This window comes from Streptomyces sp. ATexAB-D23 (assembly GCF_000373645.1).
Taxonomy (GTDB): Bacteria; Actinomycetota; Actinomycetes; order Streptomycetales; family Streptomycetaceae; genus Streptomyces; species Streptomyces castrisilvae.
On record NZ_KB892006.1, the window covers coordinates 114,456 to 172,126 of the forward strand.

Below are 57,671 nucleotides of genomic sequence, written 5' to 3' on the forward strand. Positions count from 1 at the left end.
GTAGTGCTGGAGCGCGGTCGACGACGGCGGGAAGCGCATCGCGCCCATCTCGGCGGTGAGCGGCTCGCCGTCCGTGGCGCAGCCCTCGAACTCCACGGTGCGCAGCCGGCCGCCGATGCGGTCGGCCTCGTACACCACGGGCCGCAGGCCCATCTTCATCAGCTCGTAGGCGGTGATGATGCCGGAGAGTCCGCCGCCGATGACGGCCACCTCGGTGCCGTGCTCGGTGGCCGGTATCTGGCCGATGCCCGCGGGGTGCGCGAGGAAGTCGTCGTACGCGTAGGGGAAGTCCGGCCCGAACATGGTGATCGGCGGGGCCGCTTCCTCGGTGTGCTGGACGGCGGGGGGCACGGACGTCATGGGGTACGGACTCCTTGCGGGACGGCGGGAGAGGCAGCAGGCAGGGACGGGCGGCGGGCTCAGACGAGGGAGCCGTACAGGCCGGGGCGGCGGTCGCGCAGATACGGGTTGGCGGCCCGGGACGCGGCCAGCAGGGCGGGGTCGATGTCGGCGGTGACGAGTTCCTCGCCGCGCCCCGCACGGGCGCGGACGGTGCCGTCGGGGCCGGCCAGGCAGCTCAGTCCGGTGAAGTCGAAGGGGCCTTCCGGGCCGGTCCGGTTGACGTAGGCGAGGTAGAGCTGGTTCTCGAAGGCGCGGACCGGGACGACGGATTCGGCGACGAACGAGAAGGGGTGCATCAGCGCGGTCGGCACCAGCAGCAGATCGGCGCCGGCCAGGGCGTGCGCGCGTACGTTCTCCGGGAACTCGACGTCGTAGCAGGTCAGCAGGCCGATGCGGACGCCGTCCAGCACGGCCTGGACGACCGGCTCGTCGCCGGGGGTGAACCAGTGCTGTTCGAAGTCGCCGAAGAGGTGGGTCTTGCGGTAGTGGGCGAGCGCGGTACCGTCGGGCCCGATGAGCTGCGCGGAGTTGTACAGGGTGTCGCCGTCGCGCTCCGGGTAGCCGTAGTGGACGGCGATCCGGTGCCGTGCGGCGATCTCGGCGACGGCGCGGGCGGCGGGCCCGTCGGCGGCCTCGGCCAGCCGGGGCACGTCGTCCCCGATCGCGTACCCGGTCAGGTACATCTCGGGGCAGACCAGCAGCCGGGCGCCGGTGTCCGCGGCCCGTCGCGCGGCGTCCTCCAGCAGCTCGACGGTGCCGGCGACCGAGCCGGGGCGTCCGGAGCTCTGGAGCAGGGCGGTGCGCAACGGCGGCATGGCTGACCTCGGGCGGTGCGGGCGGAGCGGGGGACGTATTGACGGTACGTTCCGCGATTCGACCCGGACAAGGCGCGACCGTTGCGCACCGACCGCCGATCCGTTGCGCTGTTCGGGCGGGATGCGACGATTCGTTGCGCGGGGGCCGGAGTCAGCCCGGCGACCCCGACGAATACCGCCTGAGCAGGGGCGACAGCACCAGCACGGACTTCGTCCGCTCGACGTACGGCTCGCCCGCGATCCGCTCCAGGACCTGCTCGAAGTGGCGCATGTCCGCCGCGAAGACCTGGACGAGCGCGTCGGCGTCCCCAGTGACCGTGGACGCCGACGCCACCTCCGGATAGCGGGCGAGCCCCTGCTTGATCGACTCCGGTGAGGTGTTGCGGCTGCAGTAGATCTCGATGTAGCCCTCGGTCTCCCAGCCGAGCGCCGCCGGGTCGACCCGCACGGTGAACCCGGTGATGGCACCCTCGGCGCGCAGCCGGTCCACCCGGCGTTTCACGGCGGGCGCGGACAGGCCGATGATGGAGCCGATGTCGGCGTAGGAGCGGCGGGCGTCCTCGGCCAGGGCGTGGACGATGCGTTCGTCGAGGTCGTTCAGTCGCACGTCGTACGGGTCACTTCTCTGCGGTGGCGCGGGCGGGCACGGCTGTGCCGGGGGCGGCGCGTGCCGCCCCCGGCAGTAGACCATGGGCCCGCCCCTCCGGGCGCGCTCACCGGGGGGTGCCAGATGTATCGACCCGGGTCAGAAGGGGAAGCGCGAGCGGCCGTGCTGCACGGAGATCCACTTCTGGGTGGTGAAGGCCTCCAGCATCGCGTCGCCGTTGAGCCGTCCGAGCCCGGAGTTCTTCTCGCCTCCGAAGGGGACGACGGGCTCGTCGTGGATGGTGCCGTCGTTGATGTGGATCATGCCGGTGCGGATGCGCCGCCCGACGCGGACGCCGCGCTCGATGTCGGAAGTGTGGACGGCGCCGCTCAGGCCGTACGGGGTGTCGTTGGCGATCCGGACCGCCTCGTCCTCCCCGTCGAAGGGGATGAGGAGTGCGACGGGGCCGAATATCTCCTGCGAGAGCACCGGGGAGTCGGCCGGGAGCCCGGTCAGGACGGAGGGGCTGACGAGATTGCCGTCGGCCCGGCCGTGCAGCAGTGCGGTGGCGCCCGCCTCGACGGTCCGGTCCACGAGGGTGCTGATCGCCTCGGCCTGGGTGGAGTTGATCAGCGGGCCGATCAGGGTCGCCGGGTCGGCGGGGTCGCCGACGGGCAGCGAGGCGACCTTGGCGACGAACTTCCCGGTGAACTCCTCCTCCACCGCGCGGTCGACCAGGATGCGGTTGGCGGCCATGCAGACCTGGCCCTGGTGCACGTAGCGGCTGAAGACCGCCGCGTCGACGGCGTAGTCGACATCGGCGTCGTCCAGCACGATGAGGGCGCTGTTGCCGCCGAGTTCGAGCACGGAGCGCTTCAGGAGCGCGGCGCAGACGGTGGCGACGTGCCGGCCGATCCTGTCGGACCCGGTGAAGGAGATGACCTGCGGGACGGGGTGCTCCAGCAGGGCGTCACCGATCTCCGCGATGTCGGTGACGACGACGTTCAGCAGCCCGGCCGGGAGCCCGGCGTCCTCGAACACCTTGGCCACCAGGGTGCCGCCGCAGACCGGCGTGTTCTGGTGCGGCTTGAGGACGACGGCGTTGCCGAGCGCCAGGGCCGGGGCGACCGACTTCAGCGACAGCAGGAAGGGGAAGTTGAAGGGGCTGATGACGCCGACCACGCCCACCGGGACCCGGTAGACCCGGTTCTCCTTGCCCTCGGTCGGCGAGGGCAGGATCTGCCCGGTGGACCGCATCGCCAGCCCGGCGGCCTCCCGCAGGAACTCCTTGGCCAGGTACAGCTCGAAGGCCGCCTTCACCCGGGTCCCGCCGAGTTCGGCGACGATCGCGTCACCGATCTCGCCCTCGCGCTCCTCGACGATCCGCAGCGCCTTCTCCAGCACGGCCCGCCGGGCGTACGGGTTGGTGTCGGCCCACGCCTGCTGGGCGCTCTCGGCCGCGCGGTAGGCCTGGTCCACCTCGTCGGCCGTGGCGACCGTGATCGCGGCGAGCTTCGTCCCGTCGAAGGGGTTGAAGTCGACGATGTCCCAGGAGCCCTTGCCCGGCCTCCACTCCCCGTCGATGTACTGGTGGGCCAGGTCGGTGAAGAAGGACATGAGATCCCTTGCAGCAGAGAGACGGCGGACGGCTGACGGGAATTCATACTACTTATGGGCGACTTGAGTTGGCGGGCATTCCAGGCCGGTCCTGGCGCGGTATCCGGCCAACTCACCACCCCCACGCGCCCCCGGACACGCCGGTGCCCCTCCCTGCGCGAACGGCCGGGAGGGGCACACGGTGGGCACAGGGCGGTGGATCAGCTCCAGCTGGCGTGCAGCGGCTTGCCCTCGGCGTATCCGGCGGCGCTCTGCACCCCGACGACCGCCTTCTCGGCGAACTCCGCGAGCGAGGCCGCGCCGGCGTAGGTGCAGGACGAGCGGACGCCCGCGATGATGGAGTCGATCAGGTCCTCCACGCCGGGGCGCGTCGGGTCCAGGAACATCCGCGAGGTGGAGATGCCCTCCTCGAACAGCGCCTTGCGGGCCCGGTCGTACGCGGACTCCTCGGAGGTGCGGTTCTTCACGGCGCGCGCGGAGGCCATGCCGAAGGACTCCTTGTAGAAGCGCCCGTCGGCGGACTGCTGGAGGTCGCCCGGGGACTCGTACGTACCGGCGAACCAGGAGCCGATCATCACGTTGGACGCGCCGGCCGCGAGCGCCATGGCGACATCGCGGGGGTGGCGGACCCCGCCGTCCGCCCAGACGTGCTTGCCGTACTTCTTCGCCTCGGCCGCGCACTCCAGCACGGCGGAGAACTGGGGCCTGCCCACGCCGGTCATCATGCGGGTGGTGCACATGGCGCCCGGTCCGACACCGACCTTGATGATGTCGGCACCGGCCTCGATGAGGTCGCGCACGCCCTCGGCGGCGACGATGTTGCCCGCCACGATCGGCACCCGCGGGTCCAGCGCCCGGACCGCGCGGACCGCGCTGATCATGGACTCCTGGTGGCCGTGCGCGGTGTCCACGACCAGGGTGTCGACGCCCGCGTCGAGGAGCTGCTCGGCCTTCCCCGCCACATCGCCGTTGATGCCGACGGCGGCGGCGATCCGCAGCTTGCCGGCCGCGTCGGTGGCCGGGGTGTAGAGCGTGGCACGCAGGGCGGCCTTGCGGGTGAGGATGCCGACGAGCCGGCCGTCCGCGTCGACCGCGGGGGCGAGCTTGCGGTTGGCGCCGTCGAGCTTGTTGAAGGCGTCGCGCGGGTCGATGTCCGCGTCCAGCAGGACCAGGTCCTTGGACATGACCTCGGAGAGCTGGGTGAAGCGGTCCACGCCCGACAGGTCGTGGTCGGTGACCACACCGACGGGCCGCCGCTCGTCGTCGACGACGACACCCGCGCCGTGCGCCCGCTTGTGCAGCAGGGACAGGGCATCGGCGACCGTCTGGCCCGGGGCCAGCTCGATGGGCGTGTCGAGCACCAGGTGGCGCGTCTTCACCCAGGAGACGACCTCGGTGACGACCTCGATCGGGATGTCCTGCGGGATGACGACGATCCCGCCGCGGCGGGCGACCGTCTCGGCCATCCGGCGGCCCGCGATGGCGGTCATGTTCGCGACGACGAGCGGGATGGTGGTGCCGCTGCCGTCGGGCGAGGACAGGTCCACGCCCTGGCGCGATCCGACCGCCGACCGGCCCGGGACCATGAAGACGTCGTCGTACGTGAGGTCGTACGGGACCGAGGGGGACTCTGTGTAACGACCGGTGCCGGGCTCAAGAAAACGCATAACACTCATTTTTTCATATGAAATGGCGCAGGTCGCTTCCACGAAGACACAGCGAATGACTCCCGCTCTCGTAGATTCCTCCAAGGAACCATCGCGGGAGTCCCGGGCAAGTGGAACCTGCCTTACCCGCAGACCCTACCCGCACGGCTTTCAACCATTCTCGAACGCCTGCCCTGGACCTGGTGACAGGGGGTCAGGTAGCTTCAAACCCGCAGGTCCCGTGGGTCACCCAACACCCCCGGAGGAACGGACGGATCATGTGCAACTGCCGTCACCCGTACGACCGGAGAGGATCACGACCCGCCCGTGGAGAACGAACTGCCGGACATTTACTGCCCGTTCCCCCAACGGACGAATCCGTACGTCGCTCACGTACGGGGCCATCTCGACACCTGGACCCGCAACACCGGCCTGGTGCACCGGGATTCGGCCAGGGAGCGCTTCGAGCAGGCGGACTTCGGCGCATTCGTCGGGATGGTGTACCCGACCGCCGACAGTGACAATCTGGACCTCGTCGCCGACTGGTTCGTCTGGCTCTTCCTCGTCGACGACCAGCTCGACGACGGCCACCTCGGCCGCAGCCCCGACCGGGTCCGGGACGTGGTCGCCCAGATGCAGGCCGTGGTCGACGGCACCCGCACGGGCGTCCTGGAGAACGAGGAGCTGCCCGCCGCCGTGGTCGCCCTCATCGACCTGTGGCACCGCACGACACCGACCACCGCGGTGCACTGGCGGCGCCGCTTCGCCTGGCACCTGATGACGTACCTCACCACGGCCACCACCTGGGAGGCCGGGAACCGGGCGGCGGACATCGTGCCGTCGGAGGCCCTGTACATCGAGAAGCGCCGCCACACCGGAGCGATCCATGTCTGCATGGACCTCATAGAGATCGTCGCGGGCATCGAGGCTCCCCAGTCGATCCACAACGACCCCCGGTTCATCACCGCGCTGGAGGCCTCGTGCAACGTCGTGTGCTGGGCCAATGACGTCTATTCCTACGAGAAGGAACAGGTGCTCGGCGAGATCCACAACCTCGTCCACCTGGTCCGCCACCACCGCGGCTACGGCAAGCAGCAGGCACTGGAGCACGTCTGCGCGGAGATCGCCACCGAGACGGAGCGCTTCCTGACGGCGGAGGCCGAACTGCTGGCCACCCATCCGCAGCTCGCGTGGATGCTGGAGCCGTATCTCGACGGGATGCGGAGCTGGATGCGCGGGAATCTCGACTGGTCCCGGCAGACACCCCGCTACAACCCGGCAGACGTCAGCCAGTACAAGGAGCCGGAGCAGTATCTGGAGGCCAGGGTCCTGGGCGTCGCACAGGACTGAGCCGGACGACGTGCAGGGGCGGGCGGCCACCGGGCCGCCCGCCCCTGCACGTCGTCCGGTGCGTCAGTCGCCGTCCGGGTCGGCCCGCTCCAGGGCCGGCCGCAGCGGGGCGGCGGACTCCGTCAGCAGATAGTCGGCCGCCGCCGTGTCCGTGACGAGGCTGGTGACCAGGCCGGAGCGGAGGACCGCGCCGATCGCCGCGGCCTTGCGCTGGCCGCCCGCGATGGCCACCACCTCGGGGATGCGGCGCAGCCGGTCCGCCTCGACGGTGATGCAGCGCTCGCCGAGGTCGCGGCCGACCCGGCGGCCGTCCGCGTCGAACAGGTGCGCCGACATCTCGGCGGCGACGCCGAGCGAGGCGTAGTGCCCGCGCTCCTCGTCGGAGAGCATGTCGTGGACGGTCGAGATGCCCGGCTCCCAGGAACCGATGGAGACGGCCGCGACCGTCACCTTGTCGAAGTACTCGAAGGCGCGGGCGATCCCCGTCTGGTGGCGCAGCGCGGCGGCCGTGGCCGGGTCGGGCAGCAGCATCGGCGCGTAGATCGGGTGGGCCTCGCCGCCGGAGACCTGGGCGGCGCGCCGCACGGCCTCCACCGAACCGCGTTCGGCGGTACCCGCGTCGTACACCCCGGTGAGCTGCACGACGGTGCACGGCGGCAGCCGGTCGAGCGCGGCCGCCATGTGGATGGTGGAGCGGCCCCAGGCGAGCCCGAGGACATCGCCCTCGTTCACCAGTTCGCCCAGCAGGTCGGCCGCGACCTCCCCCAGGTTCTCCGGGTCCGCCGCGTCGTCCTGCTCCTCCGCCGGGGACTCGACCACGACCGCGTGGCGCAGCCCGTAGCGGGCGCGGAGCGCGTCGGAGCGCTCGGCGTCCAGCTCGGCGGGGACCCGGATCTCGATCCGTACCAGGTCGCGTTCCAGGGCCGTCTCCAGGACCCGGGCCACCTTGAAGCGGCTGACGCCGAACTCCTCGGCGATCTGGATCTTGGACTTGCCCTCAAGGTAGAAGCGGCGGGCCATGGCCGCCGCCTGCACCAGCTCCGCGGGCCCCATCCGCAGGGCGGACCGGCCCGCCGACATTGCAGACACCGCGTTCTCCTCACTGCTGTTCACGCTCTTGATACGCCGTTCATCCTGTCAGATACGGCGATCCCTGACCGGTCCCGTCGGACCCCGTTCATCTGCCCTTGGCCGGGGCGACCCGCGTTCACGGGCCCGCAGCGGCACGGCCTCAGTGGGCGCAGGCCCAGCCGGCCGACCCGATGGCCCCGTCCGCCTTGGCCCGCAGGGCCCGTACCGCGGCGGCCGGGTCCTTGGCGCCGTACACGGCGGAGCCGGCGACGAAGACGTCGGCCCCCGCCTCGGCGCACCGCTCGATGGTGGACTCGGAGACCCCGCCGTCGACCTGGAGCCACAGGTCGAGCCCGTGCTTGGAGATCAGCTCACGGGTGCGGCGGATCTTCGGCAGCATGATGTCCAGGAACGCCTGGCCGCCGAAGCCCGGCTCGACCGTCATGATCAGCAGCATGTCGAGCTCGGGGAGCAGGTCCTCGTACGGCTCGATGGGCGTCGCCGGCTTGAGCGCCATGGAGGCGCGTGCTCCCTTGGCACGGATCTCCCGCGCCAGCCGTACGGGGGCGGCCGCCGCCTCCGCGTGGAAGGTGACCGATCCCGCGCCCGCCTCCACGTACTGCGGGGCCCAGCGGTCCGCGTCCTCGATCATCAGATGGCAGTCCAGCGGCGTGTCCGTGGCCCGGCTGAGCGATTCCACGATCGGGACGCCGAGGGTCAGATTGGGCACGAAGTGGTTGTCCATGACATCGACATGGAGCCAGTCGGCACCTTCGACGGCCTTCGCCTCCTCGGCGAGGCGCGCGAAGTCGGCGGAGAGAATACTGGGGTTGATCTGGGCCATGGGCCAAGCCTGCCATGTTCTGCGTCACTTCCCCGCCTCGGTGCGCCCCAAAGCCTCACGGGATCATTACGGTTCGCGCATTCCCGTCGTTTTCGCCCCCGGTCCGGGGGCGAGCGGGCCGATCAGGCGGTACGCCGCAGCAGGGCGAGGTACATCGCGTCCGTGCCATGCAGATGCGGCCACAGCTGGACATCGGGGCCGTCACCCAGCGCGGGCACACCCGGCATCAGGGGGCGGGCGTCGACCCACTCCGCCTCGACGGGGGCCCCGCCGCGCCCCTTGAGCACGTCCTCGACCACCACCCGGGTCTCCGCGAGGTGCGGCGAGCAGGTCGCGTATCCGACGACGCCGCCGACCCGTACGGCCTTCAGCGCCTCGCGCAGCAGACCGCGCTGGAGGGGCGCGAAGCTCTCCAGGTCCTCCTTGCGACGGCGCCAGCGGGCCTCCGGGCGGCGGCGCAGCGCGCCGAGGCCGGAGCAGGGCACGTCCATGAGGACGCGGTCGAAGGTGCCAGGCTGCCACGGCGGCCGGGTGCCGTCGGCGGTGACCACCTGGTAGGGGCCGGGGTTGCCGGCCAGCGCGCGTTCCACGAGGCGGGCCCGGTGCGGCTGCTTCTCGGCGGCCAGCAGGGCGGCGCCGCGTCCGGCGGCGAGCGCGGCGAGCAGGGCGGCCTTCCCCCCGGGGCCCGCGCAGCCGTCGAGCCAACGGGTGTCGCCGCCCTCCAGCGGGGCGTTCGCGAGGGCGGCGGCGACGAGCTGGCTGCCCTCGTCCTGGACACCGGCCCGGCCCTCGCCGACGGCGGTCAGGGCGCCGGGCTCGCCGCCCTCGGCCATCCGCACGGCGTAGGGCGACCAGCGGCCGGGCAGGGAGTTCTCCTCGCCGAGCGCCTCGGCCAGTTCGTCGGTGGTGGAGCGGCCGGGGCGGGCGACGAGTGTGACCTCGGGCCGTTCGTTGTCCGCTTCGAGCAGGTCCTCGATGCCGGCCCGGCCGCCGCCGAGCGCGTCCCAGAGGGCCGAGACGATCCAGCGGGGGTGCGAGTGCACGACGGAGAGGTGGTCCTCGGCGTCCTCCTCGTAGGAGGGGGCGACCCGCGCCACCCAGCCGTCGAGATCGTCGGCCGAGACCTTGCGCAGCACGGCGTTGACGAATTTGGCGCGCCCCTCCCCCAGCACCACCCGGGCCAGCTCGACGCTGGCGGAGACCGCGGCGTGGGTGGGGATGCGGGTGCCGAGCAGCTGGTGGACACCCATGTTCAGCACGTCCAGGACGGGCGGGTCGACCTCGCGCAGCGGGCGGTCGATGCAGGCGGCGACGATCGCGTCGTACGTGCCCTGCCGACGCAGCGTCCCGTAGACCAGCTCGGTCGCCAGGGCCGCGTCGCGCTGGTCGAAGTCGCCCTTGGCCCGCGCCTTCTTCAGCAGCGGGGGCAGGACGAGGTTCGCGTACGCGTCGCGCTCGTCGACGGCCCTGAGGACTTCGAAGGCGAGGAAGCGGACCGGGTCCTTCTTGGGACGGCGGTGCGGCTTGGCGGGACGGCGACGCGGCTGGTCGTTCACGTGAAAGGTGCTCCGCTGAAGGTGAGAGGACGAACCCTCCCAGCCTACGTCCCCGCCCCGGCCCGCCCGTCCGTCAGCTGCCGAGCAGTTCGCCCGGGACGATGCGCACCCCGCGCGCCCAGTCCGCGGCGCGCATGGGCTTCTTGCCCTGCGGCTGGACCCAGAGCAGCTCGACGGCGTGCGATCCGGTGCCGACGAACACGTTGTTCTTGCCCACCGACAGCTCGCCGGGCGCGAGCCCGGACCGGTCCACGGCCGGGGTCGCCTGGACCAGCTTCAGGCGCTCTCCCCGGAACAGCGTCCAGGCGCCGGGGGCCGGGGTGCAGGCACGGACGACGCGGTCCACGCGCAGGGCGGGCGCGGACCACTGGACCTGGGCGTCCTCGACGGTGATCTTGGGCGCGAGGGTGACCCCGTCGGCGGGCTGCGGCACGGCGTGCAGGGTGCCGTCCTCGATGCCGTCCATGGTCGCGGCGAGCAGCCCGGCACCGGCGAACGCGAGCCGGGTCAGCAGATCGCCGCTGGTGTCGGTCGGGCGGACCTCCTCGGTGAGGACGCCGTAGACCGGTCCGGAGTCGAGCCCCTCCTCGATGAGGAAGGTGGAGGCCCCGGTCACCTCGTCGCCGGCCATCACCGCGTGCTGCACGGGGGCCGCGCCGCGCCAGGCGGGCAGCAGCGAGAAGTGGAGGTTGACCCAGCCGCGGGCCGGCACGCCGAGCGCCGCCTTGGGCAGCAGCGCGCCGTAGGCGACGACCGGGCAGCAGTCCGGCGCGATCTCCCGCAGCCGCGCGAGGAAGTCCTCGTCCCGGGGCCGGGCGGGCTTGAGGACCTCGATCCCGGCCTCCTCGGCGCGCTGGGCGACCGGGCTGGCCACCAGCCGCCGGCCACGCCCCGCGGGCGCGTCGGGCCTGGTCACGACGGCGGCCACCTCATGGCGGCCGGAGGCGATCAGGGCGTCCAGGGCGGGAACGGCTACCTCGGGGGTGCCTGCGAAGACGAGCTTCATGGGTGGCTGACTGCCTCTCAGGCCGGACTCTCAGGCCGAAACGTTACGGTGACGAGCAACGCACAAGTCTATGGGGCCCGGACCCGGGGGGCGTACGCACAGTTGCGCGCCCCTTGCACGTGCTCATACGCCCCCCGAGCGTGACCAGATCCCCGGGTGCCGCGTTGGTCAAGAGAGATTGACCGAAGCGAGCCGCCCTGGTGCGGCCCGATCCCTTTCAACGCCGGTTCGAGAGGCTTCTTCATGGCCGACCACGCAACCCACGACGCCCAAGCGCGGGCCAGCCTGCATCTTCTGGTGCGGGACATCGAGCGGGTCCGGCGGCAGGTGGACGCACTGCGCACGCTCACCGCCCAACTGGGCAACGTCTACCGTCCACGCCGCTCCGGCCCGTCCGCGGGCTTCGTCGTCTACGGCAGGGCCCCGGCCCCCACGGTCAGACTGGCCCAGGAACTGCGGGACAGCGTCGAGACCCTGGTCACGGCGGCCGTGGACTTCGACCGTTCGCTGGGCTTCTCCTGGGACGCGGTGGGCTCCGCGCTCGGGGTCACCAAGCAGGCCGTCCACCGCCGCTACGGCGCACGGCGTGCCGCACCGCAGCCCGCGTCGGGCGAGACCGGCGCCGAGGTCGTGGCGCAGCGCCCGTCGCCGGTGCCCCCGGGCGCCGCCGTACCGGCGGCACGCTCGATGCCGCCACAGCCGTCGGCGGAGCGGCCCGCACTGCGCGAGGACGTACGCCCGGGAGCCTTCCCGGGCCCCCGCAACGGCTGACCGCCAATGCGTCAGGGGCCGCCCCGAGGCCAACGCCACGGGGCGGCCCCACTCACGCGTCGCGCGCGTCGCGCCCGGTACGACCGAGCGGGCCCGGCACATCGAGCCCACCCACCGCCCCGATCAAGCCCGCCCGCCGCAACGAGCCCGTCCGGCGATCGAGGACCAGGCGCCCACCGGGACACACCCGCACCGCACACAGACGGACCGCGCACAACCAAGCCCGCCCGCCACAACCAAGCCCGTCCGGCGATGGAGGACATGGCGCGCGCCGAAACAGGCCTGCACCCACCCCCGCCTCACCCGATATCCGCCGGGTCCACCCGAATCCGCACCGCCCCCGCACGCGGCCCCCGTGCCACCCGCGCCTCCTTCAGCGCGGCCGCCAGCGCCGCCCCGCTCCCCGGCGGCACCCGGATCAGCGCCCGCTCCCAGGTCTCCCCCGGAGGCGCCTCGAACGGCCTGCGGGGCCGCCCCCGCTCGGCCGCGGGCACCGGGACCGGGCCCAGCACCTCGGCGTCCGACGGCAGCCGCGCCCCGGCCAGGAATCCGGCCAGCGCCTCCGGCTCCCCCGCCACCGACGCCATCCGGGACACCGGCGGAAAGCCCAGCTCGGCCCGCTCCGCCAGCTCCCGCCGGGCGTGACCCACCGGGTCCCAGCGCACCAGGGCCTGCACGGGCCGCAGCGTCGGCTCGGCGACGATCACCACCGTGCCGCCCTCGGGCCGGCCCCGCACCAGCGCGGCGGCCGCCGTCCAGCGGCGCAGCGCCTCCTCCCCGGCGCGCAGGTCGGGGCGGCCGACCATCGCCCAGCCGTCCAGCAGGAGCGCCGCCGCGTACCCGCCGTCGGCGACCGGCTCGGCGCCGGGCGTGCTGACCACCAGCGCGGGCTGGTCCGGCACCGAGTCCAGGATGTGATCGCGGCCGGACGTCCGCACCGGCACGGCGGGAAACGCGCGGCCCAGCTCCTCCGCCGTCCGGCGGGCGCCGACGATCTGCGCGCGCAGCCGGCGGGAGCCGCAGGCGACGCAGTGCCAGGAGGTCTCGGCCCGGCCGCACCAGGCGCAGTTCAGGTCCTGCTGGTCGGGCGCCTCCAGCGGCCCGGCGCAGTGCAGGCACCGGGCGGGTTCCCGGCAGCGCTCGCAGGCCAGCCGGGGGGCGTAGCCGCGGCGGGGCACCTGCACCAGCACCGGTCCGGTGCGCAGCCCGTCCCGGACGGTCTGCCAGGCGAGGCTGGGCAGCCGGGCGGCCCGAGCCGCACCGTCCCTCGCCAGCTCGCCGTCGCCCACGGTACGGATCATGGGCGCCGCCGTCCGCAGCTGTGAGCGGTCGGCGCGCAGTGGGAGGGCCCAGCCGCTCTCGACCAGTTGCGCGGCCTCCACGGTGCAGCTGGTGGCGCCGAGCAGGAAGGCGCACCGGCCGTGCGTGGCCCGCAGCTCCAGGACCTCCCGCACATGGGGGAAGGGGGCGCGGTCGTCGCTGTGGCTGGAGTCCCCGTCGTCCCAGACGACGACGAGGCCGAGGCCGGCGACGGGGGCGAACATCGCGGCCCGGGTCCCCACCACCGCGCGGACGGACCCGCGCCGCACGGCCAGCCATTCCCGGTAGCGCTTCTGGGGCCCGGAGCCGGCCGTGAGCAGTGCGTGCCGGCCCTCGCCGAGCAGGGCGGTGAGGGCGGCGTCGACCCGTCCGGCGGTCCGCCCGTCGGGGACGACGACGAGGGCGCCGCGCCCGGAGGCGAGGGTCGCGGCGACGGCCGCCGCGATCTCCGCGGGCCAGTGCGGACCCGGCAGCGCGGTCCACACGGCCCGGGGGGCGCCGCCGGTGGCCAGCGCGGTGAGGAACGCGGGCCCCTGCTCGTACCGCTCCCAGGTGCCGGGGGCGGGGGGCGCGGGGGGAGGCAGCGGGGCGGGGGACTGCTTGGCCTCGGCCTGGGCGTTCCTCGGGGGGACGGCGAGCTGCAGGACGTCGGCGAGGCTGCCCGCGTACCGGTCGGCGACGGCGCGGGCCAGGGCGAGCAGATCCGGTCCGAGCACCGGTTCGGGGGAGACGACGGAGGCGAGCGCGGCCAGCGCGCCGTTGTAGTCGGACTCGGCCAGCCGCTCGATCAGGAAGCCGTCGATCAGTCCGCCGCCCTCGCGCCGGCCGCCCCGCACATTGCGCCCTCCGGCCCCGAACCGGACCCGGACCCGGACGCCCGGCCGGGCGTCGGCGTCCAGCTCCGCGGGGACCGCGTAGTCGAAGTACTGGTCGAGGTGGAGCGCGCCCTTGTTGACGAGGACGCGGGCGACGGGCAGCTCCTCGGCGAGCGCCGCACCGCGCCAGGTGCGCGGCTTGGCGCGCGGCACCTTGGCGCGGCGCACGGTCTCCCGGATCAGCGCAAGCTGCTCCGGCGCCCCGGCCCCGGGCTCGTCGGATCGCTCGTCGTCGCTGCTCACAGCCACAGTCCTACCAGACACCTCTGACAGCGGCGGCCGCCCCCGACCGGGCCCGCGACAGGCCGGAGCCCGGACGCCGTGACGGCGTCCGGGCTCCGGCGGAAGACGGTCTCGGGCGCCCCTACAGGCCCGCGGCGGCGCGCAGCGCCTCGACCCGGTCGGTGCGCTCCCACGTGAAGTCGGGCAGCTCGCGGCCGAAGTGGCCGTACGCGGCGGTCTGCGCGTAGATCGGGCGGAGCAGGTCGAGGTCGCGGATGATCGCGGCCGGGCGGAGGTCGAAGACCTCGCCGATGGCGTGCTCGATCTTCTCGGTCTCGATCGCGGCGGTGCCGAAGGTCTCCACGAACAGGCCGACCGGCTCGGCCTTGCCGATCGCGTAGGCGACCTGGACCTCGCAGCGGGCGGCGAGCCCGGCGGCGACGACGTTCTTGGCCACCCAGCGCATCGCGTAGGCGGCGCTGCGGTCCACCTTCGACGGGTCCTTGCCCGAGAAGGCGCCACCGCCGTGGCGGGCCATGCCGCCGTAGGTGTCGATGATGATCTTGCGGCCGGTGAGGCCGGCGTCGCCCATCGGGCCGCCGATCTCGAAGCGCCCGGTCGGGTTCACCAGCAGGCGGTAGCCCTCGGTGTCCAGCTTGATGCCGTCCTCGATCAGCTGCGACAGGACGTGCTCGACGACGAACTCGCGGATGTCGGGCGCGAGCAGCGAGTCGAGGTCGATGTCGCTGGCGTGCTGCGAGGAGACGACGACCGTGTCGAGCCGGACGGCCTTGTCACCGTCGTACTCGATGGTGACCTGCGTCTTGCCGTCGGGACGCAGGTACGGGATGGTCCCGTTCTTGCGGACCTCGGACAGCCGGCGCGAGAGCCGGTGCGCCAGGTTGACCGGGAGCGGCATCAGTTCGGGCGTCTCGTCGCAGGCGTAACCGAACATCAGGCCCTGGTCGCCCGCGCCCTGCTTGTCCAGCTCGTCCTCGTCGCCCTCGACCCGCTTCTCGTACGCGGTGTCGACGCCCTGCGCGATGTCCGGGGACTGCGCGCCGATGGACACCGAGACGCCGCAGGAGGCGCCGTCGAAGCCCTTCTTCGAGGAGTCGTAGCCGATCTCCAGGACCTTGTTGCGGACCAGCGTCGGAATGTCGGCGTAGGCCTTGGTCGTGACCTCACCCGCAACGTGCACCAGACCGGTCGTGATCAGGGTCTCGACGGCGACGCGGGAGGACGGGTCCTCGCGCAGGAGGGCATCGAGAATGGTGTCGCTGATCTGGTCAGCGATCTTGTCGGGGTGACCCTCGGTTACGGACTCCGAGGTGAAGAGACGGCGGGACACATCGCTCCCTGGGGTTGCAGCGGCTGCTGGCTGATCATTGGGCGGACGGGTCCGGGAGCTGCGCCCGGTACGGTCCAGGGGCAGTTTATCGGTCGGCTCCGTCCCGCGGACAACGTGTCTCGCCCTTTGGGAGATATGTGACCTGGCCCACTGGTGCCCGGAGCCCCCGGGGAGACCGCTGCCGACGGGGTCCGGCCGGGCGCCCCAAGGGTTGTGGCGTCACCGGCGTGTCACAGGGAATTCATACGAGCCGGGCCGACACGAGGTCCCACACCGTGTCGGCGAGCGCTTCCTTGGGTCCGTGCGGCACCGGCGTCTCGGTTCCGTCCGCGCCGAGCACCACCGCTTCGTTCTCCTCGGAGCCGAAGGTCTTGCGCTCCCCCACCTCGTTGACCACCAGCAGGTCGCAGCCCTTGCGGCGGAGCTTCTCGCGGCCGTTGGCCAGGACGTCGTCGGTCTCGGCGGCGAACCCGACGACGATCTGTCCGGGCGTGGCGCGCTCGGCGGCCACCTCGGCGAGGATGTCGGGGTTGCGGACGAGCGCGATGGGGGCGGGCTCCTGGCCGTCCTTCTTCTTGATCTTCCCGGTCACGTACTGGGCGGGCCGGAAGTCGGCGACCGCGGCGGCCATGACCACGACGTCGGCCTCCGCCGCGGCCTTGAGCACGGCCTCGCGCAGCTGCACGGCCGTACCGGTGTGCACGACGTCGGCGCCGGACGGGTCGGGCAGTCCGGTGTTGGCCTCGACGAGCGTGACCCGGGCGCCGCGGGCGACGGCGGTGCGGGCCAGCGCGTAGCCCTGCTTGCCGGATGAGCGGTTGCCGAGGTAGCGGACGGGGTCGAGCGGTTCCCTGGTGCCGCCGGCGCTGATCACCACGTGCCGGCCCGCCAGGTCGGGTGCCGCCGCGCCGCGGGCCAGCACCCGGCGGCAGACCTCGAAGATCTCGCCCGGGTCGGGCAGCCGTCCCTTGCCGGTGTCGGCGCCGGTGAGGCGGCCGACGGCGGGCTCGATGACGACGGCGCCCCGGCGGCGCAGGGTGGCCACGTTCTCCTGGGTGGCGGGGTGCTCCCACATCTCGGTGTGCATGGCGGGGGCGAGGACGACCGGACAGCGGGCGGTGAGCAGGGTGTTGGTGAGGAGGTCGTCGGCGAGCCCGTGCGCGGCCCTGGCCAGCATGTCGGCGGTGGCGGGGGCGACCACGACGAGGTCGGCGTGCTGTCCGATCCGTACGTGGGGTACCTCGTGGACGTCGTTCCAGACCTCGGTGGAGACCGGGTGGCCGGAGAGCGCGGACCAGGTGGCGGCGCCGACGAAGTGCAGGGCGGACCCGGTGGGGACGACCCGTACGTCGTGGCCGGACTCGGTCAGCCGGCGCAGCAGTTCGCACGCCTTGTACGCGGCGATGCCGCCGCTGACCCCCAGAACGACCTTCGGCTTGTCCACTGCGTCTCCCCGCACTCGGCTGCGTACGTACCCGGCATACGTACACCCCCATGCTGCCTCACGGGCGCGGGCGCCGGTCCGTCGCCCCGGACACGCCTCGGGCCCGGCGGATTGCCCGCCGGGCCCGAGGTGAGGTTGCGTTTCGCCGCTTACTGCGCGGGGCCCTCGATGGCCTCGGACGTGAGCAGGCCCGCGTTGATCTCGCGGAGCGCGATCGAGAGCGGCTTCTCGTGCACGTGGGTGTCGACGAGCGGACCGACGTACTCGAGGAGGCCCTCACCGAGCTGCGAGTAGTACGCGTTGATCTGGCGCGCGCGCTTGGCGGCGTAGATCACGAGGCTGTACTTCGAGTCGGTTGCTTCGAGGAGCTCATCAATCGGCGGGTTGATGATGCCCTCGGGCGTGGTGATGGAAGAGGACACGCTCTGCCTTCCGAAGGGGATGAAGATCAAAGAAATCTTTGACAGTCAGGGGCTCGTTTGCCGGTGCCCCCGTGTCGGTGGATCACTCGCCGCCGGCACGGTGGCCGGAAGCCTCCAGCATCAAGGCTAGCAGCTCACGCGCCACATCCTCGACGGAGGTGTTGACGAGCGTCGTATCGAACTCGGATTCGGCGGCCAGCTCGACCTTGGCGGCCCCGAGCCTGCGTTCGATGACCTCGGGCGCCTCGGTCCCCCGGCCGGTGAGCCGGCGCACCAGCTCCTCCCAGCTCGGCGGCGCGAGGAAGACCAGCCGGGCGTCGGCCATGGACTGGCGGACCAGCCGGGCGCCCTGGAGGTCGATCTCCAGGAGCACCGGCTCACCCGCCTCCAGCCGCTCCTGCACGGCGCGGCGCGGGGTGCCGTAGCGGTTGCCGGCGAATTCGGCCCACTCCAGCAGCTCGCCGTTGGCGATGAGCTTGTCGAACTCCTCGTCGTCCACGAAGAAGTAGTGGACGCCGTTGCGTTCGCCGGGGCGGGGCTTGCGGGTCGTCGCCGACACCGAGAGCCACACCTCGGGGTGGACCTTGCGCATATGCGCGACGACCGTGCTCTTGCCGACCCCCGAGGGGCCGGAGAGCACGGTCAGCCGCGGACGTACGTCCGGGGGTACGGGGGACGTCCCCCGGGATGTTGCAGCCATGGAGCGATTATCCAGGTTCTCAGGGGTGCCTGAGAACGTCAGGCGGCGCTGCCGCCGAACTCGCGCTCCAGGGATGCGATCTGGTTGGAGCCAAGACCCCGGACGCGGCGGCTCTCGGAGATGCCGAGCCGCTCCATGATCTGCTTTGCACGGACCTTGCCCACACCGGGCAGGGACTCCAGCAGGGCGGAGACCTTCATCTTGCCGATGACGTCGTTCTCCTGGCCCGACTTGATGACCTCATGGAGGGAGGCGCCGGAGTGCTTGAGTCGATTCTTGACCTCGGCCCGCTCCCGGCGAGCCGCGGCGGCCTTTTCGAGCGCGGCTGCGCGCTGTTCAGGGGTAAGGGGCGGAAGAGCCACGCCTACGTCACCTCGGATGTCGATCTGTCGGATACGGACCGGTGAGGCCGCTGAATCGCCCCTCACCTGCTGAGCCGCGAACAACCCGTGCTCGTCGGCTCTCGACGGAGACTAGCGGCCAAGGCCGCCGGAGTCAGCGAGAACGGACGAAAAGTCCTGGTCAGCCTCAGCCGACCGGGACATTTCCGTCATAACACCTGAGTTTTCTGGTCAGAATTCCGTCAACACGCAGTTACGTGGCAGGGTCAGCGGTCCGAGACGGCCGCGCGGACCTCGTCCGCGAACCGTCCGGCGGCTTCGCGCAGCCCGGATACGTCCGGGCCGTGGCTCAGCACGCCCCGGCTGACGCTGGGCACCACATTGCGCACGGCGTCACCGAAGACGCCCGGCAGATCCGCCGGCGTCGCCCCCTGGGCGCCGATGCCGGGGGCGAGCAGCGGACCGTTGATCGCGAGATCGACGCCCGCGTCGCCGAGCGTGGCCCCGACCACCGCGCCGACCGAGCCGAGCGGGGCGGCGCCCGCGTTCTCGGCGGTCATGTGGTCGAGCATCAGCTGGGCCAGCGGCCGGCCGTCGGCCGCCGTGGCGCGCTGCACCTCGGCACCCTCCGGGTTGGAGGTCAGGGCGAGTACGAAGACACCCGCGCCGGAGACCGCCGCCGCGTCCAGCGCCGGGCGCAGCGAGCCGAAGCCGAGGTACGGCGAGACGGTGACCGCGTCCGAGAAGAGCGGCGAGTCCTTGTCGAGGTAGGTCGCGGCGTAGGCGCCCATGGTGGAGCCGATGTCGCCGCGCTTGGCGTCCATCAGGACCAGCGCTCCGGCCGCCCTGGCTTCCTCGACGGCCTTCTCCAGGACGGCGATGCCCCGCGAGCCGAAGCGCTCGAAGAACGCGGACTGCGGCTTGAGCACGGCGACCCGGCCGGCCAGCGCCTCGACGACGGTCCGGGTGAAGCGCTCCAGCCCCGCGACGTCGTCGTTCAGTCCCCAGGAGGTGAGCAGGGAGGCGTGCGGGTCGATGCCGACGCAGAGCGGGCCACGGGTGTCCATGGCATGGCGCAGCCTGGCGCCGAAGGGTTCCGGGGTCATTTCGCTGCCTTCCGGGTTTCCGCGCCGACGGCGTCGGCGAGGGTGGCGTACGGGGAGGCGGCCAGGCGCGCGGCCAGGCCCTTGTGGATGGCGCGGGCGTAGAACGGGCCCTCGTAGATGAAGGCGCTGTAGCCCTGGACGAGGGTGGCGCCGGCGAGGATGCGCTGCCAGGCGTCCTCGGCGTTCTCGACGCCTCCGACGCCCACCAGGGTGATCCGGTCCCCCACGCGCCCGTACAGGCGGCTCAGGACCTCCAGGGAGCGTTCCTTGAGGGGCGCGCCGGACAGGCCGCCGGTCTCCTTCACTAGGGCGGCCGGGGACCGCAGGCCCAGTCCCTCGCGGGCGATGGTGGTGTTGGTGGCGATGATGCCGTCCAGGCCCAGTTCGACGGCGAGGTCGGCGACGGCGTCGACGTCCTCGTCGGCGAGGTCCGGGGCGATCTTGACGAGCAGCGGGACCCGGCGGCCGGTGACGGTGCGGTCGGCCGCCTCGCGCACGGCGGTCAGCAGGGGGCGCAGCGACTCGGTGGCCTGGAGGTTGCGCAGGCCGGGGGTGTTGGGCGAGGAGACGTTGACGACGAGGTAGTCGGCGTGGGCGGCGAGCCGCTCGGTGGACTTCACGTAGTCGGCGGCGGCGTCGGCCTCGGCGACGGCCTTGGTCTTGCCGATGTTGACGCCGACGGTGGTGCGGAAGACCGGGGTACGGGCGGCGAGGCGCTCGGCCACGGCCGCGGAGCCCTCGTTGTTGAAGCCCATGCGGTTGATGAGCGCGCGGTCCGCCACCAGGCGGAACAGCCGCTGCTTCGGGTTGCCGGGCTGTGCCTCGCCCGTCACGGTACCGATCTCGACGTGGTCGAACCCGAGCATCGCCATGCCGTCGATCGCCACCGCGTTCTTGTCGAAGCCGGCGGCGAGGCCGAAGGGGCCGTGCATCCGCAGGCCGAAGGCCTCGGTGCGCAGCTCCCGGTGGCGGGGGGCGAGGGCGGCGGCCACGAAGGTGCGCAGCACGGGGACGCGAGCGGCGAGGCGGATCCAGCGGAAGGCCAGGTGGTGGGCCTGCTCCGGGTCCATCCGCTTGAAGACGAGACGGAAGAAGAACTTGTACATCACGGTGTCCTCATGAAGAGGGGGACACCGTTTCCGGTGTCCCCCTGGGAGCGGGCTAGTCGCGGGCCGCGGTCAGATGTTCCGCGTGTTCCTGGAGGGAACGGACGCCGACGTCTCCGTTGTTGAGGGCGTCGATGCCCTGGACGGCCGCGGCGAGCGCCTGGACCGTGGTCAGGCACGGCACCGAGCGCGCGACGGCCGCGGTGCGGATCTCGTAGCCGTCGAGGCGGCCGCCGGTCCCGTAGGGCGTGTTGACGATGAGGTCGACACCGCCCTCGTGGATCAGCTGGACGATGGTCCGCTCGCCGTTCGGGCCCTCGCCCTCGGAGAGCTTGCGTACGACCGTGGCGTTGATGCCGTTGCGCTTGAGGACCTCGGCGGTGCCGGAGGTGGCCAGCAGCTCGAAGCCGTGGGCGACCAGCTCGCGGGCCGGGAAGATCATCGAGCGCTTGTCGCGGTTGGCCACCGAGATGAAGGCGCGGCCCTTGGTGGGCAGCGGCCCGTAGGCGCCGGCCTGCGACTTGGCGTACGCGGTGCCGAAGACCGAGTCGATGCCCATGACCTCGCCGGTGGAGCGCATCTCCGGGCCGAGGATGGTGTCGACGCCGCGGCCGTGGATGTCGCGGAAGCGCGACCACGGCATGACGGCCTCCTTGACGGAGATCGGCGCGTCCAGCGGCAGGGTGCCGCCGTCGCCGCTCTTCGGCAGCAGGCCCTCCTCGCGCAGCCCGGCCACGGTCGCGCCCAGCGAGATCCGGGCGGCGGCCTTGGCGAGCGGGACCGCGGTCGCCTTCGAGGTGAAGGGCACGGTCCGCGAGGCGCGCGGGTTGGCCTCCAGGACGTAGAGGATGTCGCCGGACAGCGCGAACTGGATGTTGATCAGTCCGCGTACGCCGACGCCCTTGGCGATGGCCTCGGTGGAGGCGCGCAGCCGCTTGATGTCGTGGCCGCCGAGCGTGATCGGGGGCAGGGCGCAGGCGGAGTCGCCGGAGTGGATGCCGGCCTCCTCGATGTGTTCCATGACGCCGCCGAGATAGAGCTCGGTGCCGTCGTAGAGGGCGTCCACGTCGATCTCGATGGCGTCGTCGAGGAAGCGGTCGACCAGGACCGGCCGGGTGGGGCTGATCTCGGTGGACTCGGAGATGTACGAGGAGAGCCGGGTCTCGTCGTACACGATCTCCATGCCGCGCCCGCCGAGCACGTACGAGGGGCGTACGAGGACGGGGTAGCCGATCTCGTCGGCGATCTGCTTGGCCTCGGCGAAGGTGGTGGCGGTGCCGTGCTTGGGGGCGGGCAGGCCGGCCTCGGCCAGGACGCGGCCGAAGGCGCCGCGGTCCTCGGCCGCGTGGATCGCCTCCGGCGGGGTGCCGACGACGGGCACGCCGTTGTCCTTGAGCGCCTGCGACAGGCCCAGCGGGGTCTGGCCGCCGAGCTGGACGACGACACCGGCGACCGGGCCCGCGAGGGTCTCGGCGTGCACGATCTCCAGCACGTCCTCCAGCGTCAGCGGCTCGAAGTACAGGCGGTCGGAGGTGTCGTAGTCGGTGGAGACCGTCTCCGGGTTGCAGTTGACCATCACGGTCTCGTAGCCGGCGTCGCTGAGCGCGAAGGAGGCGTGGACGCAGGAGTAGTCGAACTCGATGCCCTGGCCGATGCGGTTGGGGCCGGAGCCCAGGATGATCACCGCGGGCTTGGTGCGGGGCGCGACCTCGCTCTCCTCGTCGTAGGAGGAGTAGAAGTACGGCGTCTTCGCGGCGAACTCGGCGGCGCAGGTGTCGACCGTCTTGTAGACCGGGCGGACGCCGAGCGCGTGCCGCACCTCGCGGACGACGTCCTCGCGCAGGTCGCGGATCCCGGCGATCTGGAGGTCCGAGAAGCCGTGCCGCTTGGCCTCGGCGAGCAGCTCGGGGCCGAGCTTTTCGGCGGCGGCCAGCTCGTCGGCGATCTCCTTGATCAGGAAGAGCTGGTCGACGAACCAGGGGTCGATCTTCGTGGCGTCGAAGACCTCCTCCTGGGTGGCGCCGGCCCGGATCGCCTGCATGACGGCGTTGATCCGGCCGTCGGTCGGGCGGACCGCCTCGGCCAGCAGTTCGGCCTTGTCGCCGGGGTCGCCGGTGAAGGTGAACTGCGAGCCCTTCTTCTCCAGGGAGCGCAGCGCCTTCTGGAGGGCCTCGGTGAAGTTCCGGCCGATCGCCATGGCCTCGCCCACCGACTTCATGGTGGTGGTGAGGGTGGAGTCGGCGGAGGGGAACTTCTCGAAGGCGAAGCGCGGGGCCTTGACGACGACGTAGTCGAGGGTCGGCTCGAAGGAGGCCGGGGTCTTCTCGGTGATGTCGTTGGGGATCTCGTCCAGCGTGTAGCCGACGGCCAGCTTGGCGGCGATCTTGGCGATCGGGAAGCCGGTGGCCTTGGAGGCGAGGGCCGAGGAGCGGGAGACGCGGGGGTTCATCTCGATCACGATGACGCGGCCGTCGGCCGGGTCGATGGCGAACTGGATGTTGCAGCCGCCGGTGTCGACGCCGACCTCGCGGATGATCGCGATGCCGATGTCGCGCAGCCGCTGGTACTCGCGGTCGGTGAGGGTCATCGCGGGGGCGACGGTGATCGAGTCCCCGGTGTGGACGCCCATCGGGTCGAAGTTCTCGATGGAGCAGACGACCACGACGTTGTCGTTGCGGTCGCGCATCAGCTCCAGCTCGTACTCCTTCCAGCCGAGGATGGACTCCTCCAGGAGCACCTCGGTGGTCGGGGAGAGCGTGAGGCCCTGTCCCGCGATGCGGCGCAGCTCGTCCTCGTCGTGGGCGAAGCCGGAGCCGGCGCCGCCCATGGTGAAGGAGGGGCGGACGACGACGGGGTAGCCGCCGAGGGTGTCGACGCCGGCGAGGACGTCGTCCATGGAGTGGCAGATGACGGAGCGGGCGGACTCGCCGTATCCGATCTTCTCCTTGACGGCCGCGACGACGCCCTTGAACAGGTCGCGGTCCTCGCCCTTGTTGATGGCCTCGACGTTGGCGCCGATGAGCTCGACGCCGTACTTCTCCAGGACGCCGTTGTCGTGCATGGAGATCGCGGTGTTCAGCGCGGTCTGGCCGCCGAGGGTGGGCAGCAGCGCGTCGGGGCGCTCCTTGGCGATGATCTTCTCGACGAACTCGGGGGTGATCGGCTCGACGTAGGTGGCGTCGGCGATCTCCGGGTCGGTCATGATCGTCGCCGGGTTGGAGTTCACCAGGATGACGCGCAGGCCCTCGGCCTTGAGGACGCGGCAGGCCTGGGTGCCGGAGTAGTCGAACTCGGCGGCCTGCCCGATGACGATCGGGCCGGAGCCGATGACCAGGACGGACTGGATATCGGAGCGCTTAGGCACGCTGGCCCTCCATCAGGGAAACGAAGCGGTCGAAGAGGTACGCGGCGTCGTGCGGGCCGGCGGCGGCCTCGGGGTGGTACTGGACGCTGAAGGCCGGCCGGTCGAGCAGCTGGAGGCCCTCCACCACCTGGTCGTTCAGGCAGACGTGGGAGACCTCGGCGCGGCCGTAGGCGGTGTCGGAGACCTTGTCGAGGGGGGCGTCGACGGCGAAGCCGTGGTTGTGCGCGGTGACCTCGACCTTGCCGGTCGAGCGGTCCTGCACGGGCTGGTTGATGCCGCGGTGGCCGTACTTCAGCTTGTACGTGCCGAAGCCGAGCGCGCGGCCCAGGATCTGGTTGCCGAAGCAGATGCCGAAGAGCGGGGTCCCGCGCTCCAGGACGCCCCGCATGACGGAGACGGGGTGGTCGGCGGTGGACGGGTCGCCGGGGCCGTTGGAGAAGAAGACTCCGTCGGGCTCGACCGCGTACACCTCCTCCAGTGTCGCGGTGGCGGGCAGGACGTGCACCTCGATGCCGCGCTCGGCCATCCGGTGCGGGGTCATGCCCTTGATGCCGAGGTCGATCGCGGCGACGGTGAACTTCTTGGTGCCGATCGCGGGGACGACGTAGGTCTCCTTGGTGGCGACCTCGGCGGACAGGTCGGCGCCCGTCATCTCGGGGGCCTGCTGGACGCGGGCGAGCATCGTGGCGTCGTCGGTGACCGCGTCGCCGGAGAAGATGCCGACGCGCATGGCGCCGCGCTCGCGCAGGTGGCGGGTGAGGGCGCGGGTGTCGACGCCGCTGATGCCGACGACGCCCTGGTTCGCGAGCTCCTCGTCCAGCGAGCGCCGGGAGCGCCAGTTGGAGGGGGTGCGGGCGGGGTCGCGCACGACGTAGCCGGCGACCCAGATGCGCCGGGACTCGGGGTCCTCGTCGTTGACGCCGGTGTTGCCGACGTGCGGGGCGGTCATCACGACGACCTGGCGGTGGTACGAGGGGTCGGTCAGCGTCTCCTGGTAGCCGGTCATGCCGGTGGAGAAGACCGCCTCGCCGAAGGTCTCCCCCACAGCCCCGTAGGCGCGGCCGCGGAAGGCGCGGCCGTCCTCCAGGACGAGTACGGCGGGAACCTGGGCTCCCCGGGTGGAGGTCGTCATCGTGCGATGCCTTCCGTAGTGCTGGTGAGGTGGTTGACGGCTTCGACCCAGGCGGGGTGCTCGGCCGAGTGGTCGGAGCGGAATCCGGAGTCGATCAGCTGGTCGCCGAGCGCCCAGGTGATGACGAGGAGGCCGCCCTCGGGCAGGACCTTGCCCGCCAGTGCCTTGTCGGTGCGGGCGCCGCGCAGGTCGGCGGCCGGGACGAAGAAGTCCGCCGCGCCGGGCCGTACGACGTCGAGGCCCTCGGCGGTCAGGGTGAGCTCGACGCGGCTGCGGGTGCCGAGGCCGTGGGCGACGATCCGGTCCAGCCACTGCCCGGCCGTGGTCGACGCGTGGTAGCGGCCGGTGAGGCCGAGCAGCTTCTCGCCGTCCGCGTAGCCCTCGGGGGTGGCCGCGAGAGGGGGCAGGTCCGACTGGAGGTTCCCGCGCCACTTCCATCCCTGGCGCATCAGCCAATAGACGAACACGACGAGGACGACGAGTCCGATCACCCAGCTGATGCGGGCGGACCAGTCGGTCACCTCCGCCGACTTCTGCTCGGCGGCCAGTTGGTACAGGGTCTGTGTAGTCACGCGAGCTTCCCGTCGACGACCGTGGCACGGCCCCGCAGGAAGGTGTGGGTCACTCGGCCCGGCAGCTCGCGCCCCTCGTACGGGGTGTTGCGGCTGCGGGAGGCGAATCCCGCGGGGTCCACGGCTCCACGGTATGCCGGATCGACCAGGGTGAGGTTGGCGGGCTCACCCGCCGAGACGGGGCGGCCGTGTCCTTCGAGCCGTCCGATGGCCGCGGGCCGCGACGACATGCGGTCGGCGACGCCGGCCCAGTCGAGCAGCCCGGTCTCGACCATCGTCTGCTGGACGACGGAGAGCGCGGTCTCCAGGCCCACCATGCCCATGGCGGCCGCGGCCCACTCGCAGTCCTTGTCCTCGTGCGGGTGCGGGGCGTGGTCGGTGGCGACGCAGTCGATGGTGCCGTCGGCGAGTGCCTCGCGCAGGGCCTGTACGTCGGCCTCGGTGCGCAGCGGCGGGTTCACCTTGTAGACGGGGTTGTAGGAGCGGACCAGCTCGTCGGTGAGCAGGAGGTGGTGCGGGGTGACCTCGGCGGTGACGTTCCAGCCCTTGGACTTGGCCCAGCGCACGATCTCGACGGAGCCTGCGGTCGACAGGTGGCAGATGTGCACCCGGGAGCCGACGTGGGCGGCGAGCAGCACGTCGCGGGCGATGATCGACTCCTCGGCGACGGCGGGCCAGCCGCCGAGGCCCAGCTCGGCCGAGACGATGCCCTCGTTCATCTGGGCGCCCTCGGTGAGGCGGGGTTCCTGGGCGTGCTGGGCGACGACCCCGTCGAACGCCTTCACGTACTCCAGGGCGCGGCGCATGATGACCGCGTCGTCCACGCACTTGCCGTCGTCGGAGAAGACCCGCACGCCGGCCGCGGAGTCGTGCATGGCGCCCAGCTCGGCGAGCTGCTTGCCCTCCAGGCCGACGGTGACGGCGCCGATGGGCTGCACGTCGCAGTAGCCGGACTCCTTGCCGAGCCGCCAGACCTGCTCCACGACGCCGGCGGTGTCGGCGACCGGGAAGGTGTTGGCCATGGCGTGCACGGCGGTGAAGCCACCGACCGCAGCGGCCTTGGTGCCGGTGAGGACGGTCTCGGAGTCCTCGCGGCCGGGCTCGCGCAGGTGGGTGTGGAGGTCGACCAGGCCGGGCAGCAGGACCTGGCCCGCCGCCTCGATCACGGTGGCGTCGCCCGCGTCCAGCCCGGTACCGACCGCGGCGATGGTCTCGCCGTCGATGAGGACGTCCCGCGGGTCGCCGCCGAGCACCTGCGCACCGCGGATAAGGATCTTGCTCATGGTTACTTGTTCTCCTCGGTACGGGCGGCGGGGGTGGAGGGGGCGGCCGACTCGTAGCCGCCGAGCAGCAGGTAGAGCACGGCCATGCGGATGGAGACGCCGTTGGCGACCTGCTCGACGACCGTGCAGCGGTCGGAGTCGGCGACCTCGGCGGTGATCTCCATGCCGCGGACCATCGGGCCGGGGTGCATGACGACGGCGTGCTCGGGCATCTTCGCCATGCGCTCGCCGTCCAGGCCGTAGCGGCGGGAGTACTCGCGCTCGGTCGGGAAGTAGGCGGCGTTCATCCGCTCGCGCTGCACACGCAGCATCATCACGGCGTCGGAGTCCGGCAGCACGTCGTCCAGGCTGTAGCTGATGTCGCAGGGCCACCGCTCGACGCCGACCGGGACCAGGGTGGGCGGGGCGACCAGGGTGACGTGGGCGCCGAGCGTGTTCAGCAGGTGGACGTTGGAGCGGGCGACCCGGCTGTGCAGGATGTCTCCGACGATGGTGATGCGGCGCCCTTCGAGGTCCTTGCCGAGTCCGGCGTCCGGCCCGACGAGCCTGCGGCGCATGGTGAAGGCGTCCAGGAGGGCCTGGGTGGGGTGCTCGTGGGTGCCGTCGCCCGCGTTGACGACGGCGCCGTCGATCCAGCCGGAGGTGGCGAGCCGGTAGGGGGCTCCGGAGGCGCCGTGACGGATGACGACGGCGTCGGCGCCCATCGCCTCCAGGGTCAGCGCGGTGTCCTTGAGCGACTCGCCCTTGGAGACGGACGAGCCCTTCGCGGAGAAGTTGATGACGTCGGCGGACAGCCGCTTGGCGGCCGCCTCGAAGGAGATGCGGGTGCGCGTCGAGTCCTCGAAGAAGAGGTTGACGACGGTACGGCCGCGCAGGGTCGGGAGCTTCTTGATCGGCCGGTCCGCGACCCTGGCCATCTCCTCGGCGGTGTCGAGGATCAGGACGGCGTCGTCGCGGGTGAGGTCGGCGGCCGAGATGAGGTGACGCTTCATCTGGGTGTTCTCCGGGTGGCTGGAGTTTTCAGGCATGCGGGCGCGCGGAAGCCGCCGTACGGCGGACTGGCCGTACGGGCGGGAAGCTAACGCTCGACCGCGTGGGCGGCCTGCTCGACCCCGAGCAGCACGGCGTCGCGGCCGTCCTCCTCGGCGAGCTGGACCTTGACCGTCTCCCGCAGCGACGTGGGGAGGTTCTTGCCGACGTAGTCGGCGCGGATCGGGAGTTCGCGGTGGCCGCGGTCGACGAGGACGGCGAGCTGCACCGCCCGGGGCCGGCCGATGTCGCCGAGCGCGTCGAGGGCGGCGCGGATCGTGCGGCCGGAGAAGAGGACGTCGTCCACCAGGACGACCAGGCGGCCCTCGATGCCCTCGCCGGGGATCTCGGTGCGGGCCAGGGCGCGCGCGGGGCGCAGCCTCAGGTCGTCGCGGTACATGGTGATGTCGAGGGAGCCGACCGGGATCGTGCGGCCGGTGATCTCTTCGAGCTTGTCGGCGAGCCGGCGGGCGAGGAAGACACCCCGGGTCGGAATGCCGAGGAGCACCACATCGTCGGCGCCCTTGGCGCGTTCGACGATCTCGTGGGCGATACGGGTCAGGACCCGGGCGATGTCGGGAGCCTCCAGAACGGGGCGTGCCGCGTTGCCGGTGGCGTCGTGCTGTGCGTCCATAAGAAACGGACCTCCTTCTCCGCCTCACGGGACGGACCTTAAAGGACGTCGAAATTGCACTCCCGACCTTACCAGGGCCCGCGCCGGTCCCTTTCCCCGCCCCGGGAGAAGCCGGTACGGACCATCTCAGCTTGACGCACCCAAGTAACGCTGCGTAACCTCACAGTGAGTTACCAGCCACGCGGCCCAGCCGCGAACGTTCCAGTGTCCGGGGAGCCTTATGTCCAGCGAATACGCAAAACAGCTCGGGGCCAAGCTCCGTGCCATCCGCACCCAGCAGGGCCTCTCGCTCCACGGCGTGGAGGAGAAGTCCCAGGGCCGCTGGAAGGCCGTCGTGGTCGGTTCGTACGAGCGCGGCGACCGTGCCGTGACCGTGCAGCGCCTTGCCGAGCTGGCGGACTTCTACGGCGTCCCGGTCCAGGAGCTCCTGCCGGGCACGACGCCCGGCGGTGCCGCCGAGCCGCCGCCGAAGCTCGTCCTGCAGCTGGAGCGCCTGGCCCACGTGCCGCCGGAGAAGGCCGGTCCTCTCCAGCGTTACGCGGCGACGATCCAGAGCCAGCGCGGCGACTACAACGGCAAGGTGCTCTCGATCCGCCAGGACGACCTGCGCACGCTTGCCGTGATCTACGACCAGTCGCCGTCCGTGCTCACGGAGCAGCTGATCAGCTGGGGCGTGCTGGACGCGGACGCGCGCCGCGCCGTCGCCCACGAAGAGGGCTGACCGGCCCCCGCAGAAACGTGCCGCCGGGTCCGGCGGGGTTCCCCTCGGGGCGCCCCTCCGGGCCCGGCATTCGTATGCCCGGAGCCGTGTGGGCGGATGGACCCGGACATGCCGAAGGGCCCACGGCTCTGCGGCCATGGGCCCTTCGTCGGCGGAACGCCGCCGGGGGTTCAGCTCTCCCGGCGGAGGTTCGGCTTGAGGTCCTTGAAACGGGCCAGCAGGCCGTTCACGAAGGACGGGGAGTCGTCGGTCGAGAACTCCTTGGCGATCTGCACCGCCTCGTCGATCACCACCGCGTCCGGGGTCGCGTCCACCCAGATCAGCTCGTACGCACCGAGCCGCAGGATGTTCCGGTCGACGACCGGCATGCGGTCGAGCTCCCAGTCCACCGCGTAGGTGACGATGAGGTCGTCGATCCGGTCCGCGTACTGCGCGTACCCCTCGACGAGCTCCATCGTGTACTCGGTGACCGGAGGCTGACGGGTGTCGGACCGCGAGTGCCGTACCCAGTCCGCGAGGACCGTCTGCACGGACTCGCCGCGCTGGTCGGCCTCGAAGAGGATCTGGAAGGCGCGCTTGCGGGCCGTGTTCCGGGCAGCCACGGTTAGCTGTTCACCCGGCCGAGGTAGTCGCCGGAGCGGGTGTCGACCTTGATCTTCTCGCCCGTGCTGATGAACAGCGGGACGCCGATCTCGTAGCCGGTCTCCAGGGTGGCGGGCTTGGTGCCACCGGTGGAGCGGTCGCCCTGGACGCCCGGGTCCGTGTGCTGGATGGTCAGCTCGACGGCGGCCGGCAGCTCGACGTAGAGCACCTCGCCCTCGTGCTGGGCGACGGAGGCGGTGAAGCCCTCGATCAGGAAGTTGGCGGCGTTGCCGACAGCCTTGCGGTCGACCATGAGCTGGTCGTACGTGTCCATGTCCATGAAGACGAAGTACTCGCCGTCCATGTACGAGAACTGCATGTCGCGCCGGTCGACGGTGGCCGTCTCGACCTTCACGCCGGCGTTGAACGTCTTGTCGACGACCTTGCCGGACAGCACGTTCTTGAGCTTGGTGCGCACGAAAGCCGGGCCCTTGCCGGGCTTGACGTGCTGGAACTCGACGACGGACCAGAGCTGGCCTCCGTCGAGCTTGAGCACCATGCCGTTCTTGAGGTCGTTCGTGGAAGCCACGGTTGCGGAATCTCCTGGACTGAAGCTGGTGGAACGACCGAGGACGCGCGCTAGAGCGCGAGCAGCTCCTTGGTCGTAATGGTGAGTAGCTCGGGTCCGCCGTCCGCCTCGGGGCGCACGACGAGCGTGTCATCGATCCGGACTCCGCCCCGGCCCGGGAGGTGGACCCCCGGTTCGACGGTGACCGGCACACAAGCGTCCAGTTTACCCATGGCATCGGGTGCCAGCTGCGGGTCCTCGTCGATTTCGAGCCCCACCCCATGGCCCGTCCAGGGTGCGAGGCCCTCACCGTGCCCCGCGGAGTCCAGGAGATGACGGGCCGCGCGGTCCACGTCGCGGTACTCGGCTCCGGGCACCAGAGCCTCGCGGCCGGCCCTCTGAGCGGCGAAAACCAGGTCGTAGAGCTCGATCTGCCAGTCGGCCGGGGCCGTTCCGATGACGAAGGTGCGGCCGATCTCGCAGCGGTAGCCGCGGTAGTTCGCGCCGAGGCGGACGGAGAGGAAATCTCCTTCCTCCACACGCCGGTCCGAGGGCCTGTGGCGGCCCAGACCGGAGTGCGGGCCGGTGGCGACGGAGGTCGCGAAGGCGGGGCCGTCGGCGCCGTGGTCCACCAGCCGGCGTTCCAGTTCCAGCGCCAGGTGCCGTTCGGTGCGGCCGACGAGGATCGATTCGAGGAGTTCACCGAGTGCCTGGTCGGTGATCTCGGCGGCGATCCGCAGGCAGCCGATCTCCTCCTCGTCCTTGACGATGCGCAACTGCTCGACGGTGACGCCGAGATCGGCCAGCCGGAGCCTGGGTGCGACCGAGGCCATGGCCCGGTGCCGCGAGACCGTCAGATCGTGTTCCTCGACGGCCAGGGACTCCGCGCCGCCCGCCGCGGCCAGGTCCGCCGCGGCGACCACCGGATCGCCGCCGGCCACCGGCAGCAGGTCCACCCGCAGGTGTTCGTCGGGGCGCCCATCGGCCGGGTCGCCGGTCGGGGGGCGGGGGCAGAGCAGGACGTCCTCGCCGGGGCCGAGCAGCAGCACGGCACCCGGGGGCGCCCCGCCGGCCAGGTAGCGGACGTTGGCGGGGCGGGAGACCAGGGCGGCCGCGGATCCGACTGCGGCGCACCGGTCGCGGAGCAGTCCGCGTCGGACGGCGTACACCTCTGACATGCGTCGAGCGTACGAGCGCGTGGCGCGGCCCGCCCGGTCAGCGCATCCGACCGGGGGGGGCGGGGCGCTGTCCTACCAGGCCGGGGGGCTGGCCAGGGACCGGGCGAGTATGTCGTCCAGGACCCGGGCGGTGGTCTCCACGTCGTAGGTGGAGTTGTCGATGATGGGCAGCCCCGAGCCGTACCAGCCCGCCATCCGGCCGTGGATACGGGCGACCTCCTCGTCGGAGAGCCTGCGGTTGCCGCTGCGCGCGGCGTTGCGCTCCAGGACGATCTCCAGGCCGGGCAGCAGGACGACGGGCAGGAGCCCGGGGCCGACGTGGCGCTTCCAGCCGCCGAGGCCGACGACCGGCCGGTCGGGGAAGACGGCGTCGTCCAGGATGCAGGAGATCCCGTTGGCCAGGAAGTTGCGGGCGGCGAAGCCGCAGGTGCGGCGGGCCAGCCGGTACTGGGCCTCGGACTGGTCGTTCCACCCGGCCTGCGGGTCGGCGAAGCCGGAGCAGACCCACTCGCGGACGTCGTCCAGGCTGACGTGGGCGGTGGGCACCCGGCGGCGGGCCGCCCAGAGCCTGGCCACCGTGGTCTTGCCGGCGCCGGCCGGGCCGATCAGGAGCACGGCGAGCGTCGCGTTGCCGGTGCCCGGCCCGGCGGGCGGCGCGGGCAGCGGAACCGGTCTGCCGGGCGGCAGCTGGACGTGCCCGGTGGTCTCGCGGGTGGCGGGGGCCGGGGCGTGCTGCGGGGCGGGCCCGGACCAGCCCTGGCCCTGGCCCTGCGGGGCGGGCGGTGCGGCGGGCGGCGGGCCCGGGTGCCCGGCCGGGGGCCGGGACGGCGGGCCCGCCGGGGGCGGGACCGGCGGGCCGGGGTGCTGGGCCCCGGGCGACCAGCCGAGAGGGCCGGGTCCGGGTCCCTGGGGCGGAGGCAGCGGGGCCCCCACTGCGTGCTGCATCCGGTGCAACTCCGTCTCGTACAGGCAACTGGCGCTGGTGGAACGGCAACCGTACCTTCCCCGGCCGCCACACGGACAACGGCCGGGGAGGGTCCACAGTGCCCCGCCGGCCGGTCGGCCTTCCCCTGCGGGGCGGTGGATCAGTCCGTCGACCCGTCCGCGAGCGCGCGCAGGGCGAGCCGGTAGGAGCCGATGCCGAATCCCGCGACGGTCCCGGTGGCGACCGGTGCGACCACCGAGTGATGGCGGAATTCCTCACGCGCGTACGGGTTCGAGATGTGCACCTCGATCAACGGGGCGGTGCGCTGAGCTGCCGCGTCCCGCATCCCGTACGAGTAGTGCGTGAAGGCGCCCGGGTTGAGAACGACCGGAATTGAACCGTCCGCGGCCTCGTGCAGCCAGCGGATCAGCTCGCCCTCGTCGTTGGTCTCGCGGACGTCCACGTCGAAGCCGAGCTCCTTGCCGAGGGTGCGGCAGGCCTCGACGAGTCCGGCGTACGAGGTGGAGCCGTAGACGTCGGGTTCGCGGGAGCCGAGCCGGCCGAGGTTGGGGCCGTTGAGCACGAGGACCCTGCGGGTCATGCCGAGACCTCCCCGTAGGCGGCGAGCAGCACGGCCGGGTCGGGGCCCTCCAGGACGGTGGGCTTGCCGAGGCCGTCCAGGACGATGAAGCGCAGCAGGTCGCCGCGGGACTTCTTGTCGACCTTCATGTTCTCCAGCAGCTTGGGCCACTGGTCGCCCCGGTAGGTGAGCGGCAAGCCGACGGATTCCAGGATGGCGCGGTGCCGGTCGGCGGTGGCGTCGTCGAGCCGGCCGGCGAGGCGCCCGAGTTCGGCGGCGAAGACCATGCCGACCGAGACGGCGGCGCCGTGGCGCCACTTGTAGCGCTCGTTCTTCTCGATCGCGTGGCCCAGGGTGTGGCCGTAGTTGAGGATCTCGCGCAGCCCGGACTCCTTGAGGTCGCTGGAGACGACCTCGGCCTTGACCCGGATGGAACGCTCGATCAGCTCGGCGGTGTGCGGCCCCTCGGGGCCGCGCGCGGCCTGCGGGTCGGCCTCGATGAGGTCGAGGATCGCCGGGTCGGCGATGAATCCGGCCTTGATGATCTCGGCCATGCCGGAGACGTAGTCGTTGACCGGAAGCGAGTCCAGGGCGGCCAGGTCGCAGAGCACGCCGGCCGGCGGGTGGAAGGCGCCGACGAGGTTCTTGCCCTCGGCGGTGTTGATGCCGGTCTTGCCGCCGACGGCCGCGTCGACCATGCCGAGCACGGTCGTCGGTACGGCGATCCAGCGCACCCCGCGCAGCCAGGAGGCGGCGACGAAGCCGGCGACGTCGGTGGTGGCGCCGCCGCCGATGCCGACGATGACGTCGGTGCGGGTGAAGCCGGTCTGGCCGAGCGCCTTCCAGCAGTAGGCGGCGACCTCGACGGTCTTGGCCTCCTCGGCGTTGGGCAGCTGGATCGCGATGGCCTCGTAGCCCTGGCCTGCGAGGTCCTGGCGGACCGCCTCGCCGGTCTCGGCGAGTGCCTCGGGGTGGAGGACCGCGACGCGCTTGGCGCGCTCGCCGATGAGCGTGGGCAGCTCGCCGAGGAGCTGCCGGCCGATCAGCACCTCGTACGGGTCGGTGCCCGCGCTGCCGGTGATCTGGACGCGGGTGTGTGCCTGCTCCGTCATGGGTGTGTTCTCCCGGCCGGACTGGGGTGCGTCCGGCAGTTCCAGTGCGTCGAGGACCGCCTGTGCGACCTCTTCGGGTGTGCGCTCGTCGGTGGCGACGACCGTGCGGGCGACCTCCGTGTAGAGGTGGCGGCGGGCCTCCATCAGCTCGCGCCACTGCCGGCGCGGGTTGACCGCGAGCAGCGGGCGCGCGGTGTTGAGGCCGACCCGCTTGACGGCCTCGTCCACGTCCATCGAGAGGTAGACGACCGGGTGGCCGGCGAGCAGGGCGCGCGTCCGTTCGTCCAGGACGGCCCCTCCGCCGAGCGAGAGGACGCCCGCGTGCTCGGCGACGGCGGCCCGGACGGCCTCCCGCTCCAGCGCGCGGAAGTGGTCCTCGCCCTCGTCGTAGAAGATCTCCGCGATGGGCTTGCCTGCCGTGGCGACGACATCGGCGTCGGTGTCCCGGTAGCCCGTGCCCAGACGGGCGGCGAGCAGTTCACCGACGGTCGATTTGCCGACACCCATCGGTCCGACCAGGACGATCAGCGGAGCGCTCATCGGATCTGGAGGTGGTCGAGGTACGACTGCACGTTGCGGTGGGTCTCGGGCACGCTGTCGCCGCCGAACTTCTCCGCGACGGCGTCGGCCAGGACCAGGGCGACCATCGCCTCCGCGACGATGCCGGCCGCCGGAACGGCACAGACGTCGGAGCGCTGGTGGTGGGCCTTGGCCGGCTCGCCGGTCACCACGTCGATGGTGGCCAGGGCGCGCGGCACGGTCGCGATCGGCTTCATCGCGGCGCGGACGCGGAGCAGCTCACCGGTGGTGAGCCCGCCCTCGGTGCCGCCGGCCCGGCCGGAGGCGCGCTTGATGCCGTCCTCGGTCGCCAGGATCTCGTCGTGCGCCTTGGAGCCGGGCACCCGGGCGAGGTCGAAGCCGTCGCCGACCTCGACGCCCTTGATGGCCTGGATTCCCATGAGCGCACCGGCGAGGCGGGCGTCCAGCCGGCGGTCCCAGTGCACGTGCGAGCCGAGGCCGACCGGCACTCCGTACGCCAGCACCTCGACGACGCCGCCGAGGGTGTCGCCGTCCTTGTGGGCCTGGTCGATCTCGGCGACCATCCGCTTGCTCGCGTCGGCGTCGAGGCAGCGCACCGGGTCGGCGTCGAGCCTGTCCACGTCGGCGGGGACCGGGTAGACCCCGTACGGCGCCTTGGCTGCGGCCAGCTCCACGACGTGGGAGACGATCTCGATGCCGGCGGTCTCCTTGAGGTAGGAGCGGGCGACGGCGCCGAGGGCGACACGGGCGGCGGTCTCCCGGGCGCTGGCGCGCTCCAGGACCGGCCGGGCCTCGTCGAAGCCGTACTTCTGCATCCCGGCGAGGTCGGCGTGACCGGGCCGGGGGCGGGTCAGCGGGGCGTTACGGGCCTGCTCGGCCAGCACCTCGGGGTCGACCGGGTCGGCCGACATGACCTGCTCCCACTTGGGCCACTCGGTGTTGCCCACCATCACGGCGACCGGGGAGCCCATGGTGAGCCCGTGCCGCACGCCGCCGAGGAAGGTGACCTCGTCCCGCTCGAACTTCATCCGCGCGCCGCGGCCGTAACCGAGCCGCCGCCGGGCGAGCGCGTCCGCAACCATCTCCGTGGTGACCGGGACGCCGGCGGGAAGACCCTCCAGCGTCGCCACCAGTGCGGGGCCGTGCGACTCCCCCGCGGTCAGCCAGCGCAACCTGCTCAACGGTGCTCCTCATGCTCGCGCCTGAAATCCAACGGCGCGACCGGGTGCGCGGCCCTGGCCCGCCGCCCCCGATCCTCCCACGGCCGCGGCTCCGGGACGGCCGCCGGTCCAGCAGACGGACGGAAGGACGGGGACCGGGCAGGCGTCAGCGGGCGGCCAGCGCCTGTTCTCCGGCCTTGCGCATGGCGGCCAGGGGCGCGGGTGAGCGGCCGGTCATCTGCTCGACCTGGAGGACGGCCTGGTGCACCAGGAGATCGAGACCTCCGAGGACTGTGCCCCCGCGCTCGGCCCAGGCGGAGGCGAGCCGGGTGGGCCACGGCTCGTACAGCACGTCGAACAGCGTGCCGGGACGCTCCGGCACGGCACCGGCCAGCGCGTCGGCCGCCCCGGCGGGGGTGGTGGCGATGACGAGGGGCGCGGCGAGCGCCCGGTCGGCCTGTGCCCAGTCGGCGATCCGGACGTCGACGCCGAGCCGTTCGCCCCAGCCGCGCATCTCGTCGGCGCGGGCCGCGCTGCGCACATAGGCGGTGACGGGTCCGGCACAGATCCCGGACAAGGCGGCCAACGCGGAGGAAGCCGTCGCCCCGGCGCCGAGGATCGCGGCGGACTCCACCGTCCCGACGCCGCGTTCACGCAGTGCGGCGATCATGCCGGGGATGTCGGTGTTGTCCCCCGTGCGGCGCCCGTCCTCGCCGAGGACGACGGTGTTCACGGCCTCCACGGAGGCGGCGGTCGCGCTGATTCCGTCCAGCAACGGGATGATCGCCCGCTTGAGCGGCATGGTGAGCGAGAGCCCCGCCCAGCTCCCGTCCAGCCCCTCGATGAACCCCGGCAGCGCCTGCTCGTCGACCTCGAACCGGTCGTACGACCAGTCGTCGAGGCCGAGTTCGGCGTACGCGGCCCGGTGCAGGACCGGGGAGAGCGAGTGGGCGATGGGCGAGCCGAGGACGGCTGCCCGGTGGCGCCGGTCAGTCGAGGCCATGCAATTCCTTGAACTTCTTGTTGAGCTTCTCGTGTTCCGCAGCCGTCTTGGTGAACTGGGTCTTCTTGCCGTCGAGCGAGATGAAGAACATCCATCCGTCGGCGGTGGGATTGAGCGTTGCGCGCAGGGCTTCGTCGCCGGGGTTCCCGATGGGACCGGGCGGGAGACCGGCGTGGTAATAGGTGTTATACGGATCCGGATTAGTACGAATCTCCTTCGTCCTGATCGTGATCTCGCTCTGCTTCTTGAGGTAGTTGAACGCCGAGTCAAATTCGAGCAGTCGATTCGTGGCCGTGTTGTCAGGCTTCAGCCGGTTGTAGACGACCTCGGCCATCTTGCGGAAGTCGTCATGCGTGAGACCTTCCGCCTGGACGAGGCTGGCCACGGTAAGCACCTGCCAGGGACCGTCCAGCTTGTACTTCTTGGCGGTTCCTTCGAGGTCGAGCTTCTCGTATTCCTCGTTCGACCGGGAGACCATCTTCTTGAGAATCGCCTCCGGCTTGGTTTCCTTCGTCACCGGATACGCGGCCGGGTAGAGGAATCCTTCCAGCGGGTCCTTGATGTCCTTGTTCTTGCTCGCCCAGCCGGGCAGGCCCAGATCGGACTTCATGGACTTGGCAATGCCCTGGGTCGTGCCCTTCTTGAGGTCCAGCTTCTTGTCGACCATCGCGTAGACGGCCACATTGCGGGTTCCCTCGGGAATCACCAGAAGGTTCTGGCTCTTCGGGTCGACCATCATCTTCACGGCCTCGGACGCCGACATCTCCGAATGAAGGAGATAGACCCCGGCCTGGATCGACTTCCCCTTGGGGTTCTCGTTCTGGGCGGAGACGAAGGCGTCGACGCTCTTGACGACGCCCGCCTTCTTCAGGATGTTGCCGATGTCGTAGCCGTACGCGCCCTTCGGGATCTCCACCTCGACCGAGCCCGAGCCGGTGCCCGAGTAGTCCGGGGCCGCGCCGAACCTGTCCTTGTAGAAGGAGTAGCCGTAGTAGCCCGCGCCGGCGACGCCGCCGACCAGGACGAGGGAGACGACCAGGCAGGCGCAGCCGCTGCGGCCCTTTTTCTTCTTGCCCTTGCCCCGGCGCTCGCCGCCGTCCCCGCGGCGGGACTCGCGGGGGTCGTCGTCCTCGTCGTCGTAGTCGTCGTCCTTGGCGCCTTTGCCGTCCTTCTCGTCCACGCCCGTGAAGAACGGGTGGGTCTCCTCCGGCTGCTGCTCGGGGTCCCAGTCCGGGTGCGGCTCGGGCGCCTCGGCGGGGGCGGCCTCGCGGCGGCCCGGGGGCTGCGGGGGCGGGTAGGCGTCAGGGGTGCCGTAGTAGTCGTTCGTCTCGCCGTAGCCGTACGTGGCGACGGGCTGGCCCTCGTACGGCGGCATCGCGGCCGCCTGCTGGCCCGTGTCCCAGGAGGGGTCGTAGGGCTGCTGCTGGTTGTACGGGTCCTGCTGGTTGTACGGCTCCTGCTGGTTCCCGTACGCCTGCTGCTGTTGGTACTGCTGCTGGGCGTACGGGTCCTGCTGCTGTTGCTGCGCGTAGGGATCGTGCGGCTGCTGCTGGTACGGGTCGTACTGGCCCTGCGGGTAGGGCTGCTGCTGTCCGCCGTACTGGTTCTGGCCGCCGTCGTACTGGCCCTGCGGGTAGGACTGCTGCTGCCCGCCGTACTGGTCCTGGCCGTCGTACTGGCCCTGGCCGTGGGCAGGCTGCTGGCCGCCCCATCCCTGGTCCCCGTACAAGGGGTCCTCGGGATGCCACGGTTCGGAGCCGGGGCCCCGGCCATACTCAGTCATCGATCCCCTAGAGCCGCGAGACGATGTCCCGTCTCTTTGCTGTGCGGTGTCCGTCCGACCACCGCCGCATCGCGCGGAACGTTACCGTAATGCGATCAGACAACCACTTCGACGCCCTCGCCGGGAGGATTGCCCGACGCCCGCTCGGACTCCAGAGCGTTCTGAAGGATCACCACAGCGGCAGCCTGATCGATGACGGAACGGCCCTTTTTGGACTTCACGCCCGAGGCGCGCAGCCCCTGACTCGCCGTCACTGTGGTCATCCTCTCGTCCACCAATCGCACCGGAATGGGTGCAACCGCGCGAGCGAGCACGTCGGCGAAGGCGCGGACCTTGACGGCGGCCGGCCCCTCCCCGCCGCCCAGGGAGCGCGGGAGGCCCACGACGACCTCGATCGGCTCGTACTCCGCGACGATCTGGCCGAGCCGCCGGTGGGCGGCCGGGACGTCGCGTCCCGGCACGGTCTCCACCGGCGTCGCGAGGATGCCGTCGGGGTCGCAGGAGGCGACCCCGATCCGGGCGTCCCCGACATCGATCGCCAGCCGGCGACCGCGGCGCATCCGCGGCATGTCCGGCGTCACGCCGTCTCGGTGACGAGGCGTTCGACGGCGGCGACGGCGTCACCGATCGCGTCCGGGTTCTGGCCGCCGCCCTGGGCGACGTCCGGCTTCCCCCCGCCCCCGCCGCCGAGGGTCTTGGCGGCCGTGCGGACGAGGTCGCCGGCCTTGAGGCCGCGCTCGCGGGCCGCCTCATTGGTCGCGATGACGGTCAGCGGGCGCCCGTTGGCCGTCGTGAACAGGGCGACCACGGCAGGGCGACCGCCCTGGATACGGCCGCGCACGTCCAGGACGAGCCTGCGCAGGTCGTCGGCGGATGTGCCGTCCGGGACCTGGCCGGTGACCAGGGCGACGCCCCGGACGTCCTTCGCGGAGCCGGCGAGGCCCGCGGCGGCCGCGAGGACCTTCTCCGCGCGGAACTTCTCGATCTCCTTCTCGGCGTCCTTCAGCTTGCCGAGCATGCCCGCGATCTTCTCCGGCAGCTCCTCGGAGCGGCCCTTGACCAGTTCCTGGAGCTGGGCGACGACCGTGTGCTCCTTGGCGAGGAAGTTGTACGCGTCGACGCCGACGAGGGCCTCGATGCGGCGCACGCCGGAGCCGATGGACGACTCGCCGAGCAGCTTGACCAGGCCGAGCTGAGCGGTGTTGTGCACGTGCGTGCCGCCGCACAGCTCCTTGGAGAAGTCGCCGATGGTGACGACGCGGACCCGCTCGCCGTACTTCTCGCCGAACTCGGCGATCGCGCCCTGCTTCTTGGCGTCGTCGATCGACATGACCTCGGCCTGCACGTCGAGCTCGCGGGCCAGGACCTCGTTGATCTTCTGCTCGACGTCGGTGAGGACCGTGCCGGGTACGGCGGCGGGCGAGCCGAAGTCGAAGCGGAAGCGGCCCGGGGAGTTCTCCGAACCGGCCTGGGCGGCCGTCGGGCCGAGCGCGTCGCGCAGCGCCTGGTGCGTGAGGTGCGTCGCGCTGTGGGCGCGGGCGATGGCGCGGCGGCGGGTGGAGTCGATGGCCGCGTAGGCGGAGGAGCCGACCGTCACCTCGCCGACCTGGACGGAGCCCTTGTGGACGGAGACGCCGGGGACCGGCTGCTGGACGTCGCGCACCACGATGACGGCGCCGCTGTCGAGACGGATGCGGCCCTGGTCGGCGAGCTGGCCGCCGCCCTCGGCGTAGAACGGGGTGCGGTCGAGGACGACCTCGACCTCGTCGCCCTCGGTAGCCGCGGGCGAGGGGACACCGTCGACGAGGAGGCCGACGATCGTCGACTCGCCCTCGGTCATGGTGTAGCCGGTGAACTCGGTGACGCCGGAGTTGTCGGCGACCTGGCGGTACGCGGACAGGTCGGCGTGGCCGGTCTTCTTGGCCTTGGCGTCGGCCTTGGCCTTGGCGCGCTGCTCCTGCATGAGGCGGCGGAACCCGTCCTCGTCCACGGACAGGCCCTGCTCGGCGGCCATCTCCAGGGTGAGGTCGATCGGGAAGCCCCAGGTGTCGTGGAGCAGGAACGCCTTGTCGCCCGGGAGCACCCGGCCGCCGGCGGCCTTGGTCTCGGTGACGGCGGTCTCCAGGATGTTGGTGCCGCCCTTGAGGGCCTTGAGGAAGGCGGCTTCCTCGGCGAGCGCGACCGTCTCGATGCGCTTGCGGTCGGTGATCAGCTCCGGGTACTGCTGGCCCATCGTCTCGATCACGACGTCGACCAGCTCGTTCACGACGGAGCCGGTCGCGCCCATCAGCCGCATGTTGCGGATGGCGCGGCGCATGATGCGGCGCAGCACGTAGCCGCGGCCCTCGTTGCCGGGGGTCACACCGTCGCCGATGAGCATGACGGAGGTGCGGATGTGGTCGGCGACCACGCGGAGCGAGACGTCGGTGGTGTGGGCCGCGCCGTAGCGCACACCGGTCAGCCCGGTGGCCCGGTCCATGACGACGCGCAGGGTGTCGGTCTCGTACATGTTCTGCACGCCCTGCAGGATCATCGCGAGGCGTTCGAGGCCGAGGCCGGTGTCGATGTTCTTGGACGGCAGGTCGCCGAGGATCGGGAAGTCGTCCTTGCCCTCGCCCGCGCCGCGCTCGTACTGCATGAAGACCAGGTTCCAGATCTCCACATACCGCTCGTCGTTGACGGCCGGGCCGCCCTCGGCGCCGAACTCGGGGCCGCGGTCGTAGTTGATCTCGGAACAGGGGCCGCAGGGGCCGGGGACGCCCATGGACCAGAAGTTGTCCTTCTTACCCAGACGCTGGATGCGCTCGGCGGGGACGCCGATCTTGTCGCGCCAGATGGCCTCGGCCTCGTCGTCGTCCAGGTAGACGGTGATCCACAGGCGCTCGGGGTCGAGCCCGAAGCAGCCGTCCGCCACGGAGCCGGTCAGCAGCTCCCAGGCGTACTCGATGGCGCCTTCCTTGAAGTAGTCGCCGAAGGAGAAGTTGCCGCACATCTGGAAGAACGTGCCGTGCCGGGTGGTCTTGCCGACCTCTTCGATGTCCGGCGTGCGCACGCACTTCTGCACGCTGGTGACGCGCGGGGCGGGCGGCTTGACCTCACCGAGGAAGTACGGCTTGAAGGGCACCATGCCCGCGGGGACCAGCAGCAGAGTCGGGTCGTCCGCGATGAGCGACGCCGAAGGGACAACGGTGTGACCGCGCTCCTCGTAGAAGCTCAGCCAGCGGCGGCGAATTTCTGCCGACTCCATCAGTGGTCCTCATTCCGGTTGTACGAGTGGTAGGGAAGCTTGCGGTAGGCGGCGGGGGCCGCGGGCGCCTCGGGCTCGGCGGCCTCGACGGCGAGGTTGCGCCGCACGGGGAGTTCGGGGCCGGCCGGTGCCTCCAGGCCCAGCGCCTCGCCCAGTTCGGCCTCGCGCCTGACCATGCCGTCGCGGACGTCCAGCGCGAAGTCCTTGAGCTTGTGACCTGCGACGAGAGCCTTGTCGGCGGCCTGCGCCGCGAGGCTCTCGGGGGTCAGCTGCTTGATCTTCCGGTTGACCTTGGTGGTGGCCCACACCCCGGCGGCTGCGCCGGCGGTGAACCAGAACGTACGGCGGAACATCGCTGCGTCAGTCCTTCGATCCGCGGGAATTTCTGCCGTCGCGCTTCCTGCCGCGCGCCGACGGCACGGTCCGGCCGACGATCACCGAGCGCCTCGAACGCGCCTCCGGTTCGGGAGCGGACTTGCGGCCGATGGCCTGCCGCACCCCGTAGCCGAACGCCGCTACCTTGACCAGCGGGCCGCCGAAGGCGGAGGCGACGGTAGTCGAGAGCGCCGAGGCGTTGGAGGTGACCTCCTGTACGTCCGTCGCGATCGCGTCGACCTTGTCGAGCTGGGTCTGCGCCGAGCGTACGGTCGCGGAGGCGTCCGCGAGCAGGGGGACGGCCTGTTCGGTCACGTCCGCCACGAGTTTGGTGGTCGCTCTGAGCGTCTGGGCGAGCCTCACCAGCACGACGGCGAGGAACGAAACCAGGATCGCCCAGAAGACGGCCACCAGGATTCCGGCCACCTCACCACCGGACACAGTGCACCCGCGCTCTCTGGCTTGTCGTCTGTCTTGTTTCTCCTGCTCCTCGGCGAGGGCCGCCGGAGGGCCTGTCGTCACATTCCCGTCGTTCGCCCGGCCGGCAGACGGGAATGGGACGACAGGCCCTGGCGGCCGGTCGCCGTCCCCCGAGCCTATCGCGCCAGGGCTCACGCCCCGTACCGCATGACCGGCCGGGCCGCAGGAGTTCGGGCAACGAGATTGTACGGAGAGCTTTCAAGCCAGTACTCTGCGTGTTTCATGCGACGCCCTCAGCGCCCACTGCCGCCCGCCGACGATTCCGCTTCCCCGGCCGCCGCCGGAGACGATGGCGCGCACCCGCTGCCGGGCAACCTCCCGGCCGAGCTGAACCACTTCGTGGGCCGCGAGAACGAGCTTTCGGATGTCGCCCGGATGCTGGAGGAGTCCCGGATCGTCACCGTCATCGGGGTGGGCGGCGTGGGCAAGACCCGGCTGGCCACGCGGACGGCGGCGCTTCTGGAGAAACGGTACTGCGACGGGGTGTGGCTGGTGGAGCTGTCCACCGTCCACGACGCCGGGCTGCTGGAACACGCCGTCGCCGACGCGCTGGGCCTCACCGATCACACCCCCCGGCCGCCCCGCACGGCGCTGATCGAACACTGCGCCGACCGTGACCTCCTGCTGGTCCTCGACGGCTTCGAACACCTGGTGGACGACTGCGCCGCGCTGGTACGGGACCTGCTGCGCCGCGCCCCCGGGCTGCGGGTGCTCGCGGCCGGCCGACTGCCACTGGAACTGGCGGGCGAGGCCGTCTACCCGCTCGCCACCATGACCGACGAGGACGCCCTGCGGCTCTTCGCCGAGCGGGCCGCCGGGGTGCGGCCGGACTTCCGGCTGACCGAGCACAGCCTCGGCCCGGCCCAGGAGCTGTGCCGGCGGCTGGACGGGATCCCGCTCGCTCTGGAACTCGCGGCCGGGCGGCTGCGCGCGTTGTCGACCGAGCAGGTGCTGCAACGGCTCGACGACCGGTTCCGGCTGCTGACCGGCGGCAGCCGCAGCGCGCTCGACCGGCACCAGACGCTGCGTACGGCGATCGGCTGGAGCCATGAACTCTGCGCCCCGCCGCAACGGCTGCTGTGGGCCCGGCTCTCGGTCTTCGCCGGGCAGTTCGACCTGGAGGCGGCCGAGTACATCTGCAGCGGCCCCGACCTGCCCGCCGACTCCGTGCTCGACGTACTCTCCGGGCTGCTCGCCCACTCCGTGGTGCTGCGCGAGGACTCCCCCGCGGGCACCCGCTACCGGATGCTGGACACCGTGCGCGAGTACGGCGCCGAGTGGCTGGCGGCCACCGGGGACACCGACCGGCTGCGCAGGCGGCACCGGGACTGGTTCCTGGGGCTCGCGACCTGGTGCGAGCTGGACTGGTTCAGCCCCCGGCAGGCGGAGGTCGCGGCCCGGGTGGAGAGCGAGCTGCCCAATCTGCGCCGGGCCATGGAGTGTTCACTGGAATCGCCGCGGGAGGCGCATCTCGCCCAGTACCTGGCGGGCACGCTCTGGTTCCTGTGGGTCGGCTGCGGGCGGCTGTCCGAGGGCCGGCACTGGCTGGACCACGTCCTGGAGGAGGAGACCCCGTACGACGCCTCGCGGCTGAAGGCCCTGTGGGTGCTGGGGTACGTCGCGGTGCTCCAGGGCGACCCGGTCGGCGCGATCTCCGCCCTCACCGAGTGCCGGGAGGAGGCGGAGGAGGCAGGAGACGCCACGGCCGCCGCGTACGCCGTGCACCGCACCGGCTGCCTGGCCCTCGTCACCGACGACCTGGAGCGCGCCCGGGACCTGCTGGACGACGCGCTCGGCCGCTACCGCGAACTGGGCGAGCTGAACAGCAACGTCCTGATGGCCCAGGTCGAACTGGCCATGTCCACCGGCTTCCTGGGCGATCTGGAGCGGGCGGCGGTGATCTGCGAGGAGGTCCGGGACATCTGCGAGGACCACGGCGAGCAGTGGGCCCTGAGCTACGCGCTGTACGTCCTGGCCTACGCCACCTTGCAGCGCGGGCGCCCGGAACGGGCGCGGGAGCTGCTCAAGAAGTCGCTGTCCATCAGCCACACCTTCAACGACCTGCTCGGCACCGTCCTGTCCCTGGAGCTGCTGGCGCTCGTCACGGTGACCGAGGGCGACGCGGCCGAGGCGGCACTGCTCCAGGGGGCCGCCGACCGGATCTGGCCATCGGTGGGGCTGCCGCTGTTCGGCTCGGCGCACTACGGGGTGCCCCGGGCCCGTTGCGAGGAGCTGGCCCTGCGCGAGCTGGGCGAGAGGCGGTACGCGAGCGCCCTGCGGGCGGGCGGTGAGCTGGGGCCCGACGCGGTGGTCGGCCGGGCACTCCTGGGCCGTCCTGCCGGGCGGGAGCAGGCTCGGGCGGGCACCGACGAGCCTGCCGGGGGCGCCCCGCCCCCGCCCGGCAGGACGCGAAAGCCCGCCGCCTCCCCGGTATCGGGAAGGGGCGGGCCTGAGCGCCGGTGACGAGCGGCTACGCCTGGATCAGCGGGCGTAGTACTCGACGACGAGCTGCTCGTCGCAGATCACGGGGATTTCCTTGCGGTTCGGGTCCCGGTCAAGGCGGAAGGCCAGGGCCTTCAGGTTCACCTGCAGGTAGCGCGGGGTCTCACCGTCGGTGTCGTAACCACCCTCGCGAGCAACCTGGAAGGGGTGCTTGTCGCGGCTGCGCTCACGGACCATGACGATGTCGTCCGGGCGGACGCGGAACGACGGCTTGTCGACCTTGCCGCCGTTGACCTCGATGTGGCCGTGGACGACCATCTGGCGCGCCTGGTAGATCGTCTTGGCGATACCGGAACGCAGGACCAGCGCGTCGAGGCGGCGCTCGAGCTCGACGACCAGCGCCTCGCCCGTCTTGCCCTCGGCCTTCTTGGCGCGGTCGTAGGCACGCGCCATCTGGCGCTCGCTGATGTCGTACTGCGCACGCAGACGCTGCTTCTCCAGCAGACGGACCTTGTAGTCCGAGTTCTGCTTGCGGCCGCGGCCGTGCTCGCCCGGCGGGTAGGGGCGGGCCTCGAAGTACTTGACCGCCTTCGGCGTCAGCGCGATGCCGAGCGCACGGCTCTTCTTGACCTTGGGACGCGACTGATTAGGCACGTTCTCCAGACCTCCGTTGTAGGTTAGGTTAGGCTCACCTTACTCAAGGAGATCGCATGTCTCGCCCTGGGAACACCACACACGTCACGGACAGCACAGACAGCATCGACGCACCTGAAGGCGTCGAAACGACGGAGGACCGATCAGATCGTGGTCAGCCGCGTCCCAGCGGGCTTGAAAACACACGGATGCCGTCAGCAGCCGAGCGCACACGAACTCTCGTACAGAGTACCTGCTCGGCGGTACTGCTCGTTCCCGGGCTCGAACGGTCCGCCTCGGACCAGCTCATGCCGCTGTCCCGCAGCGTGGGACCCGACGGTGACCTGTTCCTGGAGCTCCCCGCCGATTCCCCGGCCGTGCGGGCCGCGACGCACGCCCAGGACGACGAGCTTTCGGCCGTGCTGGAGATCACGGACGTCGCCCCCGTCTCCGTACCCCACCGTATCCGCGGCCGCGCCCGGGTCGGCGGCTGGCTGACCTCCGTGCCCGGTATGGCGGGCCCCGGCCGGATGCTGCTGCGGCTGGAGACGGGCGAGGCCCACATCGACGACCTGTGGGGCGAGGAGTGCGTCGACGCGGAGGACTTCCGCGACGCGGTCCCCGATCCTCTCGCCGTCCATGAGACGGACCTGCTCCAGCACCTGTACTCGGCGCACGGCGAACAGCTGGCGACGCTGTGCGAGCTGCTCGGCGAGCGGGCGGCCTGCACCTGCGCGGCGCACCGGCCGGCCGTGGTGCCCCTGGCGCTGGACCGGCTCGGGCTGCGGGTGCGCTTCTGCGAGCGGGACGGCGGCTGCTTCGACGCGCGCTTCGAGTTCCCCGAGCCGGTGCGCGACGTGGCGGAGCTGAGCCACGCCATGCACACGCTGTTCGAGGCGGCCGCGCGCTGAAGGGCGGGGCCGGGATACGGACGGGCCGCCGCCGGGGCCGGTACGACGGTCCGGATCAGGCCCGGTCCGGACCCTCCTCGGCGGCCGTCCGGCCGAGCCGCTCCCTGACCCGGTCCACCACGTCCGCGTAGCGCGCCTCGGCGCCGTAGCGGGTGGGGCGGTAGTAGTGCTTGTCGCGCACGGCGTCCGGGGCGTACTGCTGGGCGGCGATGCCGCCGGGCACGTCGTGCGGGTAGACGTAGCCCTGGGCGTGGCCCAGCTTGGCCGCGCCCTTGTAGTGCCCGTCGCGCAGATGGGCCGGGACCGGGCCGGCCAGCCCCTTGCGCACGTCCTCCCGGGCGGCGGAGATCGCCAGCGTGGCCGCGTTGGACTTCGGGGCGAGCGCGAGGGCGATGGTGGCGTGGCTGAGGGTCAGGGCCGCCTCCGGGAATCCGATCAGGGCCACCGCCTGGGCCGCCGCCACCGCGGTGGGCAGCGCCGTCGGGTCGGCGAGGCCGATGTCCTCGCTGGCCGAGATCATCAGACGCCGGGCGATGAACCGCGGGTCCTCCCCCGCCTCGATCATGCGGGCCAGGTAATGCAGGGCCGCGTCGACGTCCGAGCCGCGGATCGACTTGATCAGGGCGCTCGCCACGTCGTAGTGCTGGTCGCCGTCCCGGTCGTACGTCACGGCCGCCCGGTCGACGGTCTCCTCCAGGGTGAGGAGGCTGATCTCCGCCTCCTGCTTGGACAGCGCGGCCCCGGCCGCGGCCTCCAGGGCCGTCAGCGCCCGGCGCGCGTCGCCCCCCGCGATGCGCAGCAGGTGCTCCTCGGCGTCCTCCGGCAGCGTCACCGCTCCGCCGAGCCCGCGCTCGTCGGTCAGTGCCCGGCGCAGCAGGCCCCGCAGGTCGCCGTCGGTCAGGGACTCCAGCGTCAGCAGCAGCGAACGGGAGAGCAGCGGGGAGATGACCGAGAAGTAGGGGTTCTCGGTGGTCGCGGCGATCAGGGTGACCCAGCGGTTCTCGACGGCGGGCAGGAGCGAGTCCTGCTGGGCCTTGGAGAAGCGGTGGATCTCGTCCAGGAAGAGGACGGTCTCCTTGCCGTAGCCGCCCGTGGCCCGGCGGGCGCCCTCGATGACGGCCCGGACCTCCTTGACGCCGGCGGTGATCGCGGACAGCTCGACGAATCGCTTGTTCGTGGCCTTGCTGACCACGTAGGCGAGGGTCGTCTTGCCGATGCCGGGCGGACCCCAGAGGATCACCGACGAAGGGCCGGCCGGTCCCCCGCTCGCCTCGCCGACGAGGCGGCGCAGGGGCGAGCCCGGCTTGAGCAGATGCTGCTGGCCCACGACCTCGTCGAGCGTACGCGGACGCATCCGGACAGCAAGGGGGCTGCTGGACGGGTCCTTCTCCTGGCGGTCTTCGGCAGCTGCGGTAAAGAGGTCGGGCTCCACGTTTTGAAGCCTATGTCACCGCACTGACAACCCGGCCGGGCCGTCAGTGCGGGAAGGGCCCGGTCAGCTGGTCCAGAAGTCCCACCAGCGGGTCAGGATCAGCATGCCGATGATGCCGATCCACAGCACCGGGGGCACCCAGTGGAACTCGGTGAGCCCGTTGCGCAGCCAGGCGGGCGCGGGGATGATCCCGTGCCGGATGTTGTGCGTGGTGATGTAGCAGAACATGAAGATGGTGGCGACCCAGGCCAGGCAGCACCACAGGCACAGCGAGTTGATGTTGTACAGCGACTGGTACTGGAGCCAGGTGCAGAAGCCGACGCCGAACAGCGTGCCCGCGTTCATGCCGAGCCAGTACCAGTTGCGGAAGCGGGCGCCCGCGAGCAGGGCCAGGCCGATCCCGATGATCACGGGGTAGGTGACCATCCCGAGCCAGGGGTTCGGGAAGCCGAAGGCGGAGGCCTGCTCGCTCTTCATGATGTTGCCGCAGGCCACGACCGGGTTGAGACTGCAGCCCGGGACGAAGGACGGGTCCTCCATCATCTTGAGCTTGTCGTGCGTGATGACCCATGCGGCGAGGGTTCCTGCGGCACCAGTGATCATCAGCAGGATGGCCAGCGCGCGGCTGCCCCCGATGGTGCGCGTCCCGCTGCTCTCGTCCTGGTCGGAGGAGGGATGGTCAACCGCTGCAGTCGTCATATCGCCGTTTCCGTCACTGAGTAGCCTGCTGGGGCACGGTCATTGTGCCGTACGGGCGGGCCGCTCCTCCGTTCGATGCACATAAAGACGCGTGCGCCGAGAGGTGCCCGTGAGGGAGCGGAACACGGCCCCGCAGCCGCGACGAGGGGCGTTGCCCCGTCCCGGCGGCCCTCCGCGCGTGACCGGCCCTCCCAGGCGGAATCACCGTCCGGGATGAACCGGCGATCACCGGGTTGACGTGAGGCACCGGGGGCGGCGGGCGCTCGGCCCGCCGCCCCCGGCACGCCTCAGGCGAGCCGCGCGCTGATCGTCTCGACGATGTCGGACACGGGTACGGGCGTCTGCTCGCCGGACTCCATGTCCTTGAGCTGGACGTGCCCGTCGGTCAGGTCGCGCTCTCCGGCCACGATCGTGAACCGGGCGCCCGAGCGGTTGGCGCTCTTCATCGCGCCCTTCAGCCCCCGGCCGCCGAACGCGAAGTCCGCCGCCACCCCTTCGCGGCGCAGCCGCGTGACGACGCCGAACAGGACCCGGCGCGCCTCCTCGCCGAGCGGGACGGCGAAGACGCTGGTGGTGGCGGGCAGTTCGAGGTCGATGCCCTCCGCCTCCAGGGCCAGGACGGTGCGGTCCACGCCGAGCGCCCAGCCGACCGACGGGAGCGCCGGGCCGCCGATCATCTCGGAGAGGCCGTCGTAGCGCCCGCCGCCGCCCACCGCGGACTGCGAGCCGAGGCCGTCGTGGACGAACTCGAAGGTGGTGCGCGTGTAGTAGTCGAGGCCGCGGACGAGCTTCTCGTCGTCCTCGAAGATCACACCCGCCTCGTTGAGCAGGTCGCGGACCTGCTCGTGGTACGCCTTGCAGGCGTCGCAGAGGTAGTCGCGCAGCACGGGGGCCCCGGCCAGCTGCTTCTGGACCTCGGGCCGCTTGTCGTCGAGGACCCGCAGCGGGTTGATGTCGATGCGGCGGCGGGTCTCCTCGTCCAGATCGAGTTCGCGCAGGAAGCCCTGGAGCGCGTCGCGGTAGACCGGGCGGCACTCCTTGTCGCCCAGCGAGTTCAGCAGGATGCGGAACTCGCGCAGGCCCAGCGCGCGGTACGCCTGGTCGGCCAGGATGATCAGCTCGGCGTCGAGCACCGGGTCCTCGGCGCCGATGGCCTCGGCCCCGACCTGCGAGAAGTGGCGGTAGCGGCCCTTCTGCGGGCGCTCGTAGCGGTAGTACGAGCCGGAGTACCAGAGCTTGACCGGCAGGTTGCCGAGCTTGTGGAGGTTGGCCTCCAGGGCGGCGCGCAGCACGGACGCGGTGCCCTCGGGGCGCAGGGCCAGCTCGGAGCCGCCCTTGGTGGTGAGGGTGTACATCTCCTTGGTCACGATGTCGGTGGACTCGCCGACGCCGCGGGAGAAGAGGGCCACGTCCTCGAAACCGGGGGTCTCGATGTAGCCGTAGCCGGAGTTCCGCAGCGGGGCGGCGATCGCCTCGCGCACCGCCAGGTACTTGGCGGAGTCCGGCGGGGTCAGGTCGTACGTGCCCTTGGGGGCCTTGAAGGTGCTCACGATTCCGCTCTCGTCACATTCCTCGTCGGGGCGCGTCCGTACCGGCCATACCGCTCAGGTACGGGTTGGTGGCGCGCTCGCGGCCGATGGTCGTCTGGGGGCCGTGACCGGACAGCACCACGGTCGAGTCGTCGAGCGGCAGGCACACACGGGCCAGCGACTCGAGGAGCTCGGCGTGGTCGCCGCCGGGCAGGTCGGTGCGTCCGACGGAGCCGGCGAAGAGCAGGTCGCCCGAGAAGAGGACCTGGGGGACCTCCTGTGTCTCGGGCATCCTGAACGTCACCGACCCCTTGGTATGGCCGGGCGCATGCGAGACGCCGAATTCCATGCCCGCGAGCAGCAGCCGTGCGCCGTCGCTCAGCTCCTTGACGTCGTCCGGCTCCCCCACCGTCAGCTCGCCCATGAGCGGCATCCCGATGGAGCGGCCGAGGGCCTTCTCCGGGTCGCTCATCATGTAGCGGTCCTCGGGGTGGATCCAGGCGGGGACGTCGTGCGCGCCGCACACCGGGACGACCGAGGCGACGTGGTCGATGTGGCCGTGGGTGAGGACGACTGCGACGGGCTTGAGCCGATGCTTCTTCAGGGCTTCCTCGACGCCGGGGGCCGCCTGATGGCCCGGGTCGATGATCACGCACTCCTCACCTGCGGCGGGGGCGACCAGGTAGCAGTTGGTCCCCCAGGCCCCGGCGGGGAACCCGGCAATCAGCACGATCGTCCTTAATGGTCGTCCTACGGGGAAGGCGGCTGCGAGGTCGCAGCAGTTCAGAGCCTACCGGCGCTCCTCATTCCACAGCTAACCCATATACCGTACGGGGCAACCCAGGCCCGATCACACGACGTACAAGGAGATCACCCGGTGGTCAGCAGCGATCAGCGGCGGCGGCAGCTCGCCAGGGAGAAGTACGAGCGGCAGCAGCAGCGGCGGGAGGAGGCCCGGCGCCGTACACGGCGGCTGACGCTCGTCATCACGTCCGCGGTGGCCGTGGTGGCCATCATCGGCGGTGGCACCTACCTCGCCACCAAGGGGGACGGGGACAAGGACAAGACGGACGCGGCGGCGAGCCAGAGTCCGTCCGCCGAGGCCTCGCCCACGCCGACGAAGAGCGAGAAGCCCGAGCCGGCGATGAAGATCGACAAGAAGGCCGAGTACACGATGTCGCTCAAGACGAGCCAGGGCGACATCGCGTTCACGATGGACGCGTCGAAGACCCCGCACACCACGAACTCCTTCAAGTCGCTGGCCGACAAGAAGTTCTTCGACGGGACGAAGTGCCACCGGCTGACCACGGAGGGCATCTACGTCCTGCAGTGCGGCGACCCCAACGGCGACGGCACCGGCGGCCCCGAGTACACGATCCCCGACGAGAACCTGACCGCGCTGGGCAAGGCGGGCGAGGATGGCATGGTGACGTACCCGGCGGGCACGGTGGCCATGGCCAACACCGGCCAGGAGCACACCGGCGGCAGCCAGTTCTTCCTCGTCTACAAGGACAGCAAGCTGCCGCCCACCTACACGCCGTTCGGCACGATGGACGAGAAGTCGCTGAAGGCCGTCGAGGCCATCGGCAAGGCCGGGGTGGACGACGGCGGCACCGACGGTGCGCCGAAGAAGGCCGTGAACATCTCGAAGCTGACCGTCGACAAGGTGTGAGCCCGGCGGGCCAGGGGTGATGTCCGGGGCGGGCACGTGGCGCGGTCGAATAAATCCGGCCGCGCTGAGTGCGGACAGCCGGGCGGCCCGTCGCCTAGATTGGCGTGGTGCAGGGCGGGCGCTGCCCGCCCCAGGAAACTGTGGACGATGCCAGGGGGGTGATCCCCTCGCGGGCATCAGGTGGAGGAGGCGCTGTGAGCAGCGACCCGTGGGGCCGAGTCGATGAGACGGGCACCGTGTACGTGCGTACAGCCGACGGCGAGCAGGTCGTCGGATCGTGGCAGGCCGGTTCACCGGAGGAGGCCCTGGCCTACTTCGAGCGCAAGTACGAGGGCATTGTGGTCGAGATCGGCCTCCTCGAACGGCGGGTGAAGACCACCGATCTGTCCGCGAAGGACGCGACGACCGCCATCGAGCATCTGCGTGGCCAGGTCGACGAGCACCACGCCGTCGGCGACCTGGACGCGCTGCGCAAGCGGCTGGACGCGCTCGTCGCGACGGTCGAGTCGCGGCGTGAGGAGCGCAAGGCGCAGAAGGCGAAGCAGGCCGACGAGGCGAAGCACGCCAAGGAGGCCCTGGTCGCCGAGGCCGAGGAGCTGGCGCAGAGCGAGCAGTGGCGCTCCGCGGGCGAGCGGCTCCGTGCGCTCGTGGACACGTGGAAGGGCCTGCCGCGGCTCGACCGCAAGTCCGACGACGAGCTGTGGCACCGCTTCTCGCACGCCCGCTCGGCGTTCTCCAAGCGCCGCAAGGCGCACTTCGCCTCGCTGGACGCCCAGCGCGAGGAGGCCCGCAAGGCCAAGGAGAAGCTGGTCGCCGAGGCCGAGGCGCTGTCCGGGTCCACGGACTGGGGGGCCACGGCCGCCCGCTACCGCGACCTGATGACGCAGTGGAAGGCGGCCGGCCGCGCCCAGCGCGAGGCGGAGGACGAGCTGTGGAACCGTTTCCGCGGTGCGCAGGACGTCTTCTTCGCCGCCCGCGGCGAGGTCTTCGCGGAGCGTGACGCGGAGCAGGGCGAGAACCTCAAGCTGAAGGAGGAGCTCGCCGACGAGGCCGAGAAGCTGGTGCCGGTGAAGGACCTGAAGGCGGCCAGGGCCGCGTTCCGGGGTCTCAACGAGCGCTGGGAGGCCATCGGCCACGTGCCGCGTGACGCCCGTCCGAAGGTCGAGGGGCGGATGCAGGCGGTGGAGCGGGCGCTCCAGGAGGCCGAGGAGTCCGAGTGGCGCCGGACGAACCCGGAGGCGCGTGCCCGTGCCGCGGGTCTGACCGGTCAGCTCCAGGCGGCCGTGGACAAGCTGCGTACGCAGATCGACACGGCCCGCGCCTCGGGCAACAACGCCCGCGCGGACAAGCTGGCCCGCGAGCTGGAGGGCCGGCAGGCGCTGCTGGACCAGGCGCTCAAGGGCCTGGAGGAGTTCGGCGGCTGACGTCGCGCGCATGTCCCGGGGGCCTTTCCGCGTTCGCGCGGGAAGGCCCCTTCCGCGTGGGGCGGCGTGGACGGCAATGAGAAGGCCGTGACAACTGCCGGAACGCAGCAGTGATTCGGGGCGGGCCCGGGAGCGATGATCTTCGCACCGGCGTGCTTCGCGCACTCGCCGGCTTCGCCGAGTTCACTTACGCATCTGAGGCAGGTTCACCGATGAGACTGACCCGCGTCGCCCTGACCGCGGCGGCCACCGCCCTCGCCCCGGCCCTTCTCCTGTCCGGCCCGGCCTTCGCCGCCGGGACGGCGTCCCCGTCGACCGCCACCGCCGCCTCGGCGCCGGCGGGCCACGGCTCCGACATCCCGGTGGACGACATGTCCGACGACGACGTCCGCGTCGCCGTCGTCCGCCTGCTCGCCGACCCGGCCTCCGGGAAGCGGGTCGTCAAGGAGGTCAACGCGCTCCTCGACGCCAACGACCCGGCGCAGATGCGCGAGTGGCTGAAGACGGGCTACCCGCTCGCCCAGGCCGAGGACGACCGGGTCGCCCTCGTCCGCATCCTCGGCAATCCGGCCTCCGGCAAGCGCGTCGTCAAGGAGGTCAACGCGCTCCTCGACGCCAACGACCCGGCGCAGATGCGCGAGTGGCTGGAGACCGGCTACCGCCTCGCCCAGGCCGAGGACGACAGCGTCGCCCTCTTCCGCATGCTCGGTGAGCCGGACATCAGCGACGCGATGCGCGCCGCCGTCATCGAGGCCATCCAGGGCACGCCCGAGGAGATGCGGTACTTCCTGGAGTACGGCCAGTACGAGGTCGACGCGTAGGCCCTACGGCCGGCGGGCCGAGGTCACCCGGTAGACGTCGTAGACGCCCTCCACGCCCCGTACCGCCTTCAGGACGTGCCCGAGGTGCTTGGGGTCGCCCATCTCGAAGGTGAAGCGCGAGGTGGCGACCCGGTCCCGGGACGTCTGCACGGCGGCGGACAGGATGTTGACGTGCTGGTCGGACAGGACGCGGGTGACGTCCGACAGGAGCCGGGAGCGGTCCAGGGCCTCGACCTGGATGGCGACCAGGAAGACCGAGGACTGGGTGGGCGCCCACTCGACCTCCAGGATGCGTTCCGGCTGCTGCGAGAGCGAGTCGACGTTGACGCAGTCGGCCCGGTGCACGGAGACCCCGCTGCCGCGGGTGACGAACCCGATGATGGGGTCTCCGGGCACGGGCGTACAACAGCGGGCGAGCTTGACCCAGACGTCCTCGACGCCCTTGACGACGACCCCGGGGTCGGCGTTGGAGCGGCGCTTGTTGCGGCTGCGGGAGGGCGGGGTGCTCTCCTCCAGGTCCTCGTTGGCCGCGTCCTCGCCGCCGAGCGCCTGGACCAGCTTCTGGACGACGCCGGCGGCGGCGACATGGCCCTCGCCGATCGCGGCGTACAGGGACGAGATGTCGGGGTAGCGCATCTCGTGGGCGAGGGTGACCAGCGAGTCGCCGGTCAGGATGCGCTGGATCGGCAGGTTCTGCTTGCGCATGGCCCGCGCGATGGCGTCCTTGCCCTGTTCGATCGCCTCGTCGCGGCGCTCCTTGGAGAACCAGGCGCGGATCTTGTTGCGGGCCCGGGGCGACTTGACGAAGCCCAGCCAGTCGCGGGAGGGCCCGGCACCGGCCGCCTTGGAGGTGAAGACCTCCACCAGGTCGCCGTTGTCGAGCGTCGACTCCAGCGGTACGAGCCGGCCGTTGACCCGTGCCCCTATGGTCCGGTGGCCGACCTCCGTGTGGACGGCGTAGGCGAAGTCGACCGGGGTGGCCCCGGCCGGGAGCGCTATCACGTCGCCCTTGGGCGTGAAGACGAAGACCTCGTTGCGCGAGAGGTCGAAGCGCAGCGACTCCAGGAACTCGCTGGGGTCCTCGGTCTCCTTCTGCCAGTCCAGGAGCTGGCGCAGCCACGCCATGTCGTTGACGGTGTCCTGGCCGCGGCCGGTGTTCTTGGGGACGTCGGTACGCACCTTGGAGGCGCCGGCGACGGCCTCCTGCTTGTACTTCCAGTGCGCGGCGATGCCGTACTCGGCGCGGCGGTGCATGTCGAACGTACGGATCTGGAGCTCGACGGGCTTGCCGCTGGGGCCGATCACCGTGGTGTGCAGTGACTGGTACATGTTGAACTTGGGCATCGCGATGTAGTCCTTGAACCGGCCGGGGACCGGATTCCATCGCGCGTGCACGGTGCCGAGCGCCGCGTAGCAGTCGCGGACGGTGTCGACGAGGACGCGGATGCCCACCAGGTCGTAGATCTCCGCGAAGTCGCGGCCGCGCACGATCATCTTCTGGTAGACGCTGTAGTAGTGCTTCGGCCGGCCGGTGACGGTGGCCTTGATGCGGGCGGCGCGCAGGTCGGACTGGACCTCGTCGGTCACTATGGCGAGGTATTCGTCACGCTTGGGCGCCCGCTCGGCGACGAGGCGGACGATCTCGTCGTACATCTTCGGGTAGAGGATCGCGAAGGCGAGGTCCTCCAGCTCCCACTTGATGGTGTTCATGCCCAGGCGGTGGGCGAGCGGGGCGTAGATCTCCAGCGTCTCGCGGGCCTTCTTCTCCTGCTTCTCCCGCTTGAGGTAGCGCATGGTGCGCATGTTGTGCAGCCGGTCGGCGAGCTTGATGACCAGGACGCGCGGGTCCTTGGCCATGGCGACGACCATCTTGCGCACGGTCTCGGCCTGCGCGGCCTCGCCGAACTTCACCTTGTCCAGCTTGGTGACGCCGTCGACCAGGAGGGCGACCTGGTCGCCGAAGTCGCGGCGCAGGGTGTCCAGGCCGTATTCGGTGTCCTCGACGGTGTCGTGCAGGAGCCCCGCCATCAGGGTGGCCGGATCCATGCCCAGCTCGGCGAGGATCGTCGTCACGGCGAGCGGGTGCGTGATGTACGGGTCGCCGCTCTTGCGCTTCTGGCCGCGGTGCCAGCGCTCGGCGACCTGGTAGGCGCGCTCGATCTGGCGCAGCGTGGAGGTCTCGATCTTGGCGTCATTGCTCCGCACGGTGCGCAGCAGTGGTTCGAGGACCGGGTTGTACGGACTGGAGCGCTGGACGCCGAGGCGGGCGAGCCTGGCCCGGACCCGGTTGGAGGAGCCGCCGGAGCGGGACGCCGAGCCGGTGGCGGGCACGAGGGCTCCGGCCGAGGGCTTGACCGGCGGCTTCGGGGCGGTCGGGGCGGGTGCGGCCGGCTGGGTGGGGGAAGCGGGCGCGGGGCCGTTGGCCTCGGCGGGCGCCGGGCCCGTGCCGGGCTCGGGGGCCGGGGGCTTCGGCTTCTCCGCGGGCTGCTGCTTCGCGGGCGTGGCTGGGGCCGCCTCGGGCTTGTCGGGCTGCGGGGCGGCGACTGGCTGGGCCTCGTCTGGCAAGAGCGCTCCTCGTGCGGATCCGGACACCCGGAAGGGCCATCGTATCGACCCGACGGCCAGTCCTCCCCCGGGGACCGTGAGAGCCCTCACAACGCCGGAGGGCACCCGGTTGTTCCCGGGTGCCCTCTTCGGTGCACGTGTCGCCGCGCCGGCTTCGGCACGGCGGGTGCTCAGACCGTGATCAGGGCCTCCAGCGGAGCACCGCGCAGGCTCTCCTCCAGACGGGCCCGTCCGGCCAGGAAGCCGAGCTCCATGAGGACGGCGACCCCGGCGACCTGGGCGCCGGCCCTGCGGATCAGCTCCAGGGAGGCACCGGCGGTGCCGCCGGTGGCCAGGACGTCGTCGATGACCATGATCCGGTCGTCGGCGGACAGGTCCTCCGCGTGGATCTCGACTTCCGCGGTGCCGTACTCCAGCTCGTACGCCTGGCTGAGCGTGGCTCCCGGCAGCTTCCCGGCCTTGCGGACGGGTACGAAGCCGAGGCCGGCCCGGATCGCGACGGGCGCGGCCAGGATGAAGCCGCGGGCCTCCAGGCCGACGATCTTCGTGGCGCCGTGCCGCAGGCACAGCTCCGCGAGGCTGTCGGTGAGGGCCGTGAAGGCGACCGGGTCCGCGAGCAGCGGGGTGATGTCCTTGAACATCACGCCCGGCTTCGGGTAGTCCGCGACGTCACGGATGCGGCTGAGCAGCAGTTCTCTCGTGCTCTCGGTGGTGCTGGTCATCA

The 57,671-nt window shown here is 71.6% G+C and carries 52 protein-coding genes (2 of these 52 cut by a window edge); 8 read left to right on the forward strand and 44 right to left on the reverse strand.

Annotation, left to right across the window (positions count from 1 at the left end):
- From B082_RS0108275 to B082_RS0108295, 5 genes are all read right to left on the reverse strand, one after another.
- Positions 1–360, reverse strand: the 5' portion of a protein-coding gene (locus tag B082_RS0108275) for a flavin monoamine oxidase family protein (protein WP_018551346.1). It extends 1,341 nt beyond the left edge of the window; 360 of the gene's 1,701 nt are visible here — the first part of the coding sequence; its start codon is at positions 358–360; its stop codon lies off the left edge, out of view.
- 59 nt (positions 361–419) lie between these two features.
- Positions 420–1,217 (reverse strand): carbon-nitrogen hydrolase family protein, encoded by a 798-nt coding sequence (locus B082_RS0108280; RefSeq protein ID WP_018551347.1) that lies wholly within the window; start codon positions 1,215–1,217, stop codon positions 420–422.
- A 151-nt stretch (positions 1,218–1,368) separates the two neighbouring features.
- A complete protein-coding gene (locus tag B082_RS0108285; protein ID WP_018103925.1) occupies positions 1,369–1,824 on the reverse strand; it encodes an Lrp/AsnC family transcriptional regulator in 456 nt (151 codons plus the stop codon).
- Positions 1,825–1,962: 138 nt separating this feature from the next.
- Positions 1,963–3,420 (reverse strand): aldehyde dehydrogenase family protein, encoded by a 1,458-nt coding sequence (locus B082_RS0108290; protein ID WP_018551348.1) that lies wholly within the window; start codon positions 3,418–3,420, stop codon positions 1,963–1,965.
- Positions 3,421–3,620: 200 nt separating this feature from the next.
- A complete protein-coding gene (locus B082_RS0108295) occupies positions 3,621–5,087 on the reverse strand; it encodes a GuaB1 family IMP dehydrogenase-related protein (protein ID WP_018551349.1) in 1,467 nt (488 codons plus the stop codon).
- 306 nt (positions 5,088–5,393) lie between these two features.
- Here B082_RS0108295 and B082_RS0108300 point away from each other — a divergent pair, with 306 nt between their 5' ends.
- A complete protein-coding gene (locus B082_RS0108300) occupies positions 5,394–6,416 on the forward strand; it encodes a terpene synthase family protein (protein ID WP_018551350.1) in 1,023 nt (340 codons plus the stop codon).
- 63 nt (positions 6,417–6,479) lie between these two features.
- Here B082_RS0108300 and B082_RS0108305 read toward each other — a convergent pair whose 3' ends face one another.
- The 4 genes from B082_RS0108305 to fmt form a co-directional block, all read right to left on the reverse strand.
- Positions 6,480–7,496: a sugar-binding transcriptional regulator gene (locus tag B082_RS0108305; protein WP_018551351.1), complete on the reverse strand. Its 1,017-nt coding sequence runs from the start codon at positions 7,494–7,496 to the stop codon at positions 6,480–6,482.
- 151 nt (positions 7,497–7,647) lie between these two features.
- Complete coding sequence (gene rpe, locus B082_RS0108310) at positions 7,648–8,331, reverse strand: ribulose-phosphate 3-epimerase (protein ID WP_018551352.1); 684 nt, start codon at positions 8,329–8,331, stop codon at positions 7,648–7,650.
- Between the two features lie 122 nt (positions 8,332–8,453).
- Positions 8,454–9,887, reverse strand: a complete 1,434-nt coding sequence (locus B082_RS0108315) for an RsmB/NOP family class I SAM-dependent RNA methyltransferase (protein WP_018551353.1) — start codon at positions 9,885–9,887, stop codon at positions 8,454–8,456.
- A gap of 73 nt (positions 9,888–9,960) precedes the next feature.
- A complete protein-coding gene (gene fmt / locus B082_RS0108320; protein WP_018551354.1) occupies positions 9,961–10,893 on the reverse strand; it encodes a methionyl-tRNA formyltransferase in 933 nt (310 codons plus the stop codon).
- Between the two features lie 243 nt (positions 10,894–11,136).
- Here fmt and B082_RS0108325 point away from each other — a divergent pair, with 243 nt between their 5' ends.
- Positions 11,137–11,664: a hypothetical protein gene (locus B082_RS0108325; RefSeq protein ID WP_018551355.1), complete on the forward strand. Its 528-nt coding sequence runs from the start codon at positions 11,137–11,139 to the stop codon at positions 11,662–11,664.
- 299 nt (positions 11,665–11,963) lie between these two features.
- Here B082_RS0108325 and B082_RS0108330 read toward each other — a convergent pair whose 3' ends face one another.
- From B082_RS0108330 to pyrR, 14 genes are all read right to left on the reverse strand, one after another.
- Positions 11,964–14,102, reverse strand: a complete 2,139-nt coding sequence (locus tag B082_RS0108330) for a primosomal protein N' (RefSeq protein ID WP_018551356.1) — start codon at positions 14,100–14,102, stop codon at positions 11,964–11,966.
- A 121-nt stretch (positions 14,103–14,223) separates the two neighbouring features.
- A complete protein-coding gene (gene metK / locus B082_RS0108335) occupies positions 14,224–15,432 on the reverse strand; it encodes a methionine adenosyltransferase (protein ID WP_018551357.1) in 1,209 nt (402 codons plus the stop codon).
- A 241-nt stretch (positions 15,433–15,673) separates the two neighbouring features.
- A complete protein-coding gene (gene coaBC, locus B082_RS0108340; protein WP_018551358.1) occupies positions 15,674–16,876 on the reverse strand; it encodes a bifunctional phosphopantothenoylcysteine decarboxylase/phosphopantothenate--cysteine ligase CoaBC in 1,203 nt (400 codons plus the stop codon).
- 149 nt (positions 16,877–17,025) lie between these two features.
- Positions 17,026–17,298: a DNA-directed RNA polymerase subunit omega gene (rpoZ, locus tag B082_RS0108345; protein ID WP_003970369.1), complete on the reverse strand. Its 273-nt coding sequence runs from the start codon at positions 17,296–17,298 to the stop codon at positions 17,026–17,028.
- An 82-nt stretch (positions 17,299–17,380) separates the two neighbouring features.
- Positions 17,381–17,998, reverse strand: a complete 618-nt coding sequence (gmk, locus tag B082_RS0108350) for a guanylate kinase (protein WP_026249555.1) — start codon at positions 17,996–17,998, stop codon at positions 17,381–17,383.
- Positions 17,999–18,036: 38 nt separating this feature from the next.
- Positions 18,037–18,360, reverse strand: a complete 324-nt coding sequence (locus B082_RS0108355; RefSeq protein ID WP_018524251.1) for an integration host factor — start codon at positions 18,358–18,360, stop codon at positions 18,037–18,039.
- 245 nt (positions 18,361–18,605) lie between these two features.
- Entirely contained in the window at positions 18,606–19,445 is an 840-nt protein-coding gene (pyrF, locus tag B082_RS0108360) for an orotidine-5'-phosphate decarboxylase (RefSeq protein ID WP_018551360.1), read from the reverse strand.
- Complete coding sequence (locus B082_RS0108365; protein ID WP_018551361.1) at positions 19,442–20,551, reverse strand: quinone-dependent dihydroorotate dehydrogenase; 1,110 nt, start codon at positions 20,549–20,551, stop codon at positions 19,442–19,444. Before B082_RS0108365 ends, pyrF begins: the two co-directional genes overlap by 4 nt.
- 55 nt (positions 20,552–20,606) lie before the next feature.
- Positions 20,607–23,915, reverse strand: a complete 3,309-nt coding sequence (gene carB, locus B082_RS0108370) for a carbamoyl-phosphate synthase large subunit (RefSeq protein WP_018551362.1) — start codon at positions 23,913–23,915, stop codon at positions 20,607–20,609.
- Positions 23,908–25,047, reverse strand: coding sequence for a glutamine-hydrolyzing carbamoyl-phosphate synthase small subunit (carA, locus tag B082_RS0108375; protein ID WP_018551363.1), 1,140 nt, complete (start codon positions 25,045–25,047; stop codon positions 23,908–23,910). Before carA ends, carB begins: the two co-directional genes overlap by 8 nt.
- Entirely contained in the window at positions 25,044–25,619 is a 576-nt protein-coding gene (locus B082_RS0108380; protein ID WP_018551364.1) for a hypothetical protein, read from the reverse strand. The genes carA and B082_RS0108380 overlap by 4 nt, the downstream gene beginning before the upstream one ends.
- Positions 25,616–26,902 (reverse strand): dihydroorotase, encoded by a 1,287-nt coding sequence (locus tag B082_RS0108385; protein ID WP_018551365.1) that lies wholly within the window; start codon positions 26,900–26,902, stop codon positions 25,616–25,618. The genes B082_RS0108380 and B082_RS0108385 overlap by 4 nt, the downstream gene beginning before the upstream one ends.
- A 2-nt stretch (positions 26,903–26,904) precedes the next feature.
- Complete coding sequence (locus tag B082_RS0108390) at positions 26,905–27,894, reverse strand: aspartate carbamoyltransferase catalytic subunit (RefSeq protein WP_018551366.1); 990 nt, start codon at positions 27,892–27,894, stop codon at positions 26,905–26,907.
- An 86-nt stretch (positions 27,895–27,980) separates the two neighbouring features.
- Positions 27,981–28,565, reverse strand: coding sequence for a bifunctional pyr operon transcriptional regulator/uracil phosphoribosyltransferase PyrR (gene pyrR / locus B082_RS0108395; protein WP_018551367.1), 585 nt, complete (start codon positions 28,563–28,565; stop codon positions 27,981–27,983).
- 220 nt (positions 28,566–28,785) lie between these two features.
- On the opposite strand from pyrR, the gene bldD reads away from it, so the two are divergent.
- Positions 28,786–29,286, forward strand: coding sequence for a transcriptional regulator BldD (bldD, locus tag B082_RS0108400; protein ID WP_018551368.1), 501 nt, complete (start codon positions 28,786–28,788; stop codon positions 29,284–29,286).
- Positions 29,287–29,456: 170 nt separating this feature from the next.
- On the opposite strand, the gene nusB is transcribed toward bldD, so the two are convergent.
- The 13 genes from nusB to B082_RS0108470 form a co-directional block, all read right to left on the reverse strand.
- Positions 29,457–29,888, reverse strand: a complete 432-nt coding sequence (gene nusB, locus B082_RS0108405; protein ID WP_018551369.1) for a transcription antitermination factor NusB — start codon at positions 29,886–29,888, stop codon at positions 29,457–29,459.
- 2 nt (positions 29,889–29,890) lie between these two features.
- Positions 29,891–30,457, reverse strand: a complete 567-nt coding sequence (efp, locus tag B082_RS0108410; protein WP_018551370.1) for an elongation factor P — start codon at positions 30,455–30,457, stop codon at positions 29,891–29,893.
- 50 nt (positions 30,458–30,507) lie between these two features.
- Positions 30,508–31,614 carry a M24 family metallopeptidase gene (locus B082_RS0108415; protein ID WP_037709703.1) on the reverse strand — a complete coding sequence of 369 codons (1,107 nt, stop codon included), beginning with the start codon at positions 31,612–31,614 and terminating at the stop codon, positions 30,508–30,510.
- A gap of 72 nt (positions 31,615–31,686) precedes the next feature.
- Positions 31,687–32,559 carry a Pro-rich N-terminal domain-containing protein gene (locus B082_RS0108420; protein ID WP_018551372.1) on the reverse strand — a complete coding sequence of 291 codons (873 nt, stop codon included), beginning with the start codon at positions 32,557–32,559 and terminating at the stop codon, positions 31,687–31,689.
- A gap of 140 nt (positions 32,560–32,699) precedes the next feature.
- Positions 32,700–33,140, reverse strand: a complete 441-nt coding sequence (aroQ, locus tag B082_RS0108425) for a type II 3-dehydroquinate dehydratase (RefSeq protein ID WP_018551373.1) — start codon at positions 33,138–33,140, stop codon at positions 32,700–32,702.
- A complete protein-coding gene (gene aroB / locus B082_RS0108430; RefSeq protein ID WP_018551374.1) occupies positions 33,137–34,771 on the reverse strand; it encodes a 3-dehydroquinate synthase in 1,635 nt (544 codons plus the stop codon). The genes aroQ and aroB overlap by 4 nt, the downstream gene beginning before the upstream one ends.
- Complete coding sequence (gene aroC, locus B082_RS0108440) at positions 34,768–35,952, reverse strand: chorismate synthase (RefSeq protein ID WP_026249556.1); 1,185 nt, start codon at positions 35,950–35,952, stop codon at positions 34,768–34,770. The genes aroB and aroC overlap by 4 nt, the downstream gene beginning before the upstream one ends.
- Before the next feature lie 145 nt (positions 35,953–36,097).
- Positions 36,098–36,934 carry a shikimate dehydrogenase gene (locus tag B082_RS0108445; RefSeq protein WP_018551376.1) on the reverse strand — a complete coding sequence of 279 codons (837 nt, stop codon included), beginning with the start codon at positions 36,932–36,934 and terminating at the stop codon, positions 36,098–36,100.
- Complete coding sequence (gene mltG, locus B082_RS0108450) at positions 36,921–38,717, reverse strand: endolytic transglycosylase MltG (protein WP_026249557.1); 1,797 nt, start codon at positions 38,715–38,717, stop codon at positions 36,921–36,923. The genes B082_RS0108445 and mltG overlap by 14 nt, the downstream gene beginning before the upstream one ends.
- A gap of 95 nt (positions 38,718–38,812) precedes the next feature.
- Positions 38,813–39,286 (reverse strand): Holliday junction resolvase RuvX, encoded by a 474-nt coding sequence (gene ruvX, locus B082_RS0108455; RefSeq protein ID WP_199783776.1) that lies wholly within the window; start codon positions 39,284–39,286, stop codon positions 38,813–38,815.
- Positions 39,287–39,294: 8 nt separating this feature from the next.
- Positions 39,295–41,964, reverse strand: a complete 2,670-nt coding sequence (gene alaS, locus B082_RS0108460; protein ID WP_018551379.1) for an alanine--tRNA ligase — start codon at positions 41,962–41,964, stop codon at positions 39,295–39,297.
- Positions 41,964–42,317 carry a DUF6167 family protein gene (locus B082_RS0108465; protein ID WP_018551380.1) on the reverse strand — a complete coding sequence of 118 codons (354 nt, stop codon included), beginning with the start codon at positions 42,315–42,317 and terminating at the stop codon, positions 41,964–41,966. Before B082_RS0108465 ends, alaS begins: the two co-directional genes overlap by 1 nt.
- Positions 42,318–42,324: 7 nt before the next feature.
- Positions 42,325–42,765: a DUF948 domain-containing protein gene (locus B082_RS0108470; RefSeq protein WP_018551381.1), complete on the reverse strand. Its 441-nt coding sequence runs from the start codon at positions 42,763–42,765 to the stop codon at positions 42,325–42,327.
- Between the two features lie 276 nt (positions 42,766–43,041).
- Between B082_RS0108470 and B082_RS0108475 the strand changes: the two genes are divergently transcribed.
- Positions 43,042–45,282, forward strand: a complete 2,241-nt coding sequence (locus B082_RS0108475) for an ATP-binding protein (protein ID WP_018551382.1) — start codon at positions 43,042–43,044, stop codon at positions 45,280–45,282.
- Positions 45,283–45,300: 18 nt separating this feature from the next.
- Here B082_RS0108475 and rpsD read toward each other — a convergent pair whose 3' ends face one another.
- Entirely contained in the window at positions 45,301–45,915 is a 615-nt protein-coding gene (gene rpsD / locus B082_RS0108480; protein ID WP_018103888.1) for a 30S ribosomal protein S4, read from the reverse strand.
- 188 nt (positions 45,916–46,103) lie between these two features.
- Between rpsD and B082_RS0108485 the strand changes: the two genes are divergently transcribed.
- On the forward strand, positions 46,104–46,805 hold the full coding sequence (locus B082_RS0108485) for a DUF2470 domain-containing protein (protein ID WP_026249558.1): 702 nt from the start codon (positions 46,104–46,106) through the stop codon (positions 46,803–46,805).
- Between the two features lie 55 nt (positions 46,806–46,860).
- Here B082_RS0108485 and B082_RS0108490 read toward each other — a convergent pair whose 3' ends face one another.
- From B082_RS0108490 to B082_RS0108505, 4 genes are all read right to left on the reverse strand, one after another.
- Positions 46,861–48,237: a replication-associated recombination protein A gene (locus B082_RS0108490; protein WP_026249559.1), complete on the reverse strand. Its 1,377-nt coding sequence runs from the start codon at positions 48,235–48,237 to the stop codon at positions 46,861–46,863.
- 63 nt (positions 48,238–48,300) lie between these two features.
- Positions 48,301–48,936, reverse strand: coding sequence for a vitamin K epoxide reductase family protein (locus tag B082_RS0108495; RefSeq protein WP_018551385.1), 636 nt, complete (start codon positions 48,934–48,936; stop codon positions 48,301–48,303).
- A 287-nt stretch (positions 48,937–49,223) separates the two neighbouring features.
- Entirely contained in the window at positions 49,224–50,486 is a 1,263-nt protein-coding gene (gene hisS, locus B082_RS0108500; RefSeq protein WP_018551386.1) for a histidine--tRNA ligase, read from the reverse strand.
- A gap of 13 nt (positions 50,487–50,499) precedes the next feature.
- Entirely contained in the window at positions 50,500–51,195 is a 696-nt protein-coding gene (locus B082_RS0108505; protein WP_018551387.1) for an MBL fold metallo-hydrolase, read from the reverse strand.
- A gap of 147 nt (positions 51,196–51,342) precedes the next feature.
- Between B082_RS0108505 and B082_RS0108510 the strand changes: the two genes are divergently transcribed.
- The 3 genes from B082_RS0108510 to B082_RS0108520 all read left to right on the forward strand — a co-directional run bounded on the left by B082_RS0108510 (position 51,343) and on the right by B082_RS0108520 (position 54,382).
- On the forward strand, positions 51,343–52,137 hold the full coding sequence (locus B082_RS0108510) for a peptidylprolyl isomerase (RefSeq protein WP_018551388.1): 795 nt from the start codon (positions 51,343–51,345) through the stop codon (positions 52,135–52,137).
- Positions 52,138–52,331: 194 nt separating this feature from the next.
- Complete coding sequence (locus tag B082_RS0108515; RefSeq protein WP_018551389.1) at positions 52,332–53,561, forward strand: DUF349 domain-containing protein; 1,230 nt, start codon at positions 52,332–52,334, stop codon at positions 53,559–53,561.
- Between the two features lie 212 nt (positions 53,562–53,773).
- Positions 53,774–54,382, forward strand: coding sequence for an ALF repeat-containing protein (locus B082_RS0108520; RefSeq protein WP_018551390.1), 609 nt, complete (start codon positions 53,774–53,776; stop codon positions 54,380–54,382).
- A 3-nt stretch (positions 54,383–54,385) separates the two neighbouring features.
- On the opposite strand, the gene B082_RS0108525 is transcribed toward B082_RS0108520, so the two are convergent.
- The 3 genes from B082_RS0108525 to secF form a co-directional block, all read right to left on the reverse strand.
- Positions 54,386–56,947: a RelA/SpoT family protein gene (locus B082_RS0108525; RefSeq protein ID WP_018551391.1), complete on the reverse strand. Its 2,562-nt coding sequence runs from the start codon at positions 56,945–56,947 to the stop codon at positions 54,386–54,388.
- A 170-nt stretch (positions 56,948–57,117) separates the two neighbouring features.
- A complete protein-coding gene (locus B082_RS0108530) occupies positions 57,118–57,669 on the reverse strand; it encodes an adenine phosphoribosyltransferase (protein WP_018551392.1) in 552 nt (183 codons plus the stop codon).
- On the reverse strand, positions 57,669–57,671 hold the 3' end of the coding sequence (secF, locus tag B082_RS0108535) for a protein translocase subunit SecF (protein WP_018551393.1). Its footprint extends 1,101 nt past the window's final position; the window shows 3 of its 1,104 coding nt (coding positions 1,102–1,104); its start codon lies off the right edge, out of view; the stop codon is at positions 57,669–57,671. Before secF ends, B082_RS0108530 begins: the two co-directional genes overlap by 1 nt.

Coding starts and splice junctions, on each gene's coding strand:
- B082_RS0108475 (WP_018551382.1), top strand. CDS start 43,042: ATGCGACGCCCTCAGCGCCCACTGCCGCCCGCCGACGATTCCGCTTCC.
- rpe (WP_018551352.1), bottom strand. CDS start 8,331: ATGGCCCAGATCAACCCCAGTATTCTCTCCGCCGACTTCGCGCGCCTC.
- bldD (WP_018551368.1), top strand. CDS start 28,786: ATGTCCAGCGAATACGCAAAACAGCTCGGGGCCAAGCTCCGTGCCATC.
- B082_RS0108290 (WP_018551348.1), bottom strand. CDS start 3,420: ATGTCCTTCTTCACCGACCTGGCCCACCAGTACATCGACGGGGAGTGG.
- gmk (WP_026249555.1), bottom strand. CDS start 17,998: ATGGCTGCAACATCCCGGGGGACGTCCCCCGTACCCCCGGACGTACGT.
- B082_RS0108305 (WP_018551351.1), bottom strand. CDS start 7,496: ATGTCGGCGGGCCGGTCCGCCCTGCGGATGGGGCCCGCGGAGCTGGTG.
- B082_RS0108495 (WP_018551385.1), bottom strand. CDS start 48,936: ATGACGACTGCAGCGGTTGACCATCCCTCCTCCGACCAGGACGAGAGC.
- alaS (WP_018551379.1), bottom strand. CDS start 41,964: ATGGAGTCGGCAGAAATTCGCCGCCGCTGGCTGAGCTTCTACGAGGAG.
- B082_RS0108420 (WP_018551372.1), bottom strand. CDS start 32,559: ATGCAGCACGCAGTGGGGGCCCCGCTGCCTCCGCCCCAGGGACCCGGA.
- B082_RS0108520 (WP_018551390.1), top strand. CDS start 53,774: ATGAGACTGACCCGCGTCGCCCTGACCGCGGCGGCCACCGCCCTCGCC.
- B082_RS0108295 (WP_018551349.1), bottom strand. CDS start 5,087: ATGCGTTTTCTTGAGCCCGGCACCGGTCGTTACACAGAGTCCCCCTCG.
- aroB (WP_018551374.1), bottom strand. CDS start 34,771: ATGAGCGCTCCGCTGATCGTCCTGGTCGGACCGATGGGTGTCGGCAAA.
- B082_RS0108445 (WP_018551376.1), bottom strand. CDS start 36,934: ATGGCCTCGACTGACCGGCGCCACCGGGCAGCCGTCCTCGGCTCGCCC.
- B082_RS0108280 (WP_018551347.1), bottom strand. CDS start 1,217: ATGCCGCCGTTGCGCACCGCCCTGCTCCAGAGCTCCGGACGCCCCGGC.
- B082_RS0108385 (WP_018551365.1), bottom strand. CDS start 26,902: ATGAGCAAGATCCTTATCCGCGGTGCGCAGGTGCTCGGCGGCGACCCG.
- B082_RS0108485 (WP_026249558.1), top strand. CDS start 46,104: ATGCCGTCAGCAGCCGAGCGCACACGAACTCTCGTACAGAGTACCTGC.
- B082_RS0108365 (WP_018551361.1), bottom strand. CDS start 20,551: ATGTACAAGTTCTTCTTCCGTCTCGTCTTCAAGCGGATGGACCCGGAG.
- B082_RS0108325 (WP_018551355.1), top strand. CDS start 11,137: ATGGCCGACCACGCAACCCACGACGCCCAAGCGCGGGCCAGCCTGCAT.
- fmt (WP_018551354.1), bottom strand. CDS start 10,893: ATGAAGCTCGTCTTCGCAGGCACCCCCGAGGTAGCCGTTCCCGCCCTG.
- pyrR (WP_018551367.1), bottom strand. CDS start 28,565: ATGGACGCACAGCACGACGCCACCGGCAACGCGGCACGCCCCGTTCTG.
- ruvX (WP_199783776.1), bottom strand. CDS start 39,286: ATGCCGCGGATGCGCCGCGGTCGCCGGCTGGCGATCGATGTCGGGGAC.
- carA (WP_018551363.1), bottom strand. CDS start 25,047: ATGACGACCTCCACCCGGGGAGCCCAGGTTCCCGCCGTACTCGTCCTG.
- mltG (WP_026249557.1), bottom strand. CDS start 38,717: ATGACTGAGTATGGCCGGGGCCCCGGCTCCGAACCGTGGCATCCCGAG.
- aroQ (WP_018551373.1), bottom strand. CDS start 33,140: ATGACCCGCAGGGTCCTCGTGCTCAACGGCCCCAACCTCGGCCGGCTC.
- B082_RS0108530 (WP_018551392.1), bottom strand. CDS start 57,669: ATGACCAGCACCACCGAGAGCACGAGAGAACTGCTGCTCAGCCGCATC.
- B082_RS0108465 (WP_018551380.1), bottom strand. CDS start 42,317: ATGTTCCGCCGTACGTTCTGGTTCACCGCCGGCGCAGCCGCCGGGGTG.
- B082_RS0108415 (WP_037709703.1), bottom strand. CDS start 31,614: ATGTCAGAGGTGTACGCCGTCCGACGCGGACTGCTCCGCGACCGGTGC.
- pyrF (WP_018551360.1), bottom strand. CDS start 19,445: ATGACCCCGGAACCCTTCGGCGCCAGGCTGCGCCATGCCATGGACACC.
- B082_RS0108390 (WP_018551366.1), bottom strand. CDS start 27,894: ATGAAGCGTCACCTCATCTCGGCCGCCGACCTCACCCGCGACGACGCC.